This is a genomic window from Hylemonella gracilis str. Niagara R (assembly GCF_000600295.1).
In the GTDB taxonomy this organism is placed as follows: domain Bacteria; phylum Pseudomonadota; class Gammaproteobacteria; order Burkholderiales; family Burkholderiaceae_C; genus Hylemonella; species Hylemonella gracilis_A.
Genome location: NZ_JEMG01000001.1, coordinates 139,459 through 194,881, shown reverse-complemented (window position 1 = coordinate 194,881; position 55,423 = coordinate 139,459). Strand labels below are relative to the sequence as shown.

Below are 55,423 nucleotides of genomic sequence, written 5' to 3'. Positions count from 1 at the left end.
AGGTGCCCTCAATCCTGCTGGCGGGCGAAGACGTAGCCCACGCCGCGCACGGTCAGGATGCGCTTGGGTGTCTTGGGGTCGGCCTCGATGGCCGCGCGGATGCGGCCCATGTGCACGTCGATGGAGCGGTCGAAGGCTTCCAGCTCGCGGCCGCGCACGGCTTCCATGATCTGCTCGCGGGTCAGCACGCGACCGGCGCGTTCGGCCAAGGTCACCAGCAGGTCGAACTGGTAGGAAGTCAGTTCGCAGGCCCGACCCTGCACGGTGACCGTGCGCGCGTCGCGGTCGATGGTGAGCGAGCCGAAATGCAAGGGAGGGCTGCTGGGCGCCTCCTCGTCCGTCGTTAAAGCCAGGGACGACTGGGCATGCCGGCGCAAGAGGGCGCGCACGCGGGCCAGCAGTTCACGCGGCTCGAAGGGTTTGGCCAGGTAGTCGTCGGCGCCGATCTCCAGGCCGATCACCCGGTCCATCGGATCGCCTTTGGCCGTGAGCATGAGGATGGGGGTCTGTGCTGTGGCGCCGGGCAGCGCGCGGATGCGGCGGCAGATGTCCAGCCCGTCCATGTCGGGCAGCATCAGATCCAGCACGATGAGCTGGGGGGTCTGGTCGTTTGCCTGCGGTGTGTTGCCCAGCTTGGCCAGTCCGGCGGCGCCGGTGCCCGCGTGCTGCACGGCGAAGCCCGAGGGGGCCAGATAGTCCCGCACCATCGCGGCCAACCGGGCGTCGTCCTCGATCATCAGCAGGGGCGTGGGGCTCATGACGGCGAGTGTATCCATCCCCGCAATGGTGCGAGGTGGCCATGAGTCGGGCTTGTCGTGGCCGTAAAGAAAGGTAAAGCGAGGTTTGTTAAGCTGGGGCAACGACTAGGCGTTGGCTTTGTTCGCGCCGCTTTTTTTGATTCTGAGTTTGCAAGGGGACCCGATGCTCGGCGGTACAAGGCTTTTCTCACGAACGGTCATGCTGTATCTGTGCGTGTTGGGGTTGGCTGCAACTTCGTCGGTGCAGGCAGGATTCGCCGAGGGGGATGCTGCTTACAAGCGCAAGGACTACGTCACAGCGTTCGCGGAATTCACGACGATGGCCGAGCAGGGAGACGCAGAGGCCCAGGCGAATCTTGGTGTGATGTATTTCAATGGGCAAGGCGTTGCCAAGGACTTTGTTCAGGCTACGAACTGGTTTCGCCGAGCCGGGGAGCAAGGTCTTGCGCATGCGCAGTATTACCTCGGTCGGATGTATGCGAACGGTTGGGGTGTCGACAAAAACGAACAAGAAGCTGTGGTGTGGTTCCGGCGAGCAGCTGAGCAGGATTTTGCGATTGCGCAAGTCACTTTGGGCAATATGTACCGCTTAGGTCAGGGCGTCGCCAAGGACGGCCAAGAGGCGGTCCAGTGGTATCGCAAGGCGGCGGAGCGCAAGCGCACTCGGGGTCGGCGTGAATGGAGCCGTGATACCTATGACGTTAATCATCTGCGATTCACGCTGGCCTCCATGTATGACCGAGGTCAAGGCGTTGCTCAGGACGACGCGGAAGCGGTCAAATGGTATCGCCAGGTTGATCTTGGGCCTTGGTATGCGCAGGCGAACTTCAACATCGTCACGATGAACGATGGAATTCGGAAGTCCGCGAAGAATGACCTAGAGGCTATCTCCCTGTACCAGCAAGCGGCGGCGCAAGGAAACGTGGATGCCCAAGACAGGCTCGGCTATGTCTATGCCAACGGTCTGGGCGTGGCCAAAGACGAGAAAGAGTCGAGGCGCTGGTATCACCTGGCCGCCGAGAATGGCAGTGCATCCGCGCAGTGGCGACTGGGATGGATTTATTCCAGGGGTCAAGAAGTCACTCAGGACCTGGGCAAGGCGGAATACTGGTATCTCAAGGCAATCGAAAATGGGCACGCGAATGCACGGGATTTCCTGCAATCCATGTTCTATGGCCAGGCGGGGGAGGCCAAGGGCGACAAGGAGAGAGCGCATTGGTGCCGCAAGGCGGCAGAGCAGGGAATGGCCCAGGCTCTGTTCGACCTTGGCCTCTATTACGAAGAAGGGAAAGGTGTGCGGAGGGACAAAGTGCTTGCGTACGCCCTGTACCTTCTGTCGGCAGCGCGGGACTTCAAGGCGGCGTTCATCCATGCGGATCGGCTTGCCAAGCAATTGACCCCGACCCAACAAGCGGAAGCCGAACAAATGGCGCTGGCCTGGAGGGAAGGCAGGTCTTTCCCTGAAAAGAGCGAGACTTGGAGTCGGTGGTAGGTGTTGCTCAGTCGCGCCGCTGAGCTCGCGCAGCCAACGCCACCAGCACCAGCACTGGCACCCCCAGCAGAGCCGTGCTGGTGAAGAAGGTGCCATACCCCCAAGCATCGACGAATTCGCCGGAGAAGCCCGCGACGAATTTGGGCGCGAGCGCGTACATCGAGCTGAACAGCGCGTACTGGGTGGCCGAGTACGTGACGTTGATGAGCCCGGACAGGTAGGCGATGAAGGCCGCCGAGGCCAGGCCGGAGGCCAGGTTGTCCGCCGAGATGACGTAGATCAGCGCCGTCACGTCATGTCCGCGCGTGCTCAGCCAGGCGAAGAGCAGATTGGTCGCCGCGCTGAGCAGGGCGCCCAGCATCAGCACACGCATCACACCCAGGCGCAGGGCCAAGGCGCCGCCCAGGAAGGAACCAGCCAGCGTCATCATCAGACCGTAAATCTTGGTGATGGCGGCGACCTCGTCCTTGCTGTAGCCCATGTCCACGTAAAAGGGATTGGCCATGATGCCCATGATCAAGTCGCTGACGCGGTAGATGGCGATCAGCGCGAGGATGAGCACGGCCTGCCAGCGGTAGCGGCGCAGGAAATCCAGGAAGGGCTCGACGATGGCATCGCGCAGCCAGGCCAGCGGGCCGGGTGCAGCGGGGGGCGTTGCCGTGGCTCGGGAGACAGCGGGTGACAGCAACACGGTCAGCATGCCCGGCAGCATGCTCGCCGCCATCACCAGATAGGCCGTGGTCCAGGCCGCGTTCTGGTAGACCGGCGTCGCGCCGGGCAGAGTGACCATTTCCGCACGTGCCGCCAGCCAGAGCACGCCGGCGCCCGCCCAGATCATGGCCAGTCGATAGCCGGCCTGGTAGGCCGCCGCCAGCGCGGCCTGGCGTTCGGTGCTGGCGGATTCGATGCGGTAGGCGTCCAGCGCGATGTCCTGGGTGGCGGAGGCAAAGGCCACCAGCACTGCGAAGCTCGCGACGGCGTGCAGGCCCTGGCGCGGGTCCGCCAGGGCCATGCCGATCAGGCCCCCCGCCACGCCCAACTGGGCCAGCAGCAGCCAGCCGCGCCGCTGGCCCAGCCAGCGCGTAAGACCGGGGAGAGGCAGGCGGTCCACCAGTGGCGACCAGACCCATTTGAAGCCGTAGGCCAGGCCGATCCAGCTCAGGTAGCCGATGGTGGCGCGGTCGATGCCCGCCTCGCGCAGACGGAAACTCAGCGTGCCCAGCACCAGCAGCAGGGGAAGGCCGGCCGCGAAACCCAGGGCCAGCATGCGCAGGGTGGCGGGTTCGAGGTAGATGCGCCAGGCGGCCAGCCAGCCCGGTTTGTTGGTGGCGTCGGGTTGCGCGGGGGCCTGAGGCTCGGAAAGGGGCGTGGACATGCGGGGAATCATACGTGGGGGTTTGTTCGGAGCGGATGCCGGGGCCTGGGCTTGCCCAGCTGTGGTCTTTCCATCCAGCCCGCGCTTGCGGCATCATTGCGCCACCATGAAAAGACGCAATTTCATCCTGACCTGGACGCTGCTGCTCGCGGCGATGTTCTGCGCCCGTGTCGGCCACGCCGAGGACCAGAAGCTGGGCGTGGACGTGGGCAAGACCTCGGCCTTCACCAAGCTGGCGCCGGCCGAGGACGTGGAGAAGATGGCCCAGACCCAGTACCAGCAGCAGCTGGACGAGGCGCGCAAGAAGAATGCGCTCGCGCCCGATGACGACCCGCAGCTGCGTCGTTTGCGCGCCATCGCGGACCAAATTATTCCCCATGCCCTGAGCTGGAACCCGCGCGCCAAGAACTGGAAGTGGGAAATCAATCTGATCGTCAGCAAGCAGGTCAACGCTTATTGCATGCCCGGGGGCAAGATCGCCTTCTACACTGGCATCCTGGAACAGCTCCAGCTCACCGATGACGAGGTCGCCATGGTCATGGGCCATGAGATCGCGCACGCGCTACGCGAGCATGCGCGCGAGCGCATGGGCAAGAGCCAGGTCACCACGGGCTTGGCGCGCGTCGGCGGTGCGGTGGCTTCCGCCCTGTGGGGCATCGATCCGAACCTGACCGATTCGGTCGCGCGCGGTGGCGCCAACCTGCTGACTCTAAGCTTCAGCCGCGGCGACGAAAGCGAGGCCGATCTGGTCGGCATGGAACTGGCCGCCCGCGCGGGCTACGACCCGCGCGCGGGTGTGACGCTGTGGCGCAAGATGAGCAGCGCCAGCAAGGGCGCGCCGCCGCAGTGGCTGTCCACCCACCCCTCGGGCAAGACGCGGATCAAGGAAATCGAGAAGAACCTGCCGCGTGTGGAGCCGCTGTACGAGCAAGCGAAAAAGTAAGCCCCCCTGAGGCGCTACGCGCCTTCCCCCCTGAACGCCAACCTGCGGTGGCAGGGGGGACGCACTCAGCGGCCTGGCAAAGCCAGCTCCGCGAGTGCCCTGGTTTGGGTCCCTTCAATCAAACAAAGTTACGTCCCGCCAACGAAGGGGTTGGTTTCGCGTTCCTGGCCGAAGGTGCTTTCCGGTCCATGGCCAGGGATGAACACGGTGTCATCGCCCAGGGGCCAGAGCCTTTCTGTGATGCTGCGGATCAGGTCGCCATGGTTGCCGCGTGGAAAGTCGGTCCGGCCGACGGAGCCCGCGAACAGCACGTCACCGACGAAGGCGCGGTGTGCTTGCGGCGAATGGAAGACCACGTGGCCCGGCGTGTGGCCCGGGCAGTGGCGCACGTTCAGCGTGCAGTGGCCGATCTGCACCGTGTCGCCGTCGTGCAACCAGCGCGTGGGCACGAAAGGTTCGCCCGCCGGCATGCCGAAGCGGCGGCCCTGTTCGGCCAGGCCATCGATCCAGAACTGGTCGTCCGGGTGCGGGCCGATGATGGGCAGGCTCAGCGCGCGGGCCAGTTCCGCTGCCGCACCTGCATGATCCAGGTGGGCGTGGGTGATCCAGATGGCCTTGAGGTTCACTCCCGCGCGGGCGGCCGCGGCGGTGATGCGTGGCAGATCGCCGCCCGGGTCGATGACAGCGGCGTCCATCGTCTCGTCGCACCAGACGATGGAGCAGTTCTGCTGGAAGGCGGTCACGGGGACGGTCAGGTACTGGAGCATGGTGGCGTGGTGATATCCAAAGCTGGTTTGGAAAGTGATGCTATCCAAAACCGGGCCGCATCGGTCTCAGGGCTGGCCCAGGAAGAGGTAGACCGCGTTGGAGCCGCTGGCGGCGTGGCCGACCCCGAAGTACAAAGGGCCGACCGGTGTATCCACCGCAAGGAAGAGGGCGTTGCTGCGCAGTGTGCCCTGGTGCCGGGATTCCTCGACCACTTCACGGATCTGGCCGACCTCGTAGGACAGGCCCAGCTCCATCCCCTGAAGCAAGCCCGGGCCGGTCAGCCGGTAAGCGTAGACCAGGCGCCCCATCTGGGCGCGTGTGCCCAGCAGCTCACCGGTCTGGTAACCCGACATGCGCAGAAAACCGCCCAACTGCGCGAGTTCGTGTTCGGGTAAAGCGCGGTCGCCGCTGGCGCGCGAGCTGTAGTAGGCCGCGCGCACGATATGGTCGTCCAGCGTCGTGGCGCCGCGCCAGGCCAGGTCCAGCTTGTCGTAGCGCAGGTCTGCGCCGTAGGCGGGCAGCGATTCGAAATAACGCAGGTCCAGTGCCATGCCGTGGTGTGGGAAGCTGAGGCTGTCCAGTGTGTCCGTGCGCAATTGCAGCTCCAGGCCGCCTGTGTCGACGGAAGGCAGCTGCAGATCATCCAGGTCGGCGCTCGTGTCCTTGTTCAGCTGCACGCGACCGCGCAGCAGCCCGGCGCGCAGCTCGGCCGCGTGGCCCAGGGCCAGCCCGGGTTGCAGGCGTGCCGTGGTCTCATCGCGACGATAACGCGCCACGCGCTGGCCGCTCGAGAAAATGTCGAAGGGCTCGCGCCGGGTTTCGACCTGGGCACTGATGAACATGTTGCGCTCCACGTCCAGGGGCTGGAACCATTCTGTGCCCAATCGGTCGGTGCGTCCCGTCTGCAACTCGTTGCGCCACTCGGCGCCCAGTGTGTTGAGCCAGGCGTGGCGGTGCGCCAGCAGCAGGTTGAAGTAAGCGTTGCCCGAGAAATCGCTGGACAGGTTCAGGCCCACGCGCAGGTAACTCGGCCCCCAGGATTTCTCCGTGGCTTGCACGGCCACCGTCTGACTGCCGTCGGCTTGGTCTGCCAGGGTGTAGCTCAGGCTTTCGAAGTCACCGGTGGCGTAGAGGCGACGCAGGTCGGCGTCGAGCTGGCTGGCGTCGAAGCTCTGCCCCGGCCGCAGGCGCAGCATGGCCCGCACGGCCTCGGGGTTGACCACCTGGGTGCCGGTGATGGTCACGCTGCTGACCTGTGCCCGCTCGGGGCGCGGCGCCAGGCGTTGCCGCTCCCATTGTGCGTAGCTGACCTCGTCGAGGCGGAGACGTCGCAGCTCTTCAGCCATGTTCCGTGCGGCGCGCTCGCCTGCGTCGGCGGCTTCGAGCAGGCGGTCGAAATCGGCGGTGCCGATGCTGCCGAGGTCGGGGCTGATCAACACGTCATCGGGACTGAGATCCTGCAGGGATTCGTGCACGTTCTGCGCCATCACGACGCGCATCATCTGCTCGGTCACACCCAGCAAGGAGCGGATCTGATCGCGTTCGTGCAAGGGTGTGCCGATGTTGACCGCGATCACGGTCTGGGCGCCCATGGCGCGTGCCACGTCCACCGGCAGGTTGCGGCTGACACCTCCGTCCACGAGCAGCCGCCCGTTGATCTCGACCGGGTTGACGATGGCTGGCAAGGCCATGCTGGCGCGCACGGCGGCGGAAAGGCTGCCGTGGTCCAGCACCACCATTTCCGCCGTGCCCAGGTCCGTGGCCACCGCGCGAAAGGGGATGGGCAGGCGGTCGAAGTTGGCGTTGCGCTGGCGCGCGGTGAGCTGGCGCAGCACGGCCTCGAGCGCCACCCCGGACACCGCGCCCTTGGGCAGGCTGATGCCACCCGTGCTTAGCCCCATCTCCGGGCCGATGTAGTTGTATTTCCCCTCGGCCTTGCGGCGCAGAGGGAGGTCGTCGCGCTGCACGTCGCGAAACAGCAGCGCAGTGTTCAGGGGCCTTATCGTGGCCTCCAGCACGTCCAAAGGCATGCCGCTGGCGTAGGCCGCGCCGATGATGGCGCCTGCGCTGGTGCCGACGATGCAGTCCACCGGCACGCGCAACTCCTGCAGCACCTTGAGCACGCCCAGGTGCGCACCGCCGCGCGCGCCACCGCCCGATAGCACGAGGCAGACACGCGGTCGTGCCTGGGGTTCGGCCCGTGGGCTCTGGCTGGCCGCCGTGCTCGCAGCGGGCACGACGCTTGGGTTCCTCGTTTGACCGATGGCCCGCGACGGCGGCAAGGCCAGCAGGACAGCCGCGAGCATGGCCAGGGGGAGAGTCATGAACGCGGTCAACGACAGGCGCGCGTCGCCGCGCCCGCCGGCTGGCCGGCCGCGTCTCAATTTGTCCATCCACGCGTTTGCATGCCTGAATTCTGTCTGGAAATGTGACGAGCAAAGGCACAATCACAGCCATGAGCGCCGCCTTTTCCCGGTTCCTGCCGCTGGACGACGAGCTGCGTGCCGTGCTGCACAACGAAGTGCACGCGCGCCCGCCGGCCCGAATTCGCCTGCCGGCGCTGGTCGTCTACGTGGCCGTGCTCAACGAAGGCGTGAGCCGCGAGCAGGAATGCGCGCACCTGCGTCTGCTGCCGGGGCAGCATGGGCTGTCGCTCGATGCCCTGCAGGCCAACTTCCTGCGCCTGCGTTTCGAGGGCTACACCGTCAAGTGGGAACGGCACACCGAGTACACGCGTTATTCCCTGGTGCAGCCCTTGCCCGCGCACGCCGCGCTGGGCGCGGCCGAGCCCGATCTGTCATCCAGCCTGGTGCTGCCGCCGGACTGGTTGCGCGACATCCCTGGCCGCGTCTTCGCGGCCATCGAACTCGCCCTGGTGCATGGCGATCTGGACGCAGCCGAGTCCACCATGGCCCTGGCACGGCGCTGGTTCGGCGAGCGGGTGGTGGTGGCCTCGGTCATGGGCAACCAGGGCCATTCCTGGGCCGTGACGGACTTTCATCTGCGTGACAGCGGCTTCGAGCGTTTCCTCGTGGTCGCGCCGCCGTCCACGAGCGAAACCCGCGCCGGACGGATTTCGCAACGTCTGCTGGAACTGGAAACCTACCGGCTGATGGCGCTGCGTGGCCTGCCCGTGGCCAAGGACCTGGGCGCCATGCTGGGCGAGGCCGAAGGAGCTCTGGCCGGCATCACGGCCCGGCTGGAAAACAAATCCGCCTCGGAGCAGGAACTGCTCGATACCCTGATCGGCCTGGCCGCGCGCATCGAGCGTGCGATGGCCGAGCACGACTACCGCTTCGCGGCCACACGCGCCTACGCGGCCATCGTGGACCAGCGGCTGGACGAGTTGCGCGAGCAGCCTGTGCCCGGCACCCAGACCGTGGGTGAATTCCTGCAGCGCCGCCTTTCGCCAGCCATGGCGACCGTCACGGCCACGGCGCAGCGTCTGGCGTCCTTGTCAGCACGTGTCGCGCGCGCCAGCGCCTTGCTCCGCACCCGGGTGGACATCGCCACTGAGGCGCAGAACCAGCAGCTGCTGGAAAAGCTCACGCGTGGCCAGGAACTGCAGCTGCGCCTGCAGACCACGGTGGAAGGCCTGTCGATCGCGGCGATCTCCTATTACGTGGTCAGCCTGCTGGTCTACGGCGTCAAGGCCGCCAAGACGGCGGGGCTGCCTATCGACGTGGAGATGACCACGGGCGTGCTGATCCCGATGGTGATCTGGGGCGTGTGGCGTGTCACGCGGCGGGTGCACCAGAAGCTGAAGGCGGGAGGGGGATAGCCCCCATCACTGCCCGGTCGAACTGAAACAGACGAAGCCTGCGGGCTGACGAGCGCCCCATCTAAGCGGCGAGAAAACGCTGCAGCGACTGGATGACCTGCCGCGGCCGTTCGTGCACGATCCAGTGGGTGGCGTCGGGCACGCGTTCCAGCGTGAGCTGCGGGATGTAGTCGTCCAGGCCCTCGATCAGCTCGGGTGGCAGGGCGGTGTCACCCAGACCCCAGAGCACCAGGGTGGGCATGGAGATGGTCAGCATCTCGCGCGGCAGCGTGATCTGGCTGGCCGCCGCATCGTCCGGCCGAGGCGGGCGCAGGGGCGAGGCGCGGTAATAGTTGAGGCCGCCCGTGAGCCCCTGGTCCCAGACGGCGCGGTAGCGCTGTTTCAATTCCTCGGTCAGCCAGCCGTACCCGTCTGCACCCGCGCCCAGGTTCAGGAAAAAGTCCCAGAGACGGCGGTAGTCGTCCTCGGCCAGCAACGTTTCGGCATCGGGCCGGATCAGGAAGTTCATGTAGGCGCTGGCGGCTTGTTGCTTCGGATTGTTTTGCAGTTCGCGCAGAAAGGTGCCCGGGTGTGGCGAGTTGAGGATGGCCAGGCGCCGCATCAGCGCGGGCTGCTGGTTCGCCAGGTTCCAGGCCACGGCGCCGCCCCAGTCGTGCGCGACCAGACAGGCCAGGGCCTGGCCGGGTGATTCGATGGCGATCAGGGCCGCGATGTCCTGCACCAGGTGCTTGGCTCGGTAGGCGGCGGGCTCGGGCGGCGCGCTCGACATTTCGTAGCCCCGCAGATTGGGGGCCACGCAGCGGTAGCCGCCGTTTTCTGGCCGGGCAAAATGTTCCAGCAATTCATCCCAGACGAAAGCGGCTTCGGGGAAACCATGCAGAAAGAGCAGCACCGGGCGGCCGCGGGTGCCGGCGGCGCGGCAGCTCAGGCTGATGCCATGGGGCAAGGCTTGTTGCCAGGTGTCGATCATGGGCACTCCGCAGGATGGTCTTGCGCAGATGCTAGTCCCAGACCTTGGTGTGCACAGTCCCAGAGCAGACAGGCCATCACGCGGTGGATGAGCCCTGGCGGCCCTCATGCCGCAGCCCCGCCGCTTTATCCGGCAGGCCCCAATTCCGGCAGGTCCCAATACGGCGGGTTGCCGATGTGTTCCTTGAGGTGCGCGATGAACAGTTGCGCCTTGGCCGTGTGGGAGCGGCCCGGTAGCCGCACCGCGTGGATCTCCGCGTTGCCTCCTTTGGAGTTTGGGCTCAGGCCTGAACTCGCAGCGGCAGGTGAACTGTCGGGGAACAGTGACACCAGCCGACCGTCCCGCAGTGCGTCGCACACCAGCCAGCTGGCGAGGTGCACGATGCCGATCCCCGCGATCGCCGCTTCCAGCAGGGTCTCGGTGTCGTCGGTCTTGAACGAACCCCGCACAGGCAGTGCCGTGGTGCGCCTGAGCTCCGGGAAGTTCCACCAGCCTGTGGGTATCGGGGTGGACGCGTAGTTCAGGCAGTTGTGCGTGAGCAGCTCCTGTGGCCCGGCCGGCGCGCCGTGCCGTTCCAGGTAAGCCGGGCTGGCGCAGGCCAGACGGCGTTGTGGTGCGAGCCGGGTCGCCACCAGATCGCTGTCAGGCAAGACCCCGATCCGGATGGCCACGTCCGCGCGTTGTGTCGTGAGGTCGACACGCTGGTCGCTGACGTGCATTTCGATCTCCATCAGCGGGTATTTCGCGAGAAAGGTCGGGAGCGCCGGCACCACATGTCGCCGGCCGAACGCCGCCGGCACAGTGACCGACAGCAGACCGGAGGGATCGGCGTTGAGGTCGGCCAGCACATGCCGGGCATCGTCCATCTCCGCGAGCATGCGCCTGGCGCGTGGCAGGAACTCTTCGCCAGCATCGGTCAGCCGGATGGCGCGTGAACTCCGCGCCAGCAACTTGACGCCGAGGTCGGCTTCGAGCGTGTCGATCTTGCGGGTGATGGAGGACACCGCTGTGTCTTGCTGGCGCGCCACGGCCGTGAAACTGCCTTCGGTGGCGACGGCGAGAAAGGTTTGGATGGCGTCCAGCATGGGCAGGCATTCAGCGTGAGGCGATGACGTATTTTGCTAAATACGCAATCTAGCTTTTGAAGACAGGTTATTGTTGCAAACAATGCAACTCAACACAATCGATCACACCACAACCGGCCCTTGGGCCAGAAAGAAAGATCGACATGGTCACCTCTGCATTCCACACAACACGCAAACGCCTGGCCCGGATGGCCATCATCCCCCTGGCGCTGGCCGCGCAACTCGCTGTCGCCGGGGGCGACATCCCATTCAGTGCCGACACCGTCTATCCCGAAGGCGTGGCCTACTCGGCGCGTCAGAGCAGCTTCCTGGTGGGGTCCGTCCGCCACGGCACCATCGGCAAGGTGAGCGCTGAAGGCCGTTACGTCCCCTTCATCCAGGACCAGGCGCTGATTTCCAGCACCGGGTTGTTTCTCGATGCCCGACGCAACACCCTGTGGGTGGCCAATGGCGACGTCGGCGGCTCCGTGCACAGCAGCCCGACCACGCAGGGCAAGCTCGCGGCCGTGGCCGCCTACGACGCCAGCACCGGTGCCAGGAAAGCCTATTACGACCTGAGTGGTCTGGTGCCGGGGGCCCATTTCGCCAATGACATCACCGTCGACGCTCAGGGCAATGCCTATGTGACGGACAGCTTCGCTCCCGTCATCTACCGCATCGACACCACGGGCAAGGCCACTGTCTTCGTGCAGGACCCGCGGTTCACCGGCGAAGGCTTCAATCTCAACGGCATCGTGTACCACCCCGATGGCTACCTGCTGGTGAATAAGCACAACAGCGGGGAACTGTTCCGTATCCCCGTGAGCGACCCCAAGCAGATCTCCGCAGTGAAGTTACCCGAGGCACTCCCGGGCGCCGATGGCATGGTGCTGCGCGACCCCGGCCGCATCGTGCTGGTGCAGAACGGCCAGGCCAACCGCGCGCTGGAGTTGGTCTCGACCGATGGCTGGAAGAGCGCCACGGTCAAGAGCAGTCGCAAGAGCCTCCATGTCTTCCCGACCGCCGCCGCGATCGCGGGTGGTGACCTCTACATCCTCAACGCCCGCCTCGACAGCCTCTTGACGCCCGACGCACCCAAGGTCAGCGACTTCGTGCTCCAGAAGTATTGAGGTGATGTTCATCGCCACTGGCATCGGACCGTGCTCCGGCTGAAGCGCTCAAGGATGCGCGCCAGTTCAACACGGAAATCGACCCTGAGACCCTGGTGGTGATGTGCCGAAGAAATGCCCGGCTGGTGGAGGTGGTCGGTGCAGGCCAGGGCCGTCACGCCTTGGAACAAGGGTGACCCACGGCCGACAACGATCCACGGTGCTCAGAGCTGGAAATCGTAATGGACGGTCAGTGGCGCGTGGTCGCTGAACTTCTCGCCCTTGTAGACGCTGGTGCTGCGCGCCAGCGCCGCGAGGGCGGGCGTGGCCAGGTGGTAGTCAATGCGCCAGCCCACGTTCTTCGCGTAGGCCTGCCCGCGGTTGCTCCACCAGGTGTAGGCGGTGTCCGTCGCCTCGGGTTCGAGCGCGCGGTACACGTCTATGAGGCCACCTTGCTGCGGGTCCAGCAGCTTGGTCATCCAGGCGCGCTCCTCGGGCAGGAAGCCGCTGTTCTTCAGGTTGCCCTTCCAGTTCTTCAGGTCCATTTCCTTGTGCGCGATGTTGACGTCGCCGCAGAGGATGAACTCACGCTGGCCGCGCAGCGTCTGCAGGTGTGCCCACATTTCGTCGAGGAAGCGGTACTTGGCTTCCTGCCGTTCCTCGCCCGAGGAGCCGCTGGGGAAGTAGCAACTGATCAGTGAAAGCTTGCGCTGCGGCGTGTCGAAGCGCAGTTCCACCCAGCGGCCTTCGGCGTCGAACTCGGGCGAGCCGTAGCCAATCAGCACGTCGCTGGGCGCGTGCTTCGTGTAGACGGCCACGCCCGAGTAGCCTTTTTTCTCGGCGTAGTGAAAGCGGCCTTGCAGGCCAGCGAGTTGCTCGAACTTGCCCGTCACGTCCGGTGCCTGGGCCTTGACTTCCTGCACGCAAATACAATCCGGGCGCGTCTTCTCAAGCCAGGCCTCGAGCCCCTTGCTGGTGGCGGAACGGATGCCGTTGAGGTTGAGACTGACCAGATTGAACAAGGATGATGTAGCCATGGCGGGTGAAGAACAGAAAGAGGCGTTGGCCCAGGAATTCGTGGCCTTCGCGGTCGAATGCGGTGTGCTGCGCTTTGGCGAATTCAAGACCAAGGCGGGGCGGCTGTCGCCCTACTTCTTCAACGCGGGCCTGTTCGACGACGGGGCCAAACTGGGCCGGCTGGCGGAATTCTATGCGGGGGCGCTGCTGGACGCGATGCGTGATGGTGGCCTGGAATTCGACATGATCTTTGGCCCTGCGTACAAGGGCATCCCGTTGGGCGCGGCGGTGGCGGTGGAGCTGGCGCGGCGCGGCCACAACAAGCCTTTCGCCTACAACCGCAAGGAAGCCAAGGACCATGGCGAGGGTGGCTCCCTGGTCGGCGCGCCGCTCAAGGGCCGCGTGCTGATCGTGGACGACGTGATGTCGGCCGGCACGGCCGTGCGCGAATCGATCGCGCTCATTGAAGCCGCCGGCGCCCGGCCGCACGCCGTGGTAATCGCGCTGGACCGCCAGGAGATGGCGACCGAGAACGGCGCGGACGTGCCCTACAGCGCCGTGCAGTACGTGCGCGATCGCCTGGGCATGCAGGTGGCGACCATCGCCCGGCTGGAAGACCTGCTGCGCTACTTGGAGCGCCAGGGCAGTGGCGCCTCGGGCGCGGACCATGCGCGCGTGCTGGCCTACCGCCAGCGTTACGGCGTGGCCCACTAGCGTTTGAGGGCGGTCAAGCGCAGGGGCAAAAGTAGGGACAAGAGCAGGCGAGCGGCATGGCGCTTGCTTCCTTGCTGCAAGACCCTGCCCAGATCGCCATGTCCTCCTCGCTTGAAATCCCTGCGCTGCACGAAGGCCAGTCCCTGGCCCATCCGCTGTGGCGTGATCGACTGGCCTTGCTGCTGGAGTCGACGGGTGAGGGCATGTTCGGCGTGAACCTCGCAGGACGCTGCATCTTCATCAACGCGGCGGGCGCGCGCATGCTGGGATATGAGCCGGTCGAGGTGATCGGCCGCAACATGCACGAGCTGATCCACCACACGCGCCAGGATGGCCAGCCCTATCTGGAAAGCGATTGCCCTATCTTCAACGCCTTCCGCCGTGGCCAGTCCTGCCGCATCGACAACGAAGTGCTCTGGCGGCGCGATGGCACGAGCTTCCCGGCCGAATACACCTCGCACCCCGTGGTCGACAACGGCATGGTGCTGGGTGCAATGGCGACCATCGTGGACATCACGCCGCGCAAGCAGGCCGCCGACGCCTTGCGCCGCGCCAAGGAGGAACTGGAAGTTCGCGTCGAGGAGCGCACACGCGAACTCTCGGACGCGCTGGCGCAGATGCGCAAGCTCTCGGCTTGGCTCGATTCGGCGCGCGAGGACGAACGCACCCGCATCGCACGCGAGGTCCATGACGAGTTGGGCAGCCTGCTGGTCGCGCTGAAGATGGATGTGAATTGGGTGGCCAAGCGCCTCGGCGAAGCGCCCGTGCCCGAGGAAGCGGACGCTCTGCGCGAGCGCCTGCGTTGCAAGTGCCACAACATGGGTCGCCTGATCGAGAATGCCGTGGAGAACGTGGGACGCATCATCACCGACCTGCGCCCCAGCATCCTTGACCACCAAGGCCTGTGGGCCGCGCTGGAATGGCAAGCGCAGGAGTTCGTGCAGTCGGCCGAGCTTGCGCTGACCTGGCACATGGAGGTGCAGGCCGGCGTGGAGCTGCCCGAGCCGGCAGCCATGGCGGTGTTCCGCATCTTCCAGGAGATGCTGAGCAATGTGGGCCGGCATGCGCAGGCCAGTGCGGTCTCCATCCGCATCGAAGCCGACGCGCGCCAGCTGCGCCTGAGCGTGCGCGACAACGGACGCGGGGCCACGCCCGAGGCCTTCGAGGCCGCCACGGCCTATGGCGTGATGGGCATGCGCGAGCGTGCGCGGCATTTCGGCGGGCAGGTGGCCATCGAGAGCCAGCCCGGCCGGGGCGCGATCTTTGTCCTGCTGATGCCGGTGACGCCATGAGCGAGATCCTGCGCATCCTGATCGGCGATGACCATCGCATCGTGCGCGAGGGCATCAAGCAGATCCTGTCCGATGATCCGGGCCTGCAGGTGGTGGCCGAAGCCGCCACCGGCCCTGACGTGCTGGTGCAGGTGCGGGCTCTGCACGAGCGCCTGGACCTGGTGCTGCTGGACATCGCCCTGCCGGAGCGCGATGGGCTGGATGTGTTGCAGCAGTTGCGCTCGGCCCATCCGCGCCTGCCCGTGCTCATGCTCAGCACCTACCCGGAGCGGCAGTACGCGGCGCGCTGCATCAAGCTGGGCGCGGCGGGGTACCTGAATAAAAGCGCGGACCCGGATGTGATGCTGGCCGCCGTGCGCAAGGCCGCGGCCGGGGGTGTGTTCGTCACGCCCGCGACGGCCGAGGCCCTGGCGGGCGCGGTGGCCGGACGCGGCGGTGCCGAAACCCTGTCCCACCGCGAGCACCAGGTCTTTCGTCTGCTCATCCAGGGGCGCAGCGTGAGCGAGATTGGTGCGCAGTTGGGCCTCGCCCCCAACACCGTCAGCACCTACCGGGCGCGCATCCTGGAAAAGACCGGGACCAAGAACGATGTGGAACTGGCGCTTTACGCCGAGCGAGACACCACCTCGCGAAATTTGTAGGGCCAGACCTACAAGGCCGCGATGAATCATCGGCGACTTTGTGATTCAGCGTCGCAAATCGCCAGCAGGCCAGCGCGACTGGCGCACGATTTGCGTAAGGACTGCATCTTTTCTTGAAAGAGGTGCGCCATGTCCCGACTGCCTGCCACGTCCGTCCCGTCGATCTCGTCCGACACAGGTTCCCAGACCTATGCACCGTATGACGCCGACCGTCCGCTGATGCTGCGCTGTTCCTGCGGCCAGGATCACGCGCCCGCCGACCACGGAAAAGCCGTCGCGCAGAGTGCGTCGCTCGCGACCGAGGCCGAAGCCCTGTCGCGGGAGTTTGTCGAGGCCAGCCTGATCAAGGCGATCTTTCCCGTTGACAGCGTGCGCCGTCGTTTCCTGAAAGCCGTGGGTGCGAACACGGCGCGCGCGGCCATCGCCTCGGTGCTGCCGGTGACGGCCCTGCAGGCCATGGCGCAGGACAAGGGCGCGCTGGAGAAGAAGGACCTGAAGATCGGTTTCATCCCGATCACCTGCGCCACGCCGCTCATCATGGCCCACCCCATGGGCTTCTACAGCCAGCAGGGGCTGAATGTGGAAGTGGTCAAGACGGCGGGCTGGGCGCTGATCCGCGACAAGATGCTCAACAAGGAGTACGACGCGACCCACTTCCTGAGCCCCATGCCGCTGGCCATGAGCCTGGGCCTGGGCTCGAACGCCGCGCCCATGCATGTGGCGACCATCCAGAATACCAACGGTCAGGCCATCACGCTGGCGAACAAGCACAAGGACAAGCGCGATCCCAAGGACTGGAAGGGCTTCAAGTTCGCCGTGCCCTTCGACTATTCCATGCACAACTTCCTGCTGCGTTATTACGTGGCGGAGCATGGCCTGAACCCCGACACCGACATCCAGATCCGCGTCGTGCCGCCGCCTGAGATGGTGGCCAATCTGCGCGCGGGCAACATCGACGGTTACCTCGGTCCCGACCCCTTCAACCAGCGCGCGGTGTACGAGGAAATCGGCTTCATCCACCTGCTGACCAAGGACCTGTGGGACGGCCATCCCTGCTGTGCCTTCGGCACCAGCGCCGAATTCATCCAGCAGAACCCCAACACCTTCGCGGCCCTGTACCGCGCGGTGCTGAACTCCGCAGCCATGGCGCGCAAGGCCGAGAACCGCGACATGATCGCCAAGGCCATCGCGCCCGCGCAGTACCTGAACCAGCCCGAAATCGTGATCCAGCAGGTGCTGACCGGCCGGTTCGCCGACGGCCTGGGCAAGGTGCAGAACGTGCCCAACCGCGCCGACTTCGATCCCATGCCCTGGCAGAGCATGGCGGTGTGGATGATGACCCAGATGCAGCGCTGGGGGTATCTGCAGGGTGACGTGAACTACAAACAGATCGCCGAGAAGGTCTTCCTGCTCACCGACGCCAAGAAGCAGATGGCGGCCCTGGGCCAGTCGGTGCCCGAGGGCAGCTACCCCAAGTTCAAGATCATGGGGCGCGAGTTCGACCCGGCCAAGGCGGCCGACTACGCCAAGAGCTTCAAGATTCGCAAGGCGGCCTGAGTACGCATGAGCACCATCTGGCGCAACTACAAAGGACGTTCGTTGGGACTGCGTGCCGCCCTGGTGTCCTTGCTTCTGTTCCTGCTGCTGCTCGCGGTCTGGCATCTGGCCACGCTGCCGGCCGCCAGCGGTGCGGGGGCGGCGATCACTTTGACCGCCGAGGAGATCGAGTACCTCAAGATGATGGGCAAGGACCCCAGCGCCGCGGCGGGTGGTGGTGGCGTCAAGCAGGGCGGCTTTCCGCCACCGGCCGAATTCGGGCGCACGGTGTGGAAGCACCTGAGCAACCCGTTCTACGACAACGGCCCGAATGACAAGGGCATCGCGATCCAGCTCGGGCATTCGCTGGCGCGCGTGGGGCTGGGTTTTCTGCTGGCCTGCCTGGTGGCGGTGCCGGCGGGCTTCGCAATCGGCATGTCGCCTCTGCTGAGCCGTGCGCTCGATCCGTACATCCAGGTACTCAAGCCCATCAGCCCCTTGGCCTGGATGCCCTTGGCGCTCTACACCATCAAGGATTCCTCGGCCAGCGGCATCTTTGTGATCTTCATTTGTTCGATCTGGCCCATGCTGATCAACACGGCCTTCGGCGTGGCCGCGGTCCGGCGCGACTGGCTCAACGTGGCAGCCACGCTGGAGGTGCGACCCCTGCGCAAGGCTTTTCTCGTGATCTTGCCGGCCGCCGCGCCCACCATCGTCACGGGCATGCGCATCAGCATGGGCATCGCCTGGCTGGTCATCGTCGCCGCCGAGATGCTGGTGGGTGGCACGGGCATCGGTTATTTCGTCTGGAACGAGTGGAACAACCTGTCGCTGTCCAACGTGATCTTCGCGATCGCCATGATCGGCGTGGTGGGCATGCTGCTCGACCTGCTGTTCGGTCGTCTGCAGAAAGCCGTGACCTATGTGGAGTGAGGCTCGCAATGCAGTTCGCCCTGAAACGCGGAACAACGGTACGGAGCCAGCAGGCGTGAAGACTTTCCTCAAGATCGAAGGGCTGGCCAAGGCCTACCTGCCCGAGCGGCCGGTCTTCGCCGACGTGTCTTTCACCTTGGACAAGGGCGAGTTCGTCTGCATCATCGGCCATTCTGGTTGCGGCAAGACCACCATCCTCAATGTACTGGCGGGGCTGGACCAGGCCAGTGCCGGCCATGTGTTCATGGACGGACGCGAGGTCGCCGGGCCCAGCCTGGAGCGCGGCGTGGTCTTCCAGGGCCATGCCCTGATGCCCTGGCTCAGCGTGCGCCAGAACATCGCCTTCGCCGTGCGCTCGCGCTGGCCGGAGATGAAGGCCGTCGAACTGCGAGCCCATGTGGAACGGTATGTCGCGATGGTCGGTCTGAGTCACGCCATCGACCGCAAGCCCAGTGAGTTGTCGGGCGGCATGAAGCAGCGCGTGGGCATCGCGCGGGCTTTCTCGATCGCGCCCAAGATGTTGTTGCTGGACGAACCCTTTGGCGCGCTGGACGCGCTGACCCGTGGGGCCATCCAGGACGAACTGATGGCCATCGTGCGCCAGACGCGGCAGACCGTGTTCATGATCACGCACGACGTGGACGAAGCCATTCTGCTGGCCGACCGCATCTTGCTCATGCGCAATGGCGGCGAGCGCGACGGCCGTTACCTGCCCGGCGGTATCGCCGAGGTGGTGGTCAACCCCCTGCCGCGCGAGCGCCAACGCGCTGGCCTGCACCACCTCGACGGTTATTACGCGCTGCGCAATCACATTGTCGATTTTCTCGTCTCGCGTGCGCACGCCCATTGAGGGCGCACAGCACGCATTCCCCCAAACCTAGGAGCATTCCATGAACCGCAACGACGTCACTGAAAAAATCATCACCACCAAGGTGTCCAAGGGCCTCAAATGGGAGGACGTGGCCGCCAAGGTCGGCCTCAGCAAGGAATGGGTCACGGCCGGCTGCCTGGGCCAGATGACCTTCGACGCTGCGCAGGCCAAAACCATCGGCGCCATCTTCGGCCTGAACGAGGAAGAGCAGAAGTGGCTGCAGGTCGTGCCCTACAAGGGCTCGCTCGCGACCGCCGTGCCCACCGACCCGCTGATTTACCGCTGGTACGAGATCGTCAACGTCTACGGCAGCACGATCAAGGAACTGATCCACGAAGAGTTCGGCGACGGCATCATGAGCGCCATCGACTTCAAGATGGACATCACGCGCGAGGCCGATCCCAAGGGCGACCGCGTCAACGTGGTGCTGTCGGGCAAGTTCTTGCCCTACAAGACTTACTGATCCGTACCTTCGTTCGCCGAGGCCGCTTCCATGTCGGTAGCCAGGGCGCGCAGCAGGCGGCTCAGGGAACGCAGGGCGGGCTCGGGTGCCGCGTCAGTCTGCGCGCGCACGATGGCGCCGTCCACGGCCAGGGCGATGGTCAGCGCGTCTTGCTTGCGCCGGCGTGATGGCGGCAGCAGGCTGGCGATCGCCTCGGTCATGTCCTGCTTGTGCCGCTGCGCGATCTCGCGCACCTGCGGTTCCGTGCCGCCCAATTCGCCCACGCTGTTGATGAAGGCGCAGCCTCGGAAGACCGGCTGACGGAACCATTCCCCCAGGACCGTGGGCAGGCCCTGCAGCTTGCCGCCGTGGCGTTGCAGCGCAGCGCGAAACCAGTCCATCCACAGGACGTGCCGGTATTCGAGGAAGGCCAGCACCAAGTCGTTCTTGCTCGGGAAGTGGCGGTAGAAGGTCACCTTGGTCACGCCGGACTCGGCGATCACGCGATCGATGCCCGTGGCCCGGATGCCTTCGCGGTAGAACAGATCATGCGCCGTGCGCAGGATGCGTTCGCGCGCGGGCAGGGAGCTCAGGCCAAGGGCGGGTTCGGTCAGGGCATTCGGCATGGCGGCATTGTAGACAGACCTGTCTACTTTCGATAGACTGGCGACGTAGACAGATCTGTCTACGTTCGTCCTGTCTTGTGTTTCAACCCGCCGCCGAGGAGATGTGATGGACCCGAAACCGCCCCTGCCCCCTTTCACCCCCGAGACCGCAGCGCAGAAAGTGCGTTTGGCCGAAGATGCCTGGAACTCGCGCGACCCCGACCGCGTGGCGCAGGTCTACACCGAGGACACGCGCTGGCGCAACCGCGCCGAGTTTCCGGTGGGGCGCGAGCAGGTGCGCGCCTTCTTGCAGCGCAAGTGGGCGCGTGAGTTGGACTATCGCTTGATCAAGGAGCTCTGGGCGGTCAGCGAGCACCGCATCGCCGTGCGCTTCGCCTACGAATGGCACGACGACTCGGGCCAGTGGTACCGCTCCTACGGCAACGAGAACTGGGAGTTCAACGCGCTGGGCTACATGCAGCGGCGTTTCGCCAGCATCAACGACCTGCCCATCAAGGCAGAGGAACGCAAGTTCCACTGGCCCCTGGGTCGGCGGCCGGATGATCACCCCAGCTTGAGTGACCTGGGCTTGTGAGGCGGTAGGGTTGAGGCCCGTTGCTGCGCGTGATGCGCAGCGGGCCTCAACGGTTCAGACTCCCAGCTTTTGCTTGAGCAGGTCGTTAACCTGCTGCGGATTGGCCTTGCCCTTGCTGGCCTTCATCGCCTGGCCGACCAGGGCGTTGAAGGCCTTGTCCTTGCCGGCCTTGAACTGGGCCACGTTGTCGGGGTTGGCGGCGATCACTTCGTCGATGATCTTTTCCAGCGCACCGGAGTCGTTCATCTGCTTGAGGCCTTTGGCTTCGATGATGTCATCGATGTGCTTAAGCTCTCGGAGTGTGCTCAGGCCAGCATCTACTTCGCCAGGTTGAGACCCAAATACCCACTCGGCCGCTTTTGGAGTCCAAAGGTGGTCGAACACTTGCTTAGCGGCGTTATTTGAAATGGTGCCGTCCTGAATGCGCTGGATCAATGCGGCGAGGCGTGCTGGCTGAACCGGCGCCGTTTCGATGGCGATTTCCTCACTGTTCAGGCGGCGCGACACCTCGCCCATGATCCAGTTGCTCGCCAGCTTGGGCTGCTTGCAAAGCCGGGCTGTTTCCTCGAAGTAGCTGGCCATGGCTTTGCTCTGGGTCAGCGTGGTCGCGTCGTACTCAGGCAGACCGTAGTCAGCCACAAAACGTGCGGCCATGGCGCGCGGCAACTCGGGCATCTGCGCCTTCACGCGTTCGATCCACTCGGGCGCGATCACCAGCGGCGGCAAATCCGGGTCCGGGAAGTAGCGGTAGTCGGCCGCGTCTTCCTTGGTGCGCATGGCGCGGGTCTCGCCGGTGTCGGGGTCGAACAGCACCGTGGCCTGCTGGATGGCGTGGCCGTCCTCGATCTGCTCGATCTGCCAGCGGATCTCGTAGTCGATGGCCTGCTGCATGAATTTGAAGCTGTTCAGGTTCTTGATTTCACGGCGCGTGCCCAGCGGCGCGCCGGGCTTGCGCACCGAGACGTTGGCGTCGCAGCGGAAAGAGCCCTCCTGCATATTGCCGTCGCAGATGCCGATCCAGGTCACGATCTTGTGCAGCTCCTTGGCGTAGGCCACGGCCTCTTCGCTGCTGCGGATGTCGGGCTCGGTCACGATCTCCAGCAGCGGTGTGCCCGCGCGGTTGAGGTCGATGCCGGATTGGCCGATGAAGTCCTCGTGCAGCGACTTGCCCGCGTCTTCTTCCAGGTGGGCACGAACCAGGCGCACCGTCTTCTTTTCGTCGCCCAGGTAGAACGACACCTCGCCGCCTTGCACGACCGGGATTTCGAACTGGCTGATCTGGTAGCCCTTGGGCAGGTCGGGATAGAAGTAGTTTTTGCGCGCGAAGATGCTGCGCGGCGCGACCTGCGAGCCCAGGGCCAGGCCAAGCTGGATGGCGCGTTCGACCGCGCCCTTGTTCATCACCGGCAAGGTGCCGGGCAGGGCCAGGTCCACCGCGCTGGCCTGGGTGTTGGGCTCGGCGCCGAAGGCCGTGGGCGAGCGGCTGAAAATCTTGCTCTCGGTCGAAAGCTGGGCGTGTGTCTCGAAGCCGATGACGACTTCGTAGCCTTGGATCAACTTGCTGCTCATGGTCAGAAACCTGCGGGTGTGCGGAGGTGGAAATCGGTGGCCTGCTGGTAGCGGTGCGCGGCGTTGAGCAGCCGCGCTTCCTGCAGGTAGTTGCCGATCAGCTGCATGCCCACGGGCAGGCCACCTTCGCCAAAGCCCACCGGCAGGCTCATGCCCGGCAGGCCCGCGAGTGAACCGGGCAGGGTGTAGATGTCGGCCAGGTAGTCGGCCACGGGGTCATCACCATGGCCGCCGATCTTCCAGGCCACGGTGGGGGCCACGGGGCCCGCGATCACGTCGCATTGCTGGAAGGCGTTCTGGAAGTCGTCGGCGATCATGCGGCGGATCTTCTGCGCCTGCAGGTAATAGGCGTCGTAGTAGCCATGGCTCAGCACATAAGTGCCGATCATGATGCGGCGCTGCACTTCGTCGCCGAAGCCCTCGCTGCGGCTCTTCTTGTACATGTCGAGCAGGTCGGTGTAGTTCGCCGCGCGGTGGCCGAACTTCACGCCGTCGAAGCGCGAGAGGTTGGAGCTGGCCTCGGCCGGGGCGATGATGTAGTACACCGGGATGGCCAGCTCGGTGCGGGGCAGCGAAATTTCGACCAGTTTGGCGCCGAGTTGCTCGTACTGCTTGAGCGCCGTGTCGATGGCGGCGCGCACGTCGGCGGCCAGGCCCGCGCCGAAGAACTCCTTGGGGATGCCAATGCGAAGGTTCTGCAGGCCATCGAGTTTGTCGTTCAGCCCGCGGCTGAAATCCTCGCCTGGAATGTCGAGCGAGGTGGAGTCGCGGTCCAGGTCCGGCCCGCACAGGGCCGAGAGCAGTAGGGCGCAGTCCTCGGCGGAACGTGCCATCGGCCCGGCCTGATCCAGGCTGGAGGCGTAGGCGATCATGCCGTAGCGGCTGGCACGGCCGTAGGTCGGCTTGATGCCGGTGATGCCGCAGAAGCTCGCGGGCTGGCGGATGGAGCCACCCGTGTCCGTGCCGGTGGCCGCAGGGGCCAGGCGCGCCGCGATGGCTGCGGCGCTGCCGCCCGAGGAGCCGCCGGGCACGCGGGTCGAGTCCCAGGGGTTCTTGACCTGGGTGGGCATGGACAAGCCGACGGCCGGCACGGCCACGGCCTCGTTGGACGAACCCATCGCGAACTCGTCACAGCTCAGCTTGCCCAGGGTGACGGCACCCGCGCCGGGACCCTGGTCCGGCGCGCCCTGGCCCAGTCGGGCGACCACGGTCGCGTCGAAGGGCGAGCGGTAACCCGTCAGCATCTTGCTGCCCGCAGTGCTCGGGAAGTCTCGCGTCACGAAGATGTCCTTGTGCGCGATCGGCACGCCCAGCAGGGGAGCTGTGTCACCGGCCGCCAGGCGCGCGTCGGCGGCACGTGCCTGGGCCAGTGTCGCTTCTTCGTCCAGGGCCAGGAAGGCGGCCAGGCCCTGGTGGGTGTGGATGCGCTTGAGGAAATGCTGCGCCGCCTCGACGGCCGAGACCTTTTTCTGGCGCAGTTGCGCGGCCAGCTCGGCCACGCTGAGTTGATGGAGATCGGTGCCGGTCATGACTTATCGAAAGCAAATAGGGGGTGAAGACGGATGCGGGGAACGCCATGGAGCCGGCTTTGCCGGCCCACGGGTGTTGCCCCATGCAAGGAGGAGGGCGTAGCGCCCAAGGAGGCGCGGAGCCTGGGGTTGCGCAACACCATCACTCGATGACCTTGGGAACCAGGAACAGCCCCCGCTCCACCGCCGGGGCGCTGCGCTGGTTGGCCTCGCGCTGATTGGTCTCGCTGGCGCGGTCTTCGCGCAAGCGCAGGGCCGCTTGCGCGGCCTCGGCCTGGCGGCCAGCGGCCTGGTAGGCGGCGGCCATGGTCGGGTGCGACAGGGGCTCGATGCCGGTGGTGTCCACCGCGCGCATCTGCTCGACGATGGCGAAGAACCCGTTGATGCGTTCGCGCATGCGTTCGCCCTCGGCGGGGCTCAGTTCCAGCCGGGCCAGGCTGGCGATGCGCGTGATGTCGGCGGAGGTCAGTGACATGGCGAAAACCGTGTTGAGGCAGAAGGATGGCGGGGCGGTTGCCGGAGCGCCTGGACGCACAGGCGGCTTGCTTGCGCGTCCAAGGGGTGGATGGCGGGCTTGAAACCGCGTGTAAGCGGTGTAATTCCTGGGCTCATCCGCGTTCCGGCGGGCCTGGCGCAGCCTGGGCGCGCACAGGGGATGGGGTATTATCCCGCCTTCAAGGACACCCGCGGCACCCAAAGGATAGAGCAATGTTTGAAGCGTTTCGCCAGTATTTCTCGACCGACCTGGCGATTGATCTGGGCACGGCCAACACGCTGATTTACGCCCGCGACAAGGGGCTGGTGCTCAACGAACCCTCGGTGGTGGCGATCCGCCACGAAGGCGGCCCCCAAGGCAAGAAGGCCATCCAGGCCGTGGGCCATGAAGCCAAGTCCATGCTGGGCAAGGTGCCGGGCAACATCGAGGCCATCCGCCCGATGAAGGACGGTGTGATCGCCGACTTCACCGTCACCGAGCAGATGCTCAAGCAGTTCATCCGCATGGTGCACCCGCGCAGCATGTTCAAGCCCAGCCCGCGCATCATCATCTGCGTGCCCTGCGGCTCGACCCAGGTGGAACGCCGGGCCATCCGCGAATCGGCCCTGGGCGCGGGCGCGTCCGAGGTCTACCTGATCGAGGAACCCATGGCCGCCGCCATCGGCGCCGGCCTGCCGGTCTCCGAGGCCTCCGGCTCCATGGTTGTGGACATCGGCGGCGGAACGACCGAAGTGGGTGTCATCTCCCTGGGCGGCATGGTCTACAAGGGCTCGGTCCGCGTGGGCGGCGACAAGTTCGACGAAGCCATCATCAACTACATCCGCCGCAACTACGGCATGCTGATCGGCGAGCCCACGGCCGAAGCCATCAAGAAGGACATCGGCTCGGCCTTCCCGGGCAGCGAGGTGCGCGAGATGGAAGTGCGCGGTCGCAACCTGTCCGAGGGCGTGCCGCGCGCATTCACGATCTCCAGCAATGAAATCCTGGAAGCGCTGACCGATCCGCTGAACAATGTCGTGTCCGCCGTCAAGAACGCGCTGGAACAGACGCCGCCCGAACTGGGCGCCGACATCGCCGACCGCGGCATGATGCTGACCGGCGGCGGCGCCCTGCTGCGCGACCTGGACCGCCTGCTGTCCGAGGAAACCGGCCTGCCCGTGCTGGTGGCCGAAGACCCGCTGACCTGCGTGGTGCGCGGTTGCGGCATCGCGCTGGAGCGCATGGACCACCTGGGCGCGATCTTCACCAACGAATAAGCCGGTTTGATCGGACAAGACTGATTCGCGGGAAAGGGGCCGCACACGCATATGGCGCTCGGTACTCTGGACAGATCGCCACCGCCCTTCTTCCGTCAAGGCGCATCCGCCCTGTCGCGGCTCTTGCTGGCCGGTGCGCTGGCGCTGTTGCTGATGGTGGCGGACACCCGCTTCCAGATCACCGGCCCCGTGCGCACGGTGATTTCCGCCGTGGTCTACCCCTTGCAATGGGCCCTGCAGCAGCCAGTGCTGTGGAGCCGCGACCTGTATCAAGCGGTGCAGGATCTGCGGTATGCACGAGACTTGGCCGCGCACAGCCAGGAACTGCTGCGACAGCAGACCCCGCGCGTGCTGCGGTATGAGCAGCTGGCGCTTGAGAACGAGCAGCTGCGCCGCCTGCTGGAGCTGCGCCCGCGCCTGCCCACGCCCGGCCAGGCCGCCCAGGTGCTCTATGACGCCGCCGACCCCTATGTGCACCGCGTGGTCATCGACCGCGGTTTGGTGCACGGCGTGCGCGCTGGCGCGCCGGTGATCGATGATTCGGGTTTGCTGGGTCAGGTGACGCGTGTGCATGCCACGCTCGCCGAAGTCACGCTGGTCATCGACGCCGCGCAGGCCACGCCCATCGTCAACACCCGCACCGGCGTGCGCGCCGTGGTGTTTGGCGAACCCGATTTGCATGGTGGTCAGCTCGAACTGCGTTACATGAGCGTGGACGCCGACGTGCAGCCCGGTGACCTGCTGGTGACCAGCGGTATCGACGGCGTTTATCCCTCGGGCTTGCCGGTGGCGCGTGTCAGCCGGGTTGAACGTCGCCCGGCGGCCGCCTTCGCGCGCATCTTCTGCGAACCGCAGGGGCGGGTGGATGGCGCCAGTCAGGTGCTGGTGCTGGAGCCTCTGGCGCAGCAGGTGCCGCCACGGCCGGCTCCCGAGGCAGGCCCCGCCACGGGCCGCAAGGGAGGTGGATGATGCTGCGTGCGGGTCAACAACTGCTGCTGCCGGCCAAGCCGGTGTTCATCTGGGGCAGCCTGGTCGCCGCCTTGGCCCTGAGCATGCTCGGCAATTTCGTGCTCTGGGGCCGTGCGTCCTGGGCGCCGGATCTGCTGGCCCTGACCCTGGTCTTCTGGGGCGTGCACCAGCCGCGCCGCATCGGCATGACCGGGGCTTTTCTGTTCGGTTTGCTGATGGACGTGCACCAGGGCAGCGTGCTGGGCCAGCACGCGCTGGCCTATTCGGTCTTGAGTTTCTTCGCCATCGCGGTGCACCGGCGCATCCTCTGGTTTCCGGTGTCGGGTCAAACGCTGCAGGTGCTGCCCATCCTGGCGGCCGCGCATGTTGTCACCGTGGCGGTGCGCATGATGCTGGGGGGACAGTTCCCGGGCTGGTCCCTGCTGATGGCTCCCCTGATCGAGGCCCTGCTCTGGCCCGTGGCGACTTTGCTGCTGCTGTTGCCGCAGCGTCGCGCGCCCGATCCGGACGCCAACCGGCCGATCTGAATATGCCTTCATCGTCCGTCGGATTGCCATGGCGCTGACCGAACTGCGCAACGTCGAGGCGGACCTGCACCGCTTCCGCAGCCGCGCCCTGATGTTCGCGGCGGTGATCTCCGTCTGCTTCCTGCTGCTGCTGGTTCGGCTGGTTTACCTGCAGGTGTTCCGCCACGAGGAATTGCAGGCACAGGCCGAGGTGAACCGCACCACCATCGTGCCGCTCACGCCCGCGCGCGGCTTGATCCTGGACCGCAACGGCATCCCGCTGGCGACCAACTACTCGGCCTACACGCTGGAAATCACGCCGTCCCAGGTGGACGATCTGCCCAAGACCCTGGACGAGCTGGCCCAGCTGGTGGAGATCACGCCGCGTGACCGCCAGCGCTTTCGACGCTTGATGCAGGAAAGCCGGGGCGTGGAGTCCTTGCCCATTCGCATCCGCCTGTCCGACGAGGAAGTGGCACGCTTCACCGTGCAGCGTTACCGCTTCAAGGGTGTCGAGCTGCGCGCGCGCCTGCTGCGCAACTACCCCTGGGGCGAGCTGGGCAGCCACGTCGTGGGCTACATCGGCCGCATCAACCGCAGCGAGAAACGGCGCATCGAGACCTTGCCCGCCGAGGAGCAGGCCAACTATCGCGGCACCGACTACATCGGCAAGCTGGGCGTGGAGCAGAGCTTCGAGAAGCAATTGCATGGGCAGACTGGTTTCGAACGCATCGAAACCTCGGCCGGCGGCGTCATCATGCGCACGCTGGCCACCCAGCCGGACCGGCCCGGTGACAACGTGCTGCTGTCCATTGACATCAAGCTGCAGCATCTGGTCGAGCAGATGTTCGGCGACCGGCGCGGCGCGCTGGTGGCAATGGACCCTAACAACGGTGAAATCCTGGCCTTTGTTTCCAAGCCCACCTTCGACCCCAACATCTTCGTCGAAGGCGTGGACCAGGAAGCCTGGCAGGAGCTGAACGAGTCCATCGAGAAACCCCTGCTCAACCGCGCCTTGCGCGGCATCTACCCGCCGGGTTCCACCTACAAGCCCTTCATGGCGCTGGCGGCCCTGGAGCTGGGCAAGCGCGAACCGGGCACGACCATCGTGGACACCGGCTCCTGGACCCTCGCAGGCCACACCTACCGCAGCCACGGTGACTTCGGTCTGGGCGTGGTCGACCTGCACCGCAGCATCGTCAAGTCCAGCAATGTCTATTACTACGCCTTGGCCAACGACCTGGGCGTGGAAGCCATCCATGACTTCATGAAACCCTTGGGTTTTGGCCAGATCACGGGCATCGATATCCAAGGCGAGGTGCGGGGCGTGTTGCCCAACCAGGACTGGAAGCGGCGCGCCTTCAAGCAACCCAACCAGCAGCGTTGGTTCGCGGGCGAGACGATTTCCCTGGGCATCGGCCAGGGCTACAACACCTTCACCATGCTGCAGTTGGCCACAGCCACCGCCGCGCTGGCCAACAACGGCTTGCGCCAGCGCCCGCACCTGGTCATCGGCACGCAGGACCCGCAGACTCTGCGCATGCGAGAGACGGCCAAGACGCCACCGCAGAGCCTGGGCTACAACCCGCAAAACCTCGAGGCGGTCCGGCGCGCCCTGGTCGGCGTGACGCAGGAAGGCACCTCTGCGCGCTCCTTCGCTGGTGCCAAGTACCTCAGCGCGGGCAAGACGGGCACGGCCCAGGCCGTGACCATCAGCCAGAAGGACAAATACGACGCGCGCAAGCTGGAAGAGCACCAGCGCGATCACGCGCTCTACATGGCCTTCGCGCCCGCTGACGAACCGCGCATCGCGTTGGCGCTGGTGGTCGAGAACGCCGGCTGGGGCGCCGAGCAGGCCGCACCCATCGCTCGACGCGTGTTCGACTATTGGCTGCTGGGCCAGTACCCGAGCGTGGAAGACCTGTACGCCGTGCGCGAGGGCCTGACGGCCTATCCGATCGGCCGGCCACGCCTCGCGGCCGAGGTGGCCTGGCCGCCGCGCAGCGTGGACGAGGAAGTCAAGGCCATGGGCGGCCTCAAGCGGGCCTGGTTCCAGCGACCCGCCACGGCCGCGCCCGCGCCGAACGAGCGGCGTGAATCGGTACTCACCGAGACCAGTCCGGGGCAGGCTGCACAACCAGTGCAGACCCCCTTGCCGGAACCCGCGCCGGCGCCCGCCGTACCGGTGCCGGAAGTGCTGGTGGACACCCCCGGGGTGCGATAAGCCTGCTGGCGGCCTAGCGCCTCAAGGCCAGAAGGCGTCTCGCCCGGTCTTGAGGATCAGCGCCAGCACGACCACGATGAACACACCACGCACGAAACCCGCGCCGTGCTTGAGCGCCAGCCGCGTTCCCAGCAGGCTGCCCGCCACGTTGGCCAGGGCCAGTATCAGCGCGACATGCCACCAGACATGGCCCTGCAGGCCAAACAGCACGATGGCCGCCACATTGCTGCAGACATTGAGCAGCTTGGCGTGAGCCGAGGCGTGCAGGAAGTCGTAACCCAGCAGTCGCACCATCAGGAAGATGAAAAAGCTGCCCGTGCCGGGTCCGAACAGGCCATCGTAGAAGCCGATCAGCAGACCGATGGTGCCGGCCACCAGCGCCTCGGCGCGGCCGGCGTAGCGCGGTGCGTGCGCCCGGCCCAGGTCCTTGCGGGCCAGGGTGTAGAGCAGCACGGCGAGCAGAACCAGGGGCAGCAGCTTGCGCAGGAAGCCCGTGGAAATCAGCGTGACCAGCCAGGCGCCGATGAAGGAGCCGATCAGCGTCAACGCCATGGCCGGCAGCAGGGCCGGCCAGCGCAGTTCCACGCGCCGCGCGTACTGCGCGGCGGAAAAGGCGGTGCCCCAGACCGAAGCCGATTTGTTGGTGCCCAGCAAGGTGGCGGCGCTGGCGCCCGGGTAGGTCGCGAACAGGGCCGGCACCAGAATCAGGCCACCGCCGCCGACGATGGCGTCCACGAAGCCAGCCAGCAGCGAGGCCAGCGAGACAAACAGCAATTCCATGGGGATAGAGGTCAGAAGTGTCGCCCATGCGGCGCTGGGCCGGTGGGCTGAACGGAGCGGTCAGGGTGAAGTCGAGGAGGGCGAGGCAAGGCTCGCAACGATAGCCCATAAAAAAAGCACCGGGCTTGCGCGCGGTGCTTCAGCAGAGCCATCTGCTATGGATGGTAGCTTTATTTTGTTTTTCTGTATAACAAGCCAGTGTCGTCCTCGGTTCCTCGCGCCTGCGGCAGCTCTCCTGCCGCACCTTGAGTGACGTGACTGTAGGCCTGGGCACCATTTGAGGGCATCGGGATTTTCCCGTGCGCGCGTTTGCCCTAGGCTGGGGACTGGCGCAATAGCGCGGCCAGGCGTTCCGCGATCATCAGCGTGGGTGCGTTGGTGTTGCCGCTGGTGATGGTGGGCATGACGCCTGCGTCCGCGATGCGCAGGCCTGAGACGCCGCGCACGCGCAGTTCCGCGTCCACCACGGCCAGCGGGTCCGCGTTCGATCCCTCCACGCGCCCCATTTTGGTCGTGCCCACGGGATGGAAGATGGTGGTGGCGATGTCGCCCGCGAGGCGCGCCAGGTCCTCATCGCTTTGCGCCGCGCCGCCTGGCAGCAGGCCTGGTTTCCATTCCTCGGGCCGGTAGGGCGCCAGCGCGGGCTGGGCCACGATGCGCCGCGTGACCCGCAGGGATTCGGCGGCGACCTGCCGGTCTTCGGGCGTGGACAGGTAGTTGGGGGCGATGGCCGGGGCGTCCTCGAAGCGCGAGCTGCGGATGCGCACCGTGCCCCGGCTGGTCGGTTGCAGATTGCAGACACTGGCCGTGAAGGCGTTGAAGCCGTGCAGGGGTTCGCCGAAGGCGTCCAGTGACAGCGGCTGTACGTGGTATTCGAGGTTGGGGCGATCCAGGCCGGGGCGGCTGCGGGTGAAGGCGCCGAGTTGGCTGGGGGCCATACTCATCGGCCCGCTGCGGCGCAAGGCGTATTCCAGGCCGATCTTGAACTTGCCCCAGGCGCTGTCGGCCAGGGTGTTGAGCGTGAGGCCGCGCCGGTCCTTCGCGCCGCGCACCTTGTAGACCGCGCGGATTTGCAGGTGGTCCTGCAAGTTGGCACCCACGCCTGGGATGTCTCGCAACACGGGCACGCCGTGCTCTTGCAGCAGTGCGGCGGGGCCCAGGCCCGAGAGCTGCAGGATCTGCGGCGTGCCGATGCTGCCGGCGCAAAGAATCACTTCACCCCCGCCACCTTGCGGCAGGCGCGCGGTCACCTGTTCGTGCCCGGTCCAGACTTGCGCGCCCACGCAGCGCGGCCGGCCGTCGGCGCCCTCCTCGAACAGCAGACGAGAGACCTGGGCTGCAGTCCAGAGCTCGAAGTTCGGGCGTGCGTAGCAGGTTGGGCGCAGAAAGGCCTTGGCCGTGTTCCAGCGCAGGCCGTGCTTCTGATTGACTTCGAAGTAGCCCACGCCTTCGTTGTCGCCCCGGTTGAAGTCCTCGGTGGCCGGAATGCCGGCTTGCTGAGCCGCCCGTGCGAAGGCGTCCAGTACCTCCCAGCGCAGGCGCTGCCGGTCCACGCGCCATTCACCGCCGGTGCCGTGGAAGGCTGCAAAGGCCGGGTCCGGCGCCCGCGCCGCGTCCTTCGCGCTCTTGCCCACTGGGTCGCCCCGGTAGTGGTCTTCATGCCGCTTGAAGAAAGGCAGCACTTGGTCCCAGCCCCAGCGCATGTCGCCCGTCAGTTGCGCCCATTGGTCGTAATCCTGCGCCTGGCCACGCATGTAGATCATGCCGTTGATGCTGGAGCTGCCGCCCAGCACCTTGCCGCGCGGGTAGCGCAGCGCACGGCCGTTGAGCCCGGCATCCGGCTCGGTCTGGTAGAGCCAATCGGTGCGCGGGTTGCCAATGCAATGCAGGTAACCAACGGGGATGTGGATCCAGTGGTAGTCGTCCTTGCGGCCGGCCTCGATCAGGAGGATGCGTTTGGATTTGTCGGCGCTCAGGCGGTTGGCGAGCAGGCTGCCCGCCGTGCCCGCGCCGATGATGATGGTGTCGAACGTTGTCTCGCTCATGGCTCGTCGTTGTGGTGGTCGGGCAGTCTAACCGGGGGACGCCATGGCAGTGCCGCTGCCGTGTGCGGTCGATCCGCGCCACCTGGGCGGAGTAACCCAAAGGCGGCGCGCTGCGCCGCGGAAGACTCACTTCGACGTCGGCATCACGAACTCGGCGCCCTTGCCTATGCTCTCCGGCCAGCGTTGCATCACGCTCTTTTGCTTGGTGTAGAAGCGCACGCCTTCCTCGCCGTAGGCGTGCATGTCGCCAAACAGGCTCTTCTTCCAGCCGCCAAAACCGTGCCAGGCCATGGGCACCGGAATCGGCACATTGATGCCGACCATGCCCACCTGGATGCGGCGCGCGAACTCGCGGGCGGCGTTGCCGTCGCGCGTGTAGCAGGAGACGCCATTGCCGAACTCGTGGTCGTTGACAAGTTGCACGGCACTGGCGAAGTCGGGCACGCGCACGCAGGAGAGCACGGGGCCGAAGATTTCTTCCTTGTAGATCTTCATCTCAGGCTTGACGTGGTCGAACAGCGTGCCGCCCAGCCAGAAGCCTTGCTCGCAGCCCGCGCCGGCCTTCGCGCCGGGGAAGCCGCGCCCATCCACCAGCAGCTTGGCGCCTTCCTTCGCACCGTGTTCGATGTAGCCCGTGATGCGTTGCCGCGCGGCCTCGGTGACGATGGGCCCCATCTCGGCGGCGAGGTTCATGCCGTCCAGCACCTTGAGCGCCTTCGTGCGCTCGATCAGCTTGGGCATGATCTGGTCGCCCACCTCACCCACCAGCACGGCGACCGAAATCGCCATGCAGCGTTCGCCAGCAGAGCCATAGGCCGCGCCGATCAGGCCGTCGACCGCCTGGTCCAGGTCGGCGTCGGGCATGACGACCATGTGGTTCTTCGCGCCGCCCAGGGCCTGCACGCGCTTGCCGTGGCGCGCGCCGGTTTCGTAGATGCTGTTGGCCACGGGCGTGGAGCCGACGAAGCTCACGGCCTTCACGTCCGGATGGGCCAGCAGCGCATCCACCGCGCCCTTGTCGCCCTGCACCACGTTGAACACGCCGTCGGGCAGGCCGGCCTGCTTCAGCAGCTCGGCCATGCGCAGGCTGGGGCTGGGGTCCAGCGGGCTGGGTTTGAGCACGAAGGTGTTGCCGCAGGCGATGGCGACCGGGAACATCCACATGGGCACCATGACCGGGAAGTTGAAAGGCGTGATGCCCGCCACCACGCCCAGGGGCTGGCGCAGGGTCCAGTTGTCCATGCCGGTGGAGACCTGCTCGGTGTAGTCGCCCTTGAGCAGTTGCGGGATGCCGGTGGCGAACTCCACGATGTCGATGCCGCGCGTCACTTCGCCCTGCGCGTCGGTGTACACCTTGCCGTGCTCGGCGGTGATCAGGCGCGCCAGCTCGTCGCGGTGCTGGTTGAGCAGTTCGAGGAACTTGAAGAGGATGCGCGCGCGGCGCAGCGGCGGGGTGTCGGCCCAGGCCGGGAAGGCGGCTTGAGCGGCCGCGACCGCCGCATCGACTTCCGCGCTGGACGCCAGTGCCACCTGGCCCGTGACCGCGCCAGTGGCCGGGTTGCTCACGTCCTGCTGGCGGCCGGAAGTGCCGGGCCGGATCTGACCTGCGATGTAGTGCCCGATGGGGGCGAGGTTGCGAGCGTTCATGGCGGTCTCCGTGGCGTATCGGTGGGGCGGGTCAGTGGGCGATGGCCCGCAGTCTAGGCCGCGCCCCGGTGCTTGGGAAGACTGGAAAGCTGACCACATTGTTCAATTTCATGAACAATGGCGCCATGAGCAGTGACACTCCCCACTTGGCCTATGCCGATCTGCACCTGCTGACCGTGCTGGCCCAGACCCGCAGCTACACCCAGGCGGCGCGCCGCCTGGGCGTGTCCAAGGCCTCGGCCAGCATGCGCATCGCCGAGTTGGAACGCGCGCTGGGCCTGCCCCTGGTGCGGCGCACCACCCGCGCCGTGGGCCTGACGGCGGCGGGGCAGCAGTTGGTGGACGACATCGGCGCGGCCTTCGCGCGCATCGAACAGGGCGTGGCCAGCGCCAAGGACCTGGCGGGCGCGCCGCGCGGCCTGGTGCGCGTGAGCGCGCCCGTGGCCCTGGGGCGGCAGCACATCGCGCCCACGCTGCCCGCCTTCGGCCGGGCCTGGCCGGAGATCCGCATTGAGCTGGACCTGAGCGACCGTTTCGTCAATCTGGCCCAGGAAGGTTTTGACCTCGCCATCCGCCACGCCCAGGCCGCGCCGGACACGCAAGTGGCCACGGTGCTGTGCGACACGCGTTCGGTGCTGGTGGCCAGCCCCGACTACCTGGCGCGCGCGGGTGAGCCCAAGCATCCCGCCGAGTTGGCGCGGCACCAATGCCTGCTCTATCTGCGCGGCGCGGCGGGGCAGAGCTGGGCTTTCGAGAAAAGCGGGGGCCGGCGACCCCCAAGCACGGAGGGCGAACGCGTGGCCGTCGCCGTGGGCGGGCCGCTCAAGGCCAACAACAGCGAGGTCTTGCGCGAGGCGGCATTGGGCGGACTGGGCATCGCCCTGCTGCCGGACTTCAGCGCGGCTGAAGCCCTGAGCGCAGGCCGCTTGCGGCGCGTGCTGCCCGCGTGGCAACCACGCGATTTTTTCGGCGAACGCATCTATGCCATCCGCCCCTGGTCACCGCAGCCGCCGCGTGCGGTGCAGTGTCTGGTGGATCATCTGAAGCAGACGCTCGGGACGGGGTTTGCGCTGCCTGCCGCTTAGCGTTTGATCGGTCGGTGCCCCGCGGCCTCAGTGCTTCAGATACCCCATCCAAGACCAATACGTCGCCCCCAGCAACAGCACCAATGCATAACCAATCACCGTGAGCACCAGCCCCGTGCGCACGAAGTCCTTCACGCTGAAGGTGTCTGTGCCGTAGGCCACCATGTTCTGCGGTGCGTTGACCGGCAGGATGAAGCCGAAGCTCACCACGAACTGCAGCAGCATGGTCATGCCGATCAGGTTCAGCGATGCTGCATCCGGTCCGCCCGCGATCTGTTGCAGCACGCTGATCATGATGGGGATCATGGCCGAGGCCAGGGCCGTGGCACTGGCGAAGCCAAGATGCACCACGATCAGGAAGAGCGAGAGCAGGGCCAGGATCATGAAGGCCGAGGCACCCGCCAGGCCCAGGTTGGCCACGATGATGTTGGCCAGCCAGGCGGCGGCCTTGGTTTGCAGCAGCGCCGTGCCCAGGCTGATGCCGGTGCCGAAGAGCACGATGGTGCCCCAGGGGATTTTTGATTGCGCCTGTTTCCAGCCCATGACGCCGATGCCCGGCGTGAACATCAGCGCGATGGCCGCGATGGTGGTGCTGGAGGTGTCGAAGGGGTGCAGCACTTTCTCTGTGGCCCACAGGCCCAGCAGGGTCAGCATGATGAAAAGCAAGCGCCATTCGGCGCCCGTCATGGGGCCGAGCGCGCGCAGCGCCTGTCGGATGGTTTCCTTGCCGCCAGCGATTTCCTCGGTCTCGGGCGGCATCATCCGCGTCATCACGAAGTAGAGCGCGATGGACATTCCAATGGACCAGGGCGCGGCGGCGATCAGCCAGTCCAGCCAGGTGATGGTCTGGCCGAAGGCCTTTTCAATGAAACCGATGGCCACCATGTTTTGCGCGGCGGCGGTCTTGACGCCCACGTTCCAGATGGAGGCGGCCTGGGCGGTGGCGATCATCAGCAGCCCTGCGAAGCGTGAGCGCTTGTCCATGCCGAAGGCCAGGATGATGCCCATGACGATGGGCACCAGGCAGGCCACGCGGGCCGTGGTTGAGGGCACGAGGAAGGACAGCACGATGCCGACCAGGATGGCGCCGATCACCACGCGCTTGGTGCGTGCGCCGACCAGGGACAGGATGAAGAGCGCGATGCGCTTGTCCAGGCCGGTGATGGTCATGGCCGCGGAAATGAAGCAGGCCGCGGCGACCAGCGCCAGTGCCGTGTTGGCGAAGCCACCCAGGGCCAGGGTCAGCGCAGGCCCGGTGCCCAGCAAGGCCTCGGGTTTGGTTGCGTTGGGCGCGAGCCCGAGCAGAAAAGCCATCAGCGCCGTGATGAGCACGGCGCTGATGGCGTAGTCCACGGCTTCCGTGACCCAGAGGATGACGGAGAACAGCAGCAGGCCGAGCATGATCTGGCCCGCCACCGGCAGCCCCTCGGGGCGTGGCAGCAGCAGAACCAGGGCCAGGCCGATCAACGCGGCCAGCAGGCCCGTGAGGTGGACCGGTTCACGGGCCGGTGCGGAACCAGCGGGGGTGCTTGTCGCCATGGCGTCTCCTCCATCGTGGATGTGCAGCCATGCTAGGGCGCGCGCCAAGGCGCGCCTTGATGTGGATCAAGCACCGGTCTTGCCGCGCCCGGCGCCCTGCGCTTTGGGGGGCGGGGCGGTGTTCGTCAGGCCAGGCCGGATTTGTCCAGGCCGTAGGCCTTGTCCTGCGAACCTGGCACGGCCGCGAAGCCGATGGCCAGGCGGTTCCAGCCGTTGATGCCGACGATGGCGAAGCTCAGATCGGCCATCTCCTGCTCGCTGAACTCGGTGCGCGCGGCCTGGTAGTCGGCCTCGCTCACGCCACCGGCGGGCAGGCGCGTGAGCACTTCCGTCCAGGCCAGGGCGGCGCGTTCACGGGCGGAGAACAGGGGCGATTCATGCCAGATGGCCACATGGTGCAGGCGCAGTTCGCGCTCGCCGTGGATGCGCGCTTCCTTGACGTGCATGTCCACGCAGAAGGCGCAGCCGTTGAGCTGCGAGGCGCGCAGGGTCACGAGGTGTTGCAGGCCGGCTTCGAGCGAGCATTTCTTCAGCGCCAGGCTGAAGTCCAGGTACTTCTTGAACAATTCGGGGGACTGCTTGGCGTAGTCGAGGCGTTGGCTCATGGTGAGGGACTCCGTGTTGAGGTGGAAGGAAGTTGATGCATCCACCCCTCAAGACGCGTTGCCTCCCGTTGTTGTGACAGTCCAGGCCTCGGCGATGCGGCGCAGCTTGTCGGGGTTGCGTTGTGTGTGGATGCGCGTGATGCGTGCACCGTCGCTCTCGAAGCCCTGCGCCGATTCGAGCTGCCCGTCGACGAAGCGTAGCAATCCCCATTGGCCATTGAGTCGCACCAGTTCCAAGTGCATCGACAACTGCCCCTTGCCGGCGCGCAGCCAGACGGCCAGGTAGAGCTGGGCGATGCGCGCGGCGCCCCGCAGCACCTTGCCGAAGCTGGGCACCTTGCCGCCGCCGTCGCTGATCAGCTCGGCGTCCTCGGCCAGCAGGGCTTGCAGGGTCGCGAAGTCACCGCGCCGAGCGGCCTCGGCGAAGCCGCTGAGCAGCTTGTAGTGTGTGTCGGGCGAGACGGCCTGGCGCAGGCGGCCTTCCTTCAATTGCGACTTGGCGCGCGAGACGATCTGGCGACAGGCGACCTCGCTCTTGCCCAAAGCGCGCGCCACCTCGGCGTAGTCCGCGTCAAAGACCTCGCGCAGCAGAAAGGCCGCGCGGGCTTCGGGTGCCAGGCGTTCCAGCAGCGCGAGGAAGGCCATGGAAATGTCGTCGGCGCGCTCCAGCACCTGCTCAGGGCTGGCCGGACCGTCTTCGGGGGTGAGCTGGGGTTCCGGCAGCCAGAAGCCGGTGTAGTGCGTGCGTTGCACTTTGGCGGCGCGCAGGCGATCGATGGCCAGGCGCGTGGTCACGGTGACCAGCCAGGCTTCGGCGCTGTCCAGTTCTTCCGGGTCGGCCTCGTGCCAGCGCAGCCAGACGTCCTGCACCAGTTCCTCGGCGTCGGCCACGGTGCCGAGCATGCGGTAGGCGATGGCCTGCAAGCGGGGGCGCAGGTGGTTGAAAAAGCGGGTTTTGTCGTCCATGGGGTCTAGACGTCGAGGGCTCACGATTTGTGACAGCTTTCCAGGCGTGGGTGTTGGGACGAGGCGTTGGGCATGCTGAATCAGGCATGCACCTTGCATGCAAGTAAGCATTTCCTGAATTGTCTTTCTTCAGCCCTCTTTCAACCCATCCCCCAGGAGCTTATTCATGAAACTGGACCGTCGTTCCTTCGTCTCCAAGAGTGTCACCGGCGCCGCCGCCGCGGGCACGCTGGCTTTCCCCATGGTCGCCCAGGCGCAGCAGACCTTCAACTGGAAGATGACCAGCGCCTATGGCAAGGGTTCGCCCTTCTACATGGACGGCCCCGGCAGCGCCACCGATCTGGCCAAGCGCATCCGTGAGATGTCCGGCGGGCGCCTGAACATCCAGGTCTTCGGCGCGGGGGAACTCATCCCCGCCTTCGAGGGGTTTGACGCGGTGCGCGCCGGCACGGTGGAGATGAACCACGCCAACAGTTATTTCTGGACCGGCAAGACCTTCGCGGCCCAGTACTTCACGGCCGTGCCCTTCGGCATGAACTTCCAGGGCATGAACGGTTGGCTCTACGACGGCGGCGGCATCGACCTGTGGAACGAGGTCTACGCACCCTTCGGCATGGTGGCCATGCCCTGCGGCAACACCGGGGTGCAGATGACGGGTTGGTTCAAGAAAGAGATCAACTCGGTCGCCGACTTCAAGGGATTGAAGATGCGCATTCCCGGCCTGGCCGGCAAGGTCTACGCCAACCTGGGCGTGGACGTGAAGGTGCTGCCCGGCGGTGAGATCTTCCCCGCGCTCGAGCGCGGCGTGATCGACGCTGCCGAGTTCGTGGGTCCTTTCCAGGACCGTCGCCTGGGCTTGCAGAAGGCCGCCAAGTACTACTACACCACGGGCTGGCACGAGGCGGCCACCGTGTCCGAGCTGTTGATCAACAAGGCGGCCTGGGACAAACTGCCCAAGGACTTGCAGGCCATCGTGCAGAACGCCTCGGCGGCCTGCAACGTGATCAGCGAGGGCTGGTGCCAGAAGGCGAATGCCGAGGCCATGGACGACCTGATCAAGAACCAGAAGGTCATCGCCAAGCCCCTGCCCGACGCCGTGATCAAGGCCTTGCGCGCCGAGACCGAGAAGGTGCTGGCCGAGGCCGTGGCCAAGGACCCGCTGGTCAAGAAGGTGCACGACTCCTATTTCGCCTTCAAGGCCAAGTACGACCGCTGGGTCGAGGTGAGCGAGGAGCAGTACCACACCAAGGTCCGGGGTTGAGCCGAACTTGCGTGTGACCAAGAGGAAGACTGCGATGAACGCAAACAAGGCCCGCAAGGGCCTGATGGGTCTGGTGGGCACCATCGAGTCCGTGATCGATGGTGTCGGCCGTATTGTGCCCTGGGTGGCGCTGCTCATGATCGGCCTGGTCGCGACCAATGTCGTACTGCGCTACCTGTTCAGCTTCGGCTCGGTCTGGGCGCAGGAGCTGGAGTGGCATCTGTTGGCCGCGCTCATCCTGCTCGGCATGAGCTACGCCCTGCAGCGCGGCGACAACGTGCGGGTTGATCTGTTTTACGCCGGCTATACGCCGCGCCTGAAGTTCGTGGTGGACGTGCTGTCCGTGCTGTTAATGCTGGTGGTGTCCCTGCTCTTCATCAAGCTGTCGCTCAACTATGTGGCGCAGTCCTGGAGCATCAACGAAACTTCGCCCGATCCGGGCGGCATCCCTTGGCGGTGGGCGGTCAAGTCGCTGATTCCCCTGGGGTATGCGCTGGTAGTGCTGCAGTCGGTGGGCGCTCTGCTGCGCCTGTTCCTCGATCGTGGCAAGACGGCACACGAGGCAGCGGACGACCTGGCAAGCGAGACAGGGAAGGGCGGCCATGTTTGAACCGCAGACCTACGCCATCTTCATGCTGGTCGGCTTCTTCGCCCTGCTGATGATCGGCGTGCCGGTGGCCACGACCCTGGCCGTGACAGGTTTCGTCTTTGGCTACCTGGGTTTTGGCGACGGCCTGTTCGCCCTGCTGCCCGCGCGTTTCTACGGCGTGGTGGCGGGTTACCAATGGATGTCGATTCCCTTGTTCGTCTTCATGGGCGTGATGCTGGAGAAGTCGCGCCTGGCCGACGACCTGCTCGATGTGATGGGCCACATCGCCGGCGGTGTGCGCGGCGGCATGGGCGTGGGCATCATCCTGTTCGGCGTGCTGATGGGCGCGACCACGGGCATCGTGGGCGCCACCGTCATCACGCTGGGCCTGCTCACCCTGCCCACGTTGATCAAGCGCGGTTACGACAAGAGCATTGCCGCGGGTGCGATCTGCGCTTCCGGCACGCTGGGGCAGATCATCCCGCCCAGCCTGATCCTGATCCTGCTGTCGGACATCATGCAGCTCTCGGTCGGCACCCTGTTCGCGGCGGCCGTGGGGCCGGGCATGCTGCTGGCGGCGGTCTACATCATCTACCTGCTGGTGCGGGGCTGGATGAACCCGGCGTTGATGCCGCCCATTCCCCAGGACGAGCGCGACGCCGTCTCGCGGGGCGAGCTGTGGAAACGCTTCTGGAAGGTCGTGGTGCCGCCCATCCTGCTGGTGGTGGCGGTGCTGGGTTCCATCGTGGGTGGCATCGCCGCGCCGACGGAAGCGGCGTCCATGGGGGCAGTGGGCGCGATGCTGATCGCGGCCGGAGCCCGACGTCTGACGCTGAAGATGCTCAAGGACGTGGCCTTGGAGACCAGCAAGATCACGGCCATGATGATGCTGATCCTCATGATGGCCCAGGTCTTCGCCCTGGCGTTCCGCGGCCTGCACGGCGAGGACCTGATCTCCGACATGTTCGAGCTGCTGCCCGGCGGCGTGAACAGCGACATCTGGTTCATGATGGCACTGATCTTCGTGCTGGGCTTCTTCATCGAATGGATCGAGATCAGCTACATCGCGGTGCCGCTGTTCATGCCGGTGCTGCTGTCCCAAGGGGTCGACCCGGTCTGGCTGGCCATGCTGATCACGGTCAACCTGCAGTCGTCCTTCCTGACACCGCCTTTTGGCTGGGCTTTGTTCTACCTCAAGGGCGTGGCGCCGCCCGAGGTGACCATCAAGGACATCTACAAGGGCGTGGTGCCCTTCATCGTGATGCAGGCGATCACGCTCGCCATGGTGTTCTTCTACCCGCAGATCGCGCTCTGGTTGCCCAAGGTGATAGGCTGGTGACGCGGGCCCGGTGCTGCGCTGGCTGTGCTCAGGAGCGGCCAGCCAGCGCCGGGAACAGTTGCACCAGGCCGTCGGACATGATCTCCACGGCGATGGCCGCGAGCACCAGGCCCATGAGACGGGTCATCACATTGATGCCGGTCTTGCCCAGCCAGCCCGCGATGCGTTCGGCCAGGGTGAAGCACAGCACCACGACCAGGGCCACGATGGCGCCATAGGCGATCAGCGCGCCGGTCTGCAACACGCCGTGCGCTTTGTCGGCGTAAATCACCACGGTGGACATGGTGGCCGGGCCGGTCAGCAGCGGAATGGTCAGGGGCACCACGGCGATGCTGGCGCGCGCGGCCGAGTCCTGGATCTCGGCGGCGGTGGAGCGGGCCTCGGCCGGCTGGGCGTTCAGCATCGACAACGCCGAGGTCAGCAGCAGCATGCCACCACCGACCTGGAAGCTGGCCAGCGAAATGCCGAAGAAGGCCAGCAGGTGCAGGCCCAGCAGGGCGCTGACCGCGATGACGATGAATACGGTGCGGGCCGCAATCATGATGGTGCGACGGCGCTGCGCAAGCGAATAACCCTCGGTGTAGTGAATGAAGAAGGGCAGCGCGGCCAGCGGGTTGACCACGGCCAGCAAGGTGATGAGGGCTTTGAGGTCCATGGGGCCGGCGCGGGTCTCAGCGCCCTCCTGACACGTCGAGCACGGCGCCGGTGGCGTAGCTGGCTTCGTGCGAGAGCAGCCAGACGATGGCCTGGGCGATCTCCGAGGCCGTGCCGGGCCGCTGCATGGGGATCGCGGACGCCATGCGCTGGGCGCGGTCGGGCTGACCACCGCTGGCGTGGATGTCGGTGTCGATCACGCCGGGGCGTACCGCGTTCACGCGGATGCCCTCGGTGGCCACCTCGCGCGCCAGGCCCAGGGTGAATACATCCACCGCGCCCTTGGCCGCCGCGTAATCCACATACTGACCGGCCCCGCCGAGGCGCGCGGCCACGCTGCTGAGGTTGACGATGACGCCGCCCTTGCCTCCACCATATGTGTCGCCATGCTTCGTGCTCATGCGCTTGACTGCTTCGCGCGAGCACAGCAGGGTGCCAAACACATTGATGGCGAACATGCGCTGCCAACGGGCGAGGCTTTGTTCGTCCACGCGCTGGGTGCTGTCCACGACACCTGCGTTGTTGACCAAGGCCGTCAGCGGCCCCAGTTCCTGGTCGATGCGGGCGTACATGGCCAGCACCTGGGCTTCTTCCGACACGTCGGCCTGCACGGCCAGGGCCTGGCCGCCACCGGCGCGGATGCGTTCCACCACGGAACTGGCCGATGCCGCGTCGGCCGCGTAGTTCACGGCCACGGCATAACCGCGCTGTCCAGCCAGCAGGGCCGTGGCGGCGCCGATGCCGCGGCCGCCGCCGGTCACCAACAGAACTTGTTTCATGTTTTGTCCCCTGCGCATGCGAGGGCGACAAGATACCATTGTCGTGACGCAGCCCGACAACCAGACAGTCAAGGAGTCGACCCATGGGACAGTTCATCGACCTGCAGGCCGCCGATGGCCGATCCATTCCCGCCTACCTGGCGCGTCCCACGGGCAGGGCCAAGGGCGGGCTCGTGGTCGTGCAGGAAATCTTCGGCGTCAACCCGCACATCCGCGAGGTGGCCGAGGGGTATGCGGCGGCCGGTTACCTCGCCATCGCGCCAGCCACCTTCCACCGCGTGCAGCCTGGCGTCGAACTGGGCTACACGGAAGCGGACATGAAGCAGGGCATGGGCCTGAAAGCTGCCGTGGAAGCTCTGCCTCCACCCGGCGTGCTGCAGGATCTGCAGGCAGCGGTGGACCATGCAGCCCGCGAGAGCGGCGGCAAGGTGGGGATGGTTGGTTACTGCTGGGGCGGTCTGCTCACCTGGCGCGCTGCGGGCCGGATCACAGGCCTGAGCGCCGCCGTGCCCTATTACGGCGGTGGCATGACGCAGCCACAGGAGTTGGCGCAGAAGCTGCAGGCGCCCGTGATGGCGCATCTCAGCGACAGGGACAACTACGTGCCCCTGGACGGCGTGGAGGCGCTCAGGAAGGCGCACCCTGACGTGCAGGTCCACCTCTACCCCGCCCACCACGGGTTCAACTGCGACCACCGCGCGGCCTACGATGCCGAGGCGGCTCGGCTGGCCCGCGAGCGCACGTTGGCTTTCCTGGCCGAGCACCTCGCCTGAACGAACACCTGGAGGAGACAGGCCATGAAGCAAACGCTGATCAGGAGCCTGTCGCTGCTGGCGCTGTCGGCCATGTTGGGGCTTGTCCCAGCAGCACGCGCCAACGAAGCGGACTCGGTGGCGGGCTATGCTGGCCCCTTGTTCGACGCGCACCTGCATTACAACGTCGAGGCTTACGAGGGCCCCCATCCGCTGAGTGACGTGCTGGCCCGCATGCGGGCCAGTGGGGTGCGTGCAGTGATCGCCAACAGCCGCCCCAACGAAGGCACCCAGATGCTGGCGCGGGCCCATGCGCAGGACGCGGCGCGCGAGCGCGTCACCGTCGTGCCTTTCATCCGCCTTTACCGCAACCGCATGGACTACGGCACCTGGCACCATGACGAAAGCATCTATGACATGGTGCGGGAAGAGCATGCGCGGGGCACGGCGGCCGGGCCTTACCGGGGCATCGGCGAATTCCATCTGTACGACAGCGCCAACGCCAATGGCCCGGTCGCCAGGAAACTCATGCGCTACGCGCAGCAACATGGCCTGGCCGTGCTGGCGCATGTGGACGACACAGCGGTGGACCTGCTGATGGCCCATGCGCCCCGGGCCCGCCTGATCTGGGCGCACACCGGCATCGGGGGGCCGCCGGCAACGCGGGTGCGGGCGTTGATGGAGAAGTACCCAGGGTTGATGGGCGAGTTGTCCTACCGGCCCGGCCTGGTCTGTTCCGCCACGCGGGGTGAGCGTGGGGGCGCACAGTTGTGCGCCCCATGGCGGGACTTGCTGCTGAAGTTTCCCGACCGATTTCTGATCGGTTCCGACACCTGGATCAACGCCCGCTGGGACAGTTACGGTGAACTGATGCGGGACTACCGCGGTTGGCTGGCCGACCTGCCGCCCGATGTCGCCCGTCGCATTGCCTGGGGCAATGGCGCGGCCTTGTTCCAACTGAGCGAACCCTGATCGAGTCCGCCAAGCCGCACGCCCATGGCTTCCGCCCAGATCCCGCTGTTCCCCTTGCAATCCGTGCTCTATCCGGGCGGCGTGCTGTCGCTGCGCGTGTTCGAGGTGCGTTACCTGGACCTGATCCAGCGCTGCCAAAAGGAAAAGGTGCCTTTTGGCGTGGTCTGCCTGCGCCAGGGCAGCGAGGTGCGGCGCGCGCCCGCGCTTGGCGAGACCGAGCCACCCGTGGAAGTGCTGCACGACATTGGCACGCTGGCGCACATCGAGGTCTTCGAGCGTCCACAGCCCGGCCTGATCCTGATCCAGTGCCGGGGCGGCGCTCGCTTTCAGTTGCAGGGCAGCGAACAGCTGAAGCACGGGCTCTGGGTCGGCGAGGGCCTGCTGCTGGAGGAAGCAGCTGCGGTGCCCGTGCCGGAAGACCTGCGTGCGCTGCGCGACGACTTGCAGCGCCTCTACCGAAGTCTGCAGGCCGACGTGGCTGGCCGTGAGGAGGCCTGGCTGCCGATTCAGCCGCCGCTGCAATGGGACGATTGCGGTTGGCTGGCTTACCGCTGGTGCGATGTGTTGCCCGTGAGCCCGCAACTCAAGCAGAAGTTCCTGGCGGTTGAAAGTCCGCTGCTGCGCCTGGAACTGGTGGGGGACTTGCTCAAGCGACTCAAGGCGGGCTCAGGTCCGCAGTGATGGGGCTCGCGGTTCCGCTCAGCGGCGCTTGCTGTCCAGGTAGCGGTTGCGCCAGAACAGCAGGGCCAGCCCGACAGCGGCGGCGCCCATGATGGCGGCGGCCCACCAGATGCCGCCGCTGTTGTGGATCAGCGGCAGGAAATCGAAGTTCATGCCAAAGAAGCCGGTGATCAGGTTCAGCGGCAGGAAGATCGCCGTCAACGCCGTCAGAGTGCGCATGATGTCGTTGGTGCGGTTGCTCTGCACGCTGAAATGCATCTGTACCGCCGTCTCCGCGCTCTGCTCCAGCCGACGCACATGGTGCACCACGCGCTCAATGTGTTCTAGCACGTCGCGGCTGAGCACAAGTAGCAGTTCGCGCTCTTGCCGGCCGACGGCGTCCGCCGGCATGGCCCAGGTGGTGATGGCGGCAATCCAGTCCTGAATGGCTCCACGCTGGTCCTCGCAGATTTCGTCCAGGTGGTGCAGCGACAAGCGCGCATCAAGCAGCGCGTTCCAATTGTTGAAGCGGGCGCGGGGGCTGAGCAGTTCCGCCTGCCAGTGGTCGAGCTGGCGCGTCAGTTCACGCCGCAGGTCCAGGTAACCGTCCACCATCTGGTTGACGATGCGCAGCATCAGGTCCGGTGGATTGGTCGGCAAGCGGGCACTGCCGCCGCGTGTGTCGGCGGCGGCCATGTGCAATCGCGCGGCGTAGCTGTCGCGCACGGCGCAGTCCGCCGGGTGCACGGTCAGCAGCAGGCGGTCGAACACGGCGAAGCCCACGGGGCTGGTGTCGATGCGGCGCAGCACCGGCGGGCCGCTATGCCGCACGGGTGCGTGCAAGGGTTCGCCGGGGTGCTCCATGTCGGTCTCGCGAAGGCCAGCGGCCAGGCGGCGAAACACCAACAGGTCGTACAAGGAGGTGTAGTCGTAGTGCGAGGGCAGCTGCTTGTTCAGCAGGTCCGTCAGGTGCAGGTCCACCAGTGGCCCGCCGCACAGAGACTGCAGCATGCCCTGTACCTGAGCCTGCATGACCTCGAACTCTCGTCGCGCGCAGGCGACCCACAGAAAGCCGCCTTGCGCGCCGTCCGGCAGCGCCGTGGGCAACTGGTCGCTTTCGGCGACGCCGCCCGGGCCGATGTGGAAGACGCGCATGGTGGTTTGTCCTGCTTCAGGCGCGCAACAGGCGCGCGGCGTCGCGGGCGAAGTAGGTCAGCACGCCGTCCGCGCCCGCGCGCTTGAAGGCCAGCAGGCTCTCCATCATCACCGCGTCGTGCGCCAACCAGCCGTTCTGCGCGGCGGCCTTGAGCATGGCGTATTCGCCGCTGACCTGGTAGGCGAAGGTCGGCACGCGGAATTCGTCCTTCACGCGGCGCACCACGTCCAGATAAGGCATGCCGGGCTTGACCATCACCATGTCCGCGCCCTCGGCGATGTCCATGGCAACTTCCTTCAAGGCCTCGTCGCTGTTGCCCGGGTCCATCTGGTAGACCTTTTTGTCGGCCTTGCCGAGGTTGCCCGCCGAACCCACCGCGTCGCGAAAGGGGCCGTAAAAGGCGCTGGCGTACTTGGCGCTGTAGGCCATGATGCGCGTGTGGATCGCGCCGCTGGCTTCAAGAGCCGTGCGGATGGCGCCGATGCGGCCGTCCATCATGTCGCTCGGCGCCACGATGTCCACGCCGGCTGTGGCCTGGGTCTGGGCTTGTTTGACCAGGACCTCGATGGTTTCGTCGTTCAGGATGTAGCCGGTGTCGTCCAGCAAGCCGTCCTGGCCGTGGCTGGTGTAAGGGTCGAGCGCGACATCCGTCATGACGCCGAGTTCGGGGAAGCGCTGCTTGAGTCCGCGTACCACGCGCGGCACCAGGCCGTTCGGGTTGTAGGCCTCTCGACCATCGGGCGCCTTGAGTGTGGCGTCAATGACGGGGAACAGCGCCATCACCGGAATGCCGAGCCTCACGCAGTCCTCGGCCACGGGGAGCAGCAGGTCCAGGCTCAGACGTTCCACGCCCGGCATGGAGGCAACGGCCTCGCGCCGGTTCTGGCCGTCGAGCACGAACACCGGATAGATGAGGTCATGGGGGCTGAGTGCGTGCTCGCGCACCAAGTTGCGGGTGTAGCTGTCGCGCCGCAGGCGGCGGGGACGGCCCGAGGGATAGGGGGCGTAGGGTGTCATGGGGCGAGTTCGGGAGAAGGAAAAATTGTGCCTCATTCTTTCACCGTGACGCGCTGGCAGTGAAAGCAGCTTGGTACGCAGGTGCGAACGCTTAGCGTGCCAGCATGGTGAGTGGTCGCCGCGAACAGGCATGGATGGGCCCAGGCAGTGCGGGCGCGCGGGCGACATGGAATTGCAACAAACTTGTACCCAGTTGTTGCATTGGGTATTCGTTTTTGCTAGATTAGCGGTCGAGGGCCTTGCGTCCTCCCCGCTTTTCCTCCCTGAGCGGGGCCTTGATGTGTGACAGCAAAAAAGGCTTGCAACCCCGGCTAGCGCCGGGGTTTTTTTTTGCAGCCGCATCGTTGCCGATGGCAAAGTCAGCGACGCGCCACAAGCCGCGAGTTGGCCGCCGCTCCCATGAACTGAAAAAACATGCTCTGGATCAAAGCCCTCCACATCGTCTTCATCGCCGCCTGGTTCGCCGGCCTCTTCTACCTGCCGCGCATCTTCGTGAATCTGGCCCAGGTGTCCGCTGATTCCGTGGCCGAGCGAGACCGTCTGCTGCTGATGGCAGGCAAACTGCTGCGCTTCACCACGCTGCTGGCCGTGCCCGCCCTGGTTTTTGGCCTCTGGCTCTGGTTGGGTTACGGCATAGGCCGGGGGGCCGGCAATGGCTGGATGCATGCCAAGCTGACGGTCGTGTTGCTGGTGCTCGGTTATCACCACGCTTGCGGGGTTTTGCTGCGCAAGTTCCGTCGCGGTGAGAACCGGCGCAGCCATGTGTGGTTCCGCTGGTTCAACGAACTGCCCGTATTGCTGCTGCTGGCCGCCGTGGTGCTGGTCGTGGTCAAGCCTTTCTGAGGCCAGTTGTCCGTCACGCCCACATGATCCGCGCGCCGCACAAGACCTCGGCCTGGCCCCTCGCCGGGATGTACGTCGTGCTCGTGGTGTACGCCAGCCTCTATCCTTTCGAAGGCTGGCGCAACCAGGGGCCGCTGCCCCTGGGGTTCGTGCTGGCGCCTTGGCCCAAGTACTGGACGGCGTTCGATCTGTGGGCCAACGTGCTGGGGTACGCCCCGCTGGGCTTTTTGCTTGCGCTAGGCGCGCTGCGCACGCGCCAAGGCCATGGAGTGGTGGGCTGGGCCGGTTGGGCGGTCGGCGGCGCCACCCTGATTGCCGGTCTGCTGTCCTTGCTGATGGAAGCGGCCCAGGAATACCTGCCCATGCGCGTCGCCTCCAACGTGGATTGGGGCTTGAACACGGTTGGCGCCTGGGGTGGTGCCTTGGCCGCCGCCCTGCTGGAGCGTCTGGGCGCGCTGGACCGCTGGAATCGATTCCGTGCCCGCTGGTTCGTGCCGGAGGCGCGTGGCGCCCTCGTGTTGTTGGCCTTGTGGCCCTGTGCCCTGCTGGCACCCAGTGCCGTTCCGCTGGGCTTGGGGCAGGTCTATGAGCAGACCGAATCCGGCTTGCGCAGTCTGCTGCAAGGCACGCCCTGGCTGAGCTGGTTGCCGCCCTTGCCAAATGTCGGTGTTGATGTGCCGGGCAACGGCTCGGGCGTGGCACCGCTGGCGCCGCTGATGGTGTGGGCCTGCGTGGTGCTGGGTGTGCTGATTCCTTGCCTGCTGGGCTATTGCGCCATTCGGGGCATCAGGCGCAGAGCCTTGTTCTTGCTGGCGTTGCTGGCCGCAGCCCTGGGCGCCAACCTGTTGTCCGCCGCCTTGAGCTACAGCCCGGCGCATGCCTGGGCTTGGCTGAACACGCCCGTGCAGTCGGGGCTGGTGATGGCTGGGCTGTTCGCGTTGTTGCTTCTGCGCCTGCCGGTTCGCGTGGCGGCGGCCTTGCTGCTCGTGCTGCTGGGGGTGTTCCTCAGCCTGATCAACCAGGCGCCGACCGGACCGTATTACGCGCACAACCTGCAGGTGTGGGAACAGGGGCGTTTCATCCGTTTTCACGGGGTGACGCTTTGGTTGGCCCGCCTCTGGCCTTATGCGGTGCTGGCCTATGTACTGGCGCGGGTCTGGCGGCAGCGGCGTGAATGGCAGGATACGCGGCAGGTCGAGGCTGGGCATGGCTTGGGCTGACTTTGATCGCTCGCGACGCGTGGGAGCAGGGCCGGGGTTTACAGGCGGCTCTTAGAATTCCAGTCATGAGCAGCCAGTCCCCGTCATATTTCCGACACCACATCTTTTTTTGCCTCAACCAGCGCGCCAATGGCGAAGCCAGTTGCGGTGACCATCAGGCCGAAGCGGCGTTCGCGCACTGCAAGAAGCAGGTGCATGAAGCCGGCCTCTCCGGCAAGGGGAAGGTGCGTGTCAACAAGGCCGGTTGCCTGGACCGCTGTGCGGGGGGGCCTGTGGCCGTCGTGTATCCCGAGGAGACCTGGTACACCTATGTCGACCTCAAGGACATCGATGAAATCGTCGAATCGCATCTGAAGCAGGGCAAGGTGGTCGAGCGTCTGCGCTTGGCCCCCGAGGTGGGTCGATGAGCGCAGGGGTGAGGGAGGCCAAGCCATGAACGCCCAAACCGAACGCCTGCACATGCAGGGTGCGGCCGGTCGCATCGAGCTGCTGCGCGATAGCCCCGCGCCGGAGTTGTCGCCGCGAGGCGTGGCGGTCATCGCGCACCCCCACCCCTTGTTTGGTGGCACCATGGACAACAAAGTCGTGCAGACCCTGGCGCGCGCGTTTCTGCAATGTGGCTGGCAGACCCTGCGTTTCAATTTCCGGGGTGTAGGGGCCAGCGAGGGCGCGCATGACGAGGGCAAGGGGGAGGTCGAAGACTTCCTGGCCGTGGTCGATCAGTTCGCGCCGGTTTCCGACCCGCGTCCGCTGGCATTGGCTGGGTTTTCCTTTGGCGCTTTCGTGATGAGCCATGCCATGGCGCGCCTCACGCCCCATCGCCCGCTGGAGAAACTGGTGTTCGTGGGTACGGCGGCCAGCCGTTTCCAGGTCGCGGCCGTGCCACCCGAATTGCACGAGCGTGCCCTGGTGCTGCACGGCGAGCACGACGATACCGTGCCTCTGGCGGCTGTGATGGACTGGGCGCGTCCGCAGGTCCTGCCCGTCACCGTGGTGCCAGGTGGCGGCCATTTTTTCCATGGGCAGTTGCCTCTGCTGAAGGGCTTGGTCGTTCGGCATCTGAGTGCCTTGCATCCAGGTGGCTCGGCATGAGGGGCGCGCGAGTTTGGCGCGCTGGCCGGGCGGCAAAGATGGTTTTCTTGGCGCTGCTGCTGGGCAGTGCCTGGATGCGGCCGCCGGAGGCCATCGCGCAGCCGTCCGCGACCACGGCGTTGCAGACGGCGGCGGTGGATGCCTCGGCGCTGTCCGAACCGGTTTCTGCTTCCGGAGCAGACCTGGGCTCCAGCGCGGCTTCGGTGTCGGCGGAGTTGGCGTCCGCGCTCGCGGGGGAGCGAGCCACTGGCGTACAGCCCGCATGGCAGACCTTGGCCCCCCCGTCGCCGGAGCTGGCGGCGCGGGCCTGGCTGTTGCTCGACATGAGCAGTGGTCAGACCCTGGCTGCGAGCAATGCGGACCAAGCCTTGCCGCCAGCCTCGCTCACCAAGCTGATGACCGTCTACTTGGTGTTCGAAGCCTTGCGTGATGGCCGACTGAGCCTCGACCAGGCGCTGCCCATCAGTGAACGGGCCCGGCGCCAACCCGGTTCCCGCATGTTCCTCGAAGCCGGCATGCGCGTGCCGGTGGAAGACCTGATCAAGGGCCTGTTGGTGCAGTCGGGCAATGACGGCGCCCTGGCGCTGGCGGAGGGCGTGGCGGGCAGCATGGAAGCATTTGTTGCGCGAATGAACGACAAGGCGCGGGCCCTGGGTTTGCGGACCACTCATTTCGCTAACCCCACGGGTCTGCCGGTGCCGGGGCAGCAGAGCACGGCGCGCGACCTCGGCGTGCTGGCGCAGCGGTTGCTGCAGGAGTTTCCCGAACACGCCCATTTCCACGGCATTCGCAAGTACCGTTACGCTGGCACGCCGCCCGCGAACGACAGTAACCGCAACCTGCTGCTCTTTCGGGATCCTTCGGTCGATGGCATGAAAACCGGGCATGTCGAGGCCGTGGGCTACTCCATCGTGGCCACGGCCCAGCGGGACTTTCCGCACTTGGGCACGGCGGGCGCGCCGGGACCGCGCAGGCTGCTGGCGGTGGTGCTGGGCGCGGGCAGTGAGCAGGCTCGCGCGGCCGAGGCCCAGCGCCTGCTGAACTGGGGCTACACCGCCTTCGAGGCGGTCAAGCTCTTCGAGGCCAACCAAGCGGTGTTGACGGCCGCCATCTGGAAGGGGCGCGCTGCCGAAGTCCGTCTGGGTCGGCCGCAAGCCATCGTGGTGACGGTGCCTGCGGGCGTGGGCATGCAGCTGCGCATGGATGTGTTGCGGGCCGAACCCTTGATTGCGCCTTTGCGGCAAGGCCAGGCTGCGGCATTGTTACGCATTCGAGAGGGTGAGCGCACGCTCTTTGAAATCCCATTGCTGGCCTTGGATGAAGTGGACGAGGCGGGTCTGATCGGTCAGGCCTGGGACGCCTTGCGGCTTTGGTTTCAGTAGCCCCGGCGGAAGCCGTCATTGGCGCGGTGGGCTTGCCCGCGCGTGGGCTTCCCTGCTACACTCGCGGGCTTTTCGGAATTTCCGAAGGGATTCACGTTTTCGTTTTTCAGGTTGCACTTTCGGGTGCCTCCAACGTTTAGGGACGTTTTTTCAATGCCAACCATCAACCAGCTCGTGCGTCAGGGGCGTGAGGTCGAAACGACCAAGTCCAAGAGCCCCGCGATGCAAAACTCTCCGCAGCGTCGCGGCGTGTGCACCCGCGTGTACACCACGACGCCCAAGAAGCCGAACTCCGCCCTGCGTAAGGTCGCCAAGGTGCGCCTGACCAATGGCTTCGAGGTCATTTCCTACATCGGCGGTGAAGGCCACAACCTGCAGGAGCACTCTGTCGTGCTCGTGCGCGGCGGTCGTGTCAAGGATCTGCCGGGCGTGCGCTACCACATCGTTCGTGGCTCCCTGGATCTGCAGGGTGTGAAGGATCGTAAGCAGGCCCGTTCCAAGTACGGCGCGAAGCGCCCGAAGAAGGCCTGATCGGTTTTCTGAATTTTTCCGGTGCTTGAGTCGTTCCACGCGGGCGAACCAAGCGTAGTGACCCCAAGCTTGTGTTCGAACTGAATTCGGGTGGGTCGAGTAAGTGGGAGTCAGATGGCTCTCGCGGTGCCTGAAAGGGTGCCAACTGAAGCAAACATGAGGTGAAATATGCCGCGTCGTCGCGAAGTCCCTAAACGTGAAATCCTGCCGGATCCGAAGTTCGGCAATGTCGAGCTGTCCAAATTCATGAACGTGATCATGGAAGGCGGCAAAAAGGCGGTCGCCGAGCGCATCATTTATGGTGCCCTCGACACCATCGAACAGAAGACGGGCAAGGACCCGCTGGAACTGTTCACGATCGCCATCAACAATGTGAAGCCCATGGTGGAAGTGAAGTCCCGCCGTGTGGGTGGCGCGAACTACCAGGTGCCCGTGGAAGTCCGCCCGGTGCGTCGCCTGGCCTTGTCCATGCGCTGGATCAAGGAAGCCGCCCGCAAGCGCGGCGAGAAGTCCATGGCCCTGCGCCTGGCCAACGAACTGATCGAGGCCACGGAAGGCCGTGGCGGCGCCATGAAGCGCCGCGATGAAGTGCACCGCATGGCCGAGGCCAACAAGGCCTTCAGCCACTTCCGTTTCTAAGCATCGTTCCCAATCTGACGGATCGGGCCCGCCACGAGCGGGCCTGACTCGTTCAACGAAAGATCATCATGGCACGCAAAACGCCCATCGAACGCTATCGCAACATCGGTATCTCGGCTCACATCGACGCCGGCAAGACCACGACGACCGAGCGTATTCTTTTTTACACCGGTGTGAATCACAAGATCGGCGAAGTGCACGACGGCGCCGCCACCATGGACTGGATGGAGCAGGAGCAGGAGCGCGGCATCACGATCACGTCCGCCGCCACGACCTGTTTCTGGAAGGGCATGGACATGTCCTATCCAGAGCACCGCTTCAACATCATTGACACCCCCGGTCACGTGGACTTCACCATCGAGGTGGAGCGCTCCATGCGCGTGCTGGATGGTGCTTGCATGGTGTATTGCGCCGTGGGTGGCGTGCAGCCCCAATCTGAGACGGTCTGGCGTCAAGCCAACAAGTACAAAGTCCCGCGTCTGGCCTTTGTGAACAAGATGGACCGCACCGGCGCCAACTTCTTCAAGGTCGTGGACCAGATGAAGGTGCGCCTCAAGGCCAACCCCGTGCCGATCGTGATCCCGATCGGCGCCGAGGATAACTTCACCGGCGTGGTGGACCTCATCAAGATGAAGGCCATCATCTGGGACGAAGCGTCCCAGGGCATGAAGTTCGACTACAAAGACATCCCCGCCAACCTGGTGGAAGACGCCAAGAAGTGGCGTGAGGGCATGGTGGAGGCCGCGGCCGAAGCCAGCGAAGAGTTGATGAACAAGTACCTGGAAGAGGGTGACCTCTCCGAGGAAGACATCAAGTTCGGTCTGCGCACGCGCACCATTTCGACCGAAATCCAGCCGATGCTGTGCGGCACCGCCTTCAAGAACAAGGGCGTGCAGCGCATGCTGGACGCCGTGATCGACTTCCTGCCCTCGCCTGTGGACATTCCCCCGGTGGCTGGCACGGACGAAGACGAGAAGGAAACCACCCGTCAGGCCGACGACGGCGAGAAGTTCTCCGCCCTGGCGTTCAAGCTGATGACCGACCCCTTCGTGGGCCAGTTGACCTTCGTGCGCGTCTATTCCGGCGTGCTGACCAAGGGCGACACCGTCTTCAACCCCGTCAAGGGCAAGAAGGAGCGTATCGGCCGTATCGTGCAGATGCACGCCAACAACCGCCAGGAAATCGAGGAAATTCGTGCTGGCGACATCGCCGCCTGCGTGGGTCTGAAGGAAGTGACCACGGGTGAAACCCTGTGCGATCCGGACGCCGTCGTGACGCTGGAGCGCATGGTGTTCCCCGAGCCCGTGATTTCGCAGGCCGTTGAGCCCAAGACCAAGGCCGACCAGGAGAAGATGGGTCTCGCCCTGGGTCGTCTGGCTGCTGAAGATCCGTCCTTCCGCGTGCGCACGGACGAAGAATCCGGTCAGACCATCATTTCGGGCATGGGTGAATTGCACCTCGAAATCATCGTGGACCGCATGAAGCGCGAGTTCGGCGTGGAAGCCAACGTGGGTAAACCGCAAGTGGCCTACCGCGAAACCATCCGCAAGAAGGTCACCGACGTCGAAGGCAAGTTCGTGCGTCAGTCCGGTGGTAAGGGTCAGTACGGTCACGTGGTGTTCACCGTCGAGCCGAACGAAGCCGGCAAGGGCTTCGAATTCGTCGATGCCATCAAGGGTGGCGTGGTGCCGCGTGAATTCATTCCCGCGGTCGAGAAGGGCACCTTGGAGGCGATCAACACGGGCGTGCTGGCGGGCTTCCCGGTGGTGGACGTCAAGGTCACCCTGACCTTTGGCTCCTACCACGACGTGGACTCGAACGAAAACGCGTTCAAGATGGCCGCCATCTTCGGTTTCAAGGAAGGCTGCAAGAAGGCCAACCCCGTCATCCTCGAGCCCATGATGGCCGTGGAAGTCGAGACGCCCGAGGACTACGCCGGCAACGTGATGGGCGACCTGTCATCCCGCCGTGGCATGGTCCAGGGCATGGATGACATGCCTGGTGGTGGCAAGGCCATCAAGGCCGAGGTGCCGCTGTCCGAGATGTTCGGTTACTCGACCACGCTGCGTTCGATGTCGCAAGGTCGTGCCACGTACACCATGGAGTTCAAGCATTACAGCGAAGCTCCGAAGAACGTGGCCGAAGCCATCATCGCGTCGCGCGCGAAATAAGAAGAACCCCCTGAGGCGCTGCGCGCCTTCCCCCTTGAACGCCAACCTGCGGTGGCAAGGGGGACGCAGCCAGTGGCCCGGCAAAGCCGGTTCCACGGCTGCCCCGCTTCAGGCGTTGGCGTGCAAAGGTTTTTGTCTGCGACTGTGTGCCCTTCGTTGCCCGTGGCGAAGGATTCCGCAACACCGTGCAGACGTTAAAGCAACACACGGGCATTGCTCTTTGGAGAATAGAAATGGCAAAGGA

General features: G+C 65.7%; 52 protein-coding genes. 31 read left to right on the top strand and 21 right to left on the bottom strand.

What is annotated here, in order from left to right:
• Positions 1-8: 8 nt before the first annotated feature.
• Entirely contained in the window at positions 9-758 is a 750-nt protein-coding gene (locus tag AZ34_RS00970) for a response regulator (protein WP_231495429.1), read from the bottom strand.
• A 112-nt stretch (positions 759-870) separates the two neighbouring features.
• On the opposite strand from AZ34_RS00970, the gene AZ34_RS18595 reads away from it, so the two are divergent.
• Positions 871-2,250 carry a tetratricopeptide repeat protein gene (locus tag AZ34_RS18595; RefSeq protein WP_231495428.1) on the top strand — a complete coding sequence of 460 codons (1,380 nt, stop codon included), beginning with the start codon at positions 871-873 and terminating at the stop codon, positions 2,248-2,250.
• A gap of 7 nt (positions 2,251-2,257) precedes the next feature.
• On the opposite strand, the gene AZ34_RS00960 is transcribed toward AZ34_RS18595, so the two are convergent.
• Positions 2,258-3,625, bottom strand: coding sequence for an AmpG family muropeptide MFS transporter (locus AZ34_RS00960; protein WP_035603812.1), 1,368 nt, complete (start codon positions 3,623-3,625; stop codon positions 2,258-2,260).
• A gap of 106 nt (positions 3,626-3,731) precedes the next feature.
• Between AZ34_RS00960 and AZ34_RS00955 the strand changes: the two genes are divergently transcribed.
• On the top strand, positions 3,732-4,568 hold the full coding sequence (locus AZ34_RS00955; RefSeq protein ID WP_035603809.1) for a M48 family metallopeptidase: 837 nt from the start codon (positions 3,732-3,734) through the stop codon (positions 4,566-4,568).
• A gap of 128 nt (positions 4,569-4,696) precedes the next feature.
• Here the strand turns inward: AZ34_RS00955 and AZ34_RS00950 are convergent, their stop codons facing one another.
• Both AZ34_RS00950 and AZ34_RS00945 read right to left on the bottom strand, forming a co-directional pair.
• Positions 4,697-5,335: an MBL fold metallo-hydrolase gene (locus AZ34_RS00950; protein WP_035610527.1), complete on the bottom strand. Its 639-nt coding sequence runs from the start codon at positions 5,333-5,335 to the stop codon at positions 4,697-4,699.
• A 66-nt stretch (positions 5,336-5,401) separates the two neighbouring features.
• On the bottom strand, positions 5,402-7,660 hold the full coding sequence (locus AZ34_RS00945) for a patatin-like phospholipase family protein (protein ID WP_197026477.1): 2,259 nt from the start codon (positions 7,658-7,660) through the stop codon (positions 5,402-5,404).
• Between the two features lie 131 nt (positions 7,661-7,791).
• Between AZ34_RS00945 and AZ34_RS00940 the strand changes: the two genes are divergently transcribed.
• A complete protein-coding gene (locus AZ34_RS00940) occupies positions 7,792-9,117 on the top strand; it encodes a DUF3422 family protein (RefSeq protein WP_035603806.1) in 1,326 nt (441 codons plus the stop codon).
• A gap of 61 nt (positions 9,118-9,178) precedes the next feature.
• Here AZ34_RS00940 and AZ34_RS00935 read toward each other — a convergent pair whose 3' ends face one another.
• Both AZ34_RS00935 and AZ34_RS00930 read right to left on the bottom strand, forming a co-directional pair.
• Complete coding sequence (locus tag AZ34_RS00935; RefSeq protein WP_035603803.1) at positions 9,179-10,087, bottom strand: alpha/beta fold hydrolase; 909 nt, start codon at positions 10,085-10,087, stop codon at positions 9,179-9,181.
• Between the two features lie 125 nt (positions 10,088-10,212).
• Positions 10,213-11,172: a LysR family transcriptional regulator gene (locus AZ34_RS00930; protein ID WP_035603800.1), complete on the bottom strand. Its 960-nt coding sequence runs from the start codon at positions 11,170-11,172 to the stop codon at positions 10,213-10,215.
• A gap of 143 nt (positions 11,173-11,315) precedes the next feature.
• On the opposite strand from AZ34_RS00930, the gene AZ34_RS00925 reads away from it, so the two are divergent.
• Positions 11,316-12,281 carry a hypothetical protein gene (locus AZ34_RS00925; RefSeq protein WP_081767018.1) on the top strand — a complete coding sequence of 322 codons (966 nt, stop codon included), beginning with the start codon at positions 11,316-11,318 and terminating at the stop codon, positions 12,279-12,281.
• A 203-nt stretch (positions 12,282-12,484) separates the two neighbouring features.
• Here the strand turns inward: AZ34_RS00925 and AZ34_RS00920 are convergent, their stop codons facing one another.
• The gene (locus AZ34_RS00920) at positions 12,485-13,282 is read right to left on the bottom strand and encodes an exodeoxyribonuclease III (protein WP_035603797.1); all 798 of its coding nucleotides are present in this window, start codon (positions 13,280-13,282) and stop codon (positions 12,485-12,487) included.
• 13 nt (positions 13,283-13,295) lie between these two features.
• Between AZ34_RS00920 and pyrE the strand changes: the two genes are divergently transcribed.
• The 7 genes from pyrE to cynS all read left to right on the top strand — a co-directional run bounded on the left by pyrE (position 13,296) and on the right by cynS (position 19,727).
• Positions 13,296-13,991, top strand: a complete 696-nt coding sequence (gene pyrE, locus AZ34_RS00915) for an orotate phosphoribosyltransferase (RefSeq protein WP_035603794.1) — start codon at positions 13,296-13,298, stop codon at positions 13,989-13,991.
• A gap of 98 nt (positions 13,992-14,089) precedes the next feature.
• On the top strand, positions 14,090-15,283 hold the full coding sequence (locus tag AZ34_RS00910; protein WP_035610521.1) for a PAS domain-containing sensor histidine kinase: 1,194 nt from the start codon (positions 14,090-14,092) through the stop codon (positions 15,281-15,283).
• Positions 15,280-15,924 carry a response regulator transcription factor gene (locus AZ34_RS00905; protein ID WP_035603791.1) on the top strand — a complete coding sequence of 215 codons (645 nt, stop codon included), beginning with the start codon at positions 15,280-15,282 and terminating at the stop codon, positions 15,922-15,924. The genes AZ34_RS00910 and AZ34_RS00905 overlap by 4 nt, the downstream gene beginning before the upstream one ends.
• Positions 15,925-16,053: 129 nt before the next feature.
• Positions 16,054-17,481 carry a CmpA/NrtA family ABC transporter substrate-binding protein gene (locus tag AZ34_RS00900; protein WP_051509425.1) on the top strand — a complete coding sequence of 476 codons (1,428 nt, stop codon included), beginning with the start codon at positions 16,054-16,056 and terminating at the stop codon, positions 17,479-17,481.
• 6 nt (positions 17,482-17,487) lie between these two features.
• Positions 17,488-18,393 carry a nitrate ABC transporter permease gene (ntrB, locus tag AZ34_RS00895; protein WP_035603788.1) on the top strand — a complete coding sequence of 302 codons (906 nt, stop codon included), beginning with the start codon at positions 17,488-17,490 and terminating at the stop codon, positions 18,391-18,393.
• The gene (locus AZ34_RS00890; protein ID WP_419670182.1) at positions 18,383-19,243 is read left to right on the top strand and encodes an ABC transporter ATP-binding protein; all 861 of its coding nucleotides are present in this window, start codon (positions 18,383-18,385) and stop codon (positions 19,241-19,243) included. Before ntrB ends, AZ34_RS00890 begins: the two co-directional genes overlap by 11 nt.
• Before the next feature lie 40 nt (positions 19,244-19,283).
• Positions 19,284-19,727, top strand: coding sequence for a cyanase (cynS, locus tag AZ34_RS00885; protein WP_035603782.1), 444 nt, complete (start codon positions 19,284-19,286; stop codon positions 19,725-19,727).
• Here cynS and AZ34_RS00880 read toward each other — a convergent pair.
• The gene (locus AZ34_RS00880; RefSeq protein WP_051509424.1) at positions 19,721-20,332 is read right to left on the bottom strand and encodes a TetR/AcrR family transcriptional regulator; all 612 of its coding nucleotides are present in this window, start codon (positions 20,330-20,332) and stop codon (positions 19,721-19,723) included. The two genes, cynS and AZ34_RS00880, sit on opposite strands and share 7 nt — an antisense overlap.
• A 106-nt stretch (positions 20,333-20,438) precedes the next feature.
• Here AZ34_RS00880 and AZ34_RS00875 point away from each other — a divergent pair, with 106 nt between their 5' ends.
• Entirely contained in the window at positions 20,439-20,906 is a 468-nt protein-coding gene (locus tag AZ34_RS00875; protein ID WP_035603779.1) for a DUF1348 family protein, read from the top strand.
• 54 nt (positions 20,907-20,960) lie between these two features.
• On the opposite strand, the gene gatB is transcribed toward AZ34_RS00875, so the two are convergent.
• From gatB to gatC, 3 genes are all read right to left on the bottom strand, one after another.
• Complete coding sequence (gene gatB, locus AZ34_RS00870) at positions 20,961-22,475, bottom strand: Asp-tRNA(Asn)/Glu-tRNA(Gln) amidotransferase subunit GatB (RefSeq protein ID WP_035603776.1); 1,515 nt, start codon at positions 22,473-22,475, stop codon at positions 20,961-20,963.
• A gap of 2 nt (positions 22,476-22,477) precedes the next feature.
• The gene (gatA, locus tag AZ34_RS00865; RefSeq protein WP_035603774.1) at positions 22,478-24,004 is read right to left on the bottom strand and encodes an Asp-tRNA(Asn)/Glu-tRNA(Gln) amidotransferase subunit GatA; all 1,527 of its coding nucleotides are present in this window, start codon (positions 24,002-24,004) and stop codon (positions 22,478-22,480) included.
• Positions 24,005-24,146: 142 nt separating this feature from the next.
• Entirely contained in the window at positions 24,147-24,479 is a 333-nt protein-coding gene (gene gatC, locus AZ34_RS00860; RefSeq protein ID WP_035603773.1) for an Asp-tRNA(Asn)/Glu-tRNA(Gln) amidotransferase subunit GatC, read from the bottom strand.
• 233 nt (positions 24,480-24,712) lie between these two features.
• On the opposite strand from gatC, the gene AZ34_RS00855 reads away from it, so the two are divergent.
• From AZ34_RS00855 to mrdA, 4 genes are read left to right on the top strand one after another with little or no spacing between them, the layout of a single operon-like run.
• Positions 24,713-25,756: a rod shape-determining protein gene (locus AZ34_RS00855; protein WP_035603770.1), complete on the top strand. Its 1,044-nt coding sequence runs from the start codon at positions 24,713-24,715 to the stop codon at positions 25,754-25,756.
• Between the two features lie 51 nt (positions 25,757-25,807).
• Positions 25,808-26,725: a rod shape-determining protein MreC gene (gene mreC / locus AZ34_RS00850; RefSeq protein WP_035603767.1), complete on the top strand. Its 918-nt coding sequence runs from the start codon at positions 25,808-25,810 to the stop codon at positions 26,723-26,725.
• Positions 26,722-27,252 carry a rod shape-determining protein MreD gene (mreD, locus tag AZ34_RS00845; RefSeq protein ID WP_035603764.1) on the top strand — a complete coding sequence of 177 codons (531 nt, stop codon included), beginning with the start codon at positions 26,722-26,724 and terminating at the stop codon, positions 27,250-27,252. Before mreC ends, mreD begins: the two co-directional genes overlap by 4 nt.
• Before the next feature lie 28 nt (positions 27,253-27,280).
• A complete protein-coding gene (gene mrdA, locus AZ34_RS00840; RefSeq protein WP_035603761.1) occupies positions 27,281-29,455 on the top strand; it encodes a penicillin-binding protein 2 in 2,175 nt (724 codons plus the stop codon).
• A gap of 21 nt (positions 29,456-29,476) precedes the next feature.
• Here mrdA and AZ34_RS00835 read toward each other — a convergent pair whose 3' ends face one another.
• The 3 genes from AZ34_RS00835 to AZ34_RS00825 form a co-directional block, all read right to left on the bottom strand.
• On the bottom strand, positions 29,477-30,235 hold the full coding sequence (locus tag AZ34_RS00835; RefSeq protein ID WP_035603758.1) for a sulfite exporter TauE/SafE family protein: 759 nt from the start codon (positions 30,233-30,235) through the stop codon (positions 29,477-29,479).
• 314 nt (positions 30,236-30,549) lie between these two features.
• A complete protein-coding gene (locus tag AZ34_RS00830) occupies positions 30,550-32,280 on the bottom strand; it encodes a GMC family oxidoreductase (RefSeq protein WP_035603755.1) in 1,731 nt (576 codons plus the stop codon).
• Between the two features lie 126 nt (positions 32,281-32,406).
• Positions 32,407-33,927: a CoA-acylating methylmalonate-semialdehyde dehydrogenase gene (locus tag AZ34_RS00825; RefSeq protein WP_035603752.1), complete on the bottom strand. Its 1,521-nt coding sequence runs from the start codon at positions 33,925-33,927 to the stop codon at positions 32,407-32,409.
• A 125-nt stretch (positions 33,928-34,052) separates the two neighbouring features.
• On the opposite strand from AZ34_RS00825, the gene AZ34_RS00820 reads away from it, so the two are divergent.
• Complete coding sequence (locus tag AZ34_RS00820) at positions 34,053-35,012, top strand: LysR family transcriptional regulator (RefSeq protein WP_051510016.1); 960 nt, start codon at positions 34,053-34,055, stop codon at positions 35,010-35,012.
• Between the two features lie 27 nt (positions 35,013-35,039).
• Here AZ34_RS00820 and AZ34_RS00815 read toward each other — a convergent pair whose 3' ends face one another.
• From AZ34_RS00815 to AZ34_RS00805, 3 genes are all read right to left on the bottom strand, one after another.
• The gene (locus AZ34_RS00815; RefSeq protein WP_035603747.1) at positions 35,040-36,551 is read right to left on the bottom strand and encodes a DASS family sodium-coupled anion symporter; all 1,512 of its coding nucleotides are present in this window, start codon (positions 36,549-36,551) and stop codon (positions 35,040-35,042) included.
• A 125-nt stretch (positions 36,552-36,676) separates the two neighbouring features.
• The gene (locus tag AZ34_RS00810; RefSeq protein ID WP_035603744.1) at positions 36,677-37,156 is read right to left on the bottom strand and encodes a carboxymuconolactone decarboxylase family protein; all 480 of its coding nucleotides are present in this window, start codon (positions 37,154-37,156) and stop codon (positions 36,677-36,679) included.
• Positions 37,157-37,204: 48 nt separating this feature from the next.
• Positions 37,205-38,122, bottom strand: a complete 918-nt coding sequence (locus tag AZ34_RS00805; protein ID WP_035603742.1) for an RNA polymerase sigma-70 factor — start codon at positions 38,120-38,122, stop codon at positions 37,205-37,207.
• Positions 38,123-38,288: 166 nt separating this feature from the next.
• On the opposite strand from AZ34_RS00805, the gene AZ34_RS00800 reads away from it, so the two are divergent.
• Genes AZ34_RS00800 through AZ34_RS00790 form a run of 3 tightly spaced genes read left to right on the top strand, consistent with a single transcriptional unit; the run spans position 38,289 to position 41,311 of the window.
• Positions 38,289-39,383, top strand: coding sequence for a TRAP transporter substrate-binding protein (locus AZ34_RS00800; RefSeq protein WP_155831684.1), 1,095 nt, complete (start codon positions 38,289-38,291; stop codon positions 39,381-39,383).
• Between the two features lie 34 nt (positions 39,384-39,417).
• Positions 39,418-39,993 (top strand): TRAP transporter small permease subunit, encoded by a 576-nt coding sequence (locus AZ34_RS00795; RefSeq protein WP_051509423.1) that lies wholly within the window; start codon positions 39,418-39,420, stop codon positions 39,991-39,993.
• The gene (locus AZ34_RS00790) at positions 39,986-41,311 is read left to right on the top strand and encodes a TRAP transporter large permease (protein WP_035603739.1); all 1,326 of its coding nucleotides are present in this window, start codon (positions 39,986-39,988) and stop codon (positions 41,309-41,311) included. The genes AZ34_RS00795 and AZ34_RS00790 overlap by 8 nt, the downstream gene beginning before the upstream one ends.
• A gap of 28 nt (positions 41,312-41,339) precedes the next feature.
• Here AZ34_RS00790 and AZ34_RS00785 read toward each other — a convergent pair whose 3' ends face one another.
• Positions 41,340-41,966 carry a MarC family protein gene (locus AZ34_RS00785; protein WP_035603735.1) on the bottom strand — a complete coding sequence of 209 codons (627 nt, stop codon included), beginning with the start codon at positions 41,964-41,966 and terminating at the stop codon, positions 41,340-41,342.
• 16 nt (positions 41,967-41,982) lie between these two features.
• Positions 41,983-42,744, bottom strand: coding sequence for an SDR family oxidoreductase (locus tag AZ34_RS00780; RefSeq protein ID WP_035603732.1), 762 nt, complete (start codon positions 42,742-42,744; stop codon positions 41,983-41,985).
• Between the two features lie 83 nt (positions 42,745-42,827).
• On the opposite strand from AZ34_RS00780, the gene AZ34_RS00775 reads away from it, so the two are divergent.
• The 3 genes from AZ34_RS00775 to AZ34_RS00765 are packed head-to-tail and all read left to right on the top strand — an operon-like array spanning position 42,828 to position 45,149.
• Entirely contained in the window at positions 42,828-43,517 is a 690-nt protein-coding gene (locus AZ34_RS00775; RefSeq protein WP_035603728.1) for a dienelactone hydrolase family protein, read from the top strand.
• Between the two features lie 24 nt (positions 43,518-43,541).
• The gene (locus AZ34_RS00770; protein ID WP_035603724.1) at positions 43,542-44,468 is read left to right on the top strand and encodes an amidohydrolase family protein; all 927 of its coding nucleotides are present in this window, start codon (positions 43,542-43,544) and stop codon (positions 44,466-44,468) included.
• Positions 44,469-44,492: 24 nt separating this feature from the next.
• Positions 44,493-45,149 (top strand): LON peptidase substrate-binding domain-containing protein, encoded by a 657-nt coding sequence (locus AZ34_RS00765; protein WP_035603721.1) that lies wholly within the window; start codon positions 44,493-44,495, stop codon positions 45,147-45,149.
• A gap of 18 nt (positions 45,150-45,167) precedes the next feature.
• Here AZ34_RS00765 and AZ34_RS00760 read toward each other — a convergent pair whose 3' ends face one another.
• Together AZ34_RS00760 and hemB are read right to left on the bottom strand one after the other, a co-directional pair.
• Positions 45,168-46,283 (bottom strand): magnesium transporter CorA family protein, encoded by a 1,116-nt coding sequence (locus AZ34_RS00760; protein ID WP_035603718.1) that lies wholly within the window; start codon positions 46,281-46,283, stop codon positions 45,168-45,170.
• A gap of 16 nt (positions 46,284-46,299) precedes the next feature.
• Positions 46,300-47,301 carry a porphobilinogen synthase gene (gene hemB / locus AZ34_RS00755; RefSeq protein ID WP_035603716.1) on the bottom strand — a complete coding sequence of 334 codons (1,002 nt, stop codon included), beginning with the start codon at positions 47,299-47,301 and terminating at the stop codon, positions 46,300-46,302.
• A 414-nt stretch (positions 47,302-47,715) separates the two neighbouring features.
• Here hemB and AZ34_RS00750 point away from each other — a divergent pair, with 414 nt between their 5' ends.
• From AZ34_RS00750 to fusA, 8 genes are all read left to right on the top strand, one after another.
• A complete protein-coding gene (locus tag AZ34_RS00750) occupies positions 47,716-48,144 on the top strand; it encodes a CopD family protein (protein WP_035603713.1) in 429 nt (142 codons plus the stop codon).
• A gap of 23 nt (positions 48,145-48,167) precedes the next feature.
• Positions 48,168-49,364 (top strand): VanZ family protein, encoded by a 1,197-nt coding sequence (locus AZ34_RS00745; protein WP_035603710.1) that lies wholly within the window; start codon positions 48,168-48,170, stop codon positions 49,362-49,364.
• 65 nt (positions 49,365-49,429) lie between these two features.
• The gene (locus AZ34_RS00740) at positions 49,430-49,771 is read left to right on the top strand and encodes a (2Fe-2S) ferredoxin domain-containing protein (protein ID WP_035603707.1); all 342 of its coding nucleotides are present in this window, start codon (positions 49,430-49,432) and stop codon (positions 49,769-49,771) included.
• 25 nt (positions 49,772-49,796) lie between these two features.
• Positions 49,797-50,456: an alpha/beta hydrolase gene (locus AZ34_RS00735; RefSeq protein WP_035603702.1), complete on the top strand. Its 660-nt coding sequence runs from the start codon at positions 49,797-49,799 to the stop codon at positions 50,454-50,456.
• Between the two features lie 47 nt (positions 50,457-50,503).
• Entirely contained in the window at positions 50,504-51,838 is a 1,335-nt protein-coding gene (locus AZ34_RS00730) for a D-alanyl-D-alanine carboxypeptidase family protein (protein ID WP_231495427.1), read from the top strand.
• A 153-nt stretch (positions 51,839-51,991) separates the two neighbouring features.
• Entirely contained in the window at positions 51,992-52,369 is a 378-nt protein-coding gene (gene rpsL, locus AZ34_RS00725; RefSeq protein ID WP_006297701.1) for a 30S ribosomal protein S12, read from the top strand.
• A 168-nt stretch (positions 52,370-52,537) separates the two neighbouring features.
• Positions 52,538-53,008, top strand: a complete 471-nt coding sequence (gene rpsG / locus AZ34_RS00720) for a 30S ribosomal protein S7 (protein WP_006297700.1) — start codon at positions 52,538-52,540, stop codon at positions 53,006-53,008.
• A gap of 68 nt (positions 53,009-53,076) precedes the next feature.
• A complete protein-coding gene (gene fusA, locus AZ34_RS00715) occupies positions 53,077-55,179 on the top strand; it encodes an elongation factor G (RefSeq protein ID WP_035603698.1) in 2,103 nt (700 codons plus the stop codon).
• Positions 55,180-55,423 lie beyond the last annotated feature (244 nt).

Coding starts and splice junctions, on each gene's coding strand:
- AZ34_RS00750 (WP_035603713.1), top strand. CDS start 47,716: ATGCTCTGGATCAAAGCCCTCCACATCGTCTTCATCGCCGCCTGGTTC.
- AZ34_RS00890 (WP_419670182.1), top strand. CDS start 18,383: ATGTGGAGTGAGGCTCGCAATGCAGTTCGCCCTGAAACGCGGAACAAC.
- AZ34_RS00945 (WP_197026477.1), bottom strand. CDS start 7,660: ATGACTCTCCCCCTGGCCATGCTCGCGGCTGTCCTGCTGGCCTTGCCG.
- AZ34_RS00955 (WP_035603809.1), top strand. CDS start 3,732: ATGAAAAGACGCAATTTCATCCTGACCTGGACGCTGCTGCTCGCGGCG.
- AZ34_RS00875 (WP_035603779.1), top strand. CDS start 20,439: ATGGACCCGAAACCGCCCCTGCCCCCTTTCACCCCCGAGACCGCAGCG.
- AZ34_RS00815 (WP_035603747.1), bottom strand. CDS start 36,551: ATGGCGACAAGCACCCCCGCTGGTTCCGCACCGGCCCGTGAACCGGTC.
- AZ34_RS00795 (WP_051509423.1), top strand. CDS start 39,418: ATGAACGCAAACAAGGCCCGCAAGGGCCTGATGGGTCTGGTGGGCACC.
- AZ34_RS00780 (WP_035603732.1), bottom strand. CDS start 42,744: ATGAAACAAGTTCTGTTGGTGACCGGCGGCGGCCGCGGCATCGGCGCC.
- AZ34_RS00740 (WP_035603707.1), top strand. CDS start 49,430: ATGAGCAGCCAGTCCCCGTCATATTTCCGACACCACATCTTTTTTTGC.
- AZ34_RS00785 (WP_035603735.1), bottom strand. CDS start 41,966: ATGGACCTCAAAGCCCTCATCACCTTGCTGGCCGTGGTCAACCCGCTG.
- AZ34_RS00810 (WP_035603744.1), bottom strand. CDS start 37,156: ATGAGCCAACGCCTCGACTACGCCAAGCAGTCCCCCGAATTGTTCAAG.
- gatA (WP_035603774.1), bottom strand. CDS start 24,004: ATGACCGGCACCGATCTCCATCAACTCAGCGTGGCCGAGCTGGCCGCG.
- rpsL (WP_006297701.1), top strand. CDS start 51,992: ATGCCAACCATCAACCAGCTCGTGCGTCAGGGGCGTGAGGTCGAAACG.
- gatC (WP_035603773.1), bottom strand. CDS start 24,479: ATGTCACTGACCTCCGCCGACATCACGCGCATCGCCAGCCTGGCCCGG.
- AZ34_RS00735 (WP_035603702.1), top strand. CDS start 49,797: ATGAACGCCCAAACCGAACGCCTGCACATGCAGGGTGCGGCCGGTCGC.
- AZ34_RS00790 (WP_035603739.1), top strand. CDS start 39,986: ATGTTTGAACCGCAGACCTACGCCATCTTCATGCTGGTCGGCTTCTTC.
- AZ34_RS00830 (WP_035603755.1), bottom strand. CDS start 32,280: ATGAGCGAGACAACGTTCGACACCATCATCATCGGCGCGGGCACGGCG.
- AZ34_RS00960 (WP_035603812.1), bottom strand. CDS start 3,625: ATGTCCACGCCCCTTTCCGAGCCTCAGGCCCCCGCGCAACCCGACGCC.
- pyrE (WP_035603794.1), top strand. CDS start 13,296: ATGGCGGGTGAAGAACAGAAAGAGGCGTTGGCCCAGGAATTCGTGGCC.
- ntrB (WP_035603788.1), top strand. CDS start 17,488: ATGAGCACCATCTGGCGCAACTACAAAGGACGTTCGTTGGGACTGCGT.
- AZ34_RS00900 (WP_051509425.1), top strand. CDS start 16,054: ATGTCCCGACTGCCTGCCACGTCCGTCCCGTCGATCTCGTCCGACACA.
- mreC (WP_035603767.1), top strand. CDS start 25,808: ATGGCGCTCGGTACTCTGGACAGATCGCCACCGCCCTTCTTCCGTCAA.
- AZ34_RS00800 (WP_155831684.1), top strand. CDS start 38,289: ATGAAACTGGACCGTCGTTCCTTCGTCTCCAAGAGTGTCACCGGCGCC.
- mrdA (WP_035603761.1), top strand. CDS start 27,281: ATGGCGCTGACCGAACTGCGCAACGTCGAGGCGGACCTGCACCGCTTC.
- AZ34_RS00855 (WP_035603770.1), top strand. CDS start 24,713: ATGTTTGAAGCGTTTCGCCAGTATTTCTCGACCGACCTGGCGATTGAT.
- AZ34_RS00970 (WP_231495429.1), bottom strand. CDS start 758: ATGAGCCCCACGCCCCTGCTGATGATCGAGGACGACGCCCGGTTGGCC.
- AZ34_RS00935 (WP_035603803.1), bottom strand. CDS start 10,087: ATGATCGACACCTGGCAACAAGCCTTGCCCCATGGCATCAGCCTGAGC.
- AZ34_RS00910 (WP_035610521.1), top strand. CDS start 14,090: ATGTCCTCCTCGCTTGAAATCCCTGCGCTGCACGAAGGCCAGTCCCTG.
- AZ34_RS00805 (WP_035603742.1), bottom strand. CDS start 38,122: ATGGACGACAAAACCCGCTTTTTCAACCACCTGCGCCCCCGCTTGCAG.
- AZ34_RS00905 (WP_035603791.1), top strand. CDS start 15,280: ATGAGCGAGATCCTGCGCATCCTGATCGGCGATGACCATCGCATCGTG.
- gatB (WP_035603776.1), bottom strand. CDS start 22,475: ATGAGCAGCAAGTTGATCCAAGGCTACGAAGTCGTCATCGGCTTCGAG.
- AZ34_RS00765 (WP_035603721.1), top strand. CDS start 44,493: ATGGCTTCCGCCCAGATCCCGCTGTTCCCCTTGCAATCCGTGCTCTAT.
- AZ34_RS00770 (WP_035603724.1), top strand. CDS start 43,542: ATGAAGCAAACGCTGATCAGGAGCCTGTCGCTGCTGGCGCTGTCGGCC.
- hemB (WP_035603716.1), bottom strand. CDS start 47,301: ATGACACCCTACGCCCCCTATCCCTCGGGCCGTCCCCGCCGCCTGCGG.
- mreD (WP_035603764.1), top strand. CDS start 26,722: ATGATGCTGCGTGCGGGTCAACAACTGCTGCTGCCGGCCAAGCCGGTG.
- AZ34_RS00880 (WP_051509424.1), bottom strand. CDS start 20,332: ATGCCGAATGCCCTGACCGAACCCGCCCTTGGCCTGAGCTCCCTGCCC.
- AZ34_RS00820 (WP_051510016.1), top strand. CDS start 34,053: ATGAGCAGTGACACTCCCCACTTGGCCTATGCCGATCTGCACCTGCTG.
- fusA (WP_035603698.1), top strand. CDS start 53,077: ATGGCACGCAAAACGCCCATCGAACGCTATCGCAACATCGGTATCTCG.
- AZ34_RS00825 (WP_035603752.1), bottom strand. CDS start 33,927: ATGAACGCTCGCAACCTCGCCCCCATCGGGCACTACATCGCAGGTCAG.
- AZ34_RS00775 (WP_035603728.1), top strand. CDS start 42,828: ATGGGACAGTTCATCGACCTGCAGGCCGCCGATGGCCGATCCATTCCC.
- AZ34_RS00950 (WP_035610527.1), bottom strand. CDS start 5,335: ATGCTCCAGTACCTGACCGTCCCCGTGACCGCCTTCCAGCAGAACTGC.
- AZ34_RS00835 (WP_035603758.1), bottom strand. CDS start 30,235: ATGGAATTGCTGTTTGTCTCGCTGGCCTCGCTGCTGGCTGGCTTCGTG.
- AZ34_RS00745 (WP_035603710.1), top strand. CDS start 48,168: ATGATCCGCGCGCCGCACAAGACCTCGGCCTGGCCCCTCGCCGGGATG.
- AZ34_RS00760 (WP_035603718.1), bottom strand. CDS start 46,283: ATGCGCGTCTTCCACATCGGCCCGGGCGGCGTCGCCGAAAGCGACCAG.
- cynS (WP_035603782.1), top strand. CDS start 19,284: ATGAACCGCAACGACGTCACTGAAAAAATCATCACCACCAAGGTGTCC.
- rpsG (WP_006297700.1), top strand. CDS start 52,538: ATGCCGCGTCGTCGCGAAGTCCCTAAACGTGAAATCCTGCCGGATCCG.
- AZ34_RS00930 (WP_035603800.1), bottom strand. CDS start 11,172: ATGCTGGACGCCATCCAAACCTTTCTCGCCGTCGCCACCGAAGGCAGT.
- AZ34_RS00940 (WP_035603806.1), top strand. CDS start 7,792: ATGAGCGCCGCCTTTTCCCGGTTCCTGCCGCTGGACGACGAGCTGCGT.
- AZ34_RS00925 (WP_081767018.1), top strand. CDS start 11,316: ATGGTCACCTCTGCATTCCACACAACACGCAAACGCCTGGCCCGGATG.